Raw genomic sequence first — 43,125 nt, 5'->3', positions numbered from 1 at the left:
GTTGTTATGGCTTTAAAAATATGGCCCATTTATTCATCAGAATCAGATTGATTCATGATTAGACAAAAAAAGCATCACCTTTCGGCGATGCTTCAGAAACTTCATCAATACGATTTGACTAAGTTCCCAAAAAAAGCCAGCTTACGCCGACTTTTATTTCTATCATTTATAATGACTAGTCTTCTGATGAAGAACCGCCATTTTTCTTGATAATTTCTTCTTGAATACTCTTTGGAACGGCTTCGTAGTGATCAAATGTCATAGTAAATGTACCACGACCTTGTGAAGCAGAACGAAGAGTAGTTGCATATCCAAACATTTCTGAAAGTGGAACGAATGCATGAATTTCTTCTGAACCAGCAACAGCATCCATACCATCAACACGACCACGACGAGCGGTAACTTGGCCCATGATATCACCCATGTATTCTTCAGGAACACGGATTTCAACCTTCATGATTGGTTCAAGGATAACTGGAGCGGCCTTCTTAGCAGCTTCACGTAAGGCGATTGATGCAGCAACCTTAAATGCAGCTTCACTAGAATCGACTTCATGGTAACTACCATCGTATAACTTAGCTTTTAAGTCAACTAATGGATATCCGGCAAGAACACCGTTATTCAAAGCTTCCTTCAAACCTTGTTCAACTGATGGAATGTATTCACGAGGAACAACACCACCAACGATAGCATCTTCAAATTCGAATCCTTTACCTTCTTCGTTAGGTGTGAATTCAATCCAAACATCACCATATTGACCTTTACCACCAGACTGACGAACAAACTTACCTTGAGCTTGAACTGACTTAGTGAATGCTTCACGATATGAAACTTGAGGAGCACCAATAGTGGCTTCAACGTTAAATTCACGTTTCATACGGTCAACGATAATATCCAAATGTAACTCACCCATTCCGGCGATAATGGTTTCACCAGTTTCAGGGTTAGTTTCAGCATGGAATGATGGATCTTCTTCAGCAAGCTTTTGCAAAGCAACGTCCATCTTATCTTGGTCTGCCTTTGATTTTGGTTCAACGGCAACTTGGATAACTGGGTCAGGGAATTCCATTGATTCCAAGTGAAGGGCGTGGTCTGGATCAGTCAATGAATCACCAGTAGTGGTGTTCTTAAGACCGATAGCAGCAGCAATATCACCTGAGAATACTTCAGGAATTTCGTGACGTTGGTTCGAATGCATTTGAAGAAGACGACCAACACGTTCACGCTTGTCCTTAGTTGCGTTCAATACGTATGAACCTGATTCCAATGTTCCTTGGTAAACACGGATAAATGTCAAACGACCAACGAATGGATCAGTTGCAACCTTAAATGCAAGAGCAGCAAATGGCTTGTCATCACCAGCAACCAAGTCAACTTCTTCACCTGAGTCAGGGTCAGTTGCTTTGTATGGCTTAACGTCAAGTGGTGATGGTAAGTAATCAACAACGGCATCAAGCATCATTTGAACACCCTTGTTCTTGAAAGCTGAACCAGCAAGAACTGGGAATAATTCAAGTGATAAAGTACCTTTACGAATAGCAGCTTTAATTTCAGCTTCTGAAATTTCGTCACCATTAAGGTATTTTTCCATGATGTTATCATCGATGTCTGCAAGTTGTTCGATCATTGCAGTCCGACGCTTTTCGGCTTCTTCTTTGTATTCATCAGGAATATCAACAGTATCCCATTCTGAACCAAGTTCGTCTTCATCGTAGATATCGGCTTTCATTTCAACCAAGTCGATAACACCTTCGAAGTCATCTTCGGCACCGATTGGCATTTGAATAGCCAAAGCGTTTGCTTGAAGACGATCACGTAAAGATTGAACGGAGAAGTCGAAGTTTGCACCAAGCTTATCCATCTTGTTAGCAAAAACAATTCTTGGAACACTGTAGTCTGAAGCTTGACGCCAAACAGTTTCTGTTTGAGGTTCAACACCAGCTTGAGCATCAAGAACCGCTACGGCACCATCAAGCACCCGGAGTGAACGTTCAACTTCGATAGTGAAGTCCACGTGTCCTGGGGTATCAATAATGTTAATTCGGTGATCTTTCCAAGCAGCTGTAGTAGCAGCTGAAGTGATAGTAATACCACGTTCTTGTTCTTGATCCATCCAGTCCATTTGTGATGCACCATCATGAGTTTCACCAATTTTGTGAATCTTACCAGTATAGTACAAGATACGCTCGGTAGTTGTTGTCTTACCAGCATCGATATGGGCCATAATACCGATGTTACGAGTTTTTTCTAACGGAAATTCTCGTTTGTTAGCCATGATATAACTCCTTTAAATAAATTCATTCAATATTACAACAAAAACGGTCTTATCCGGACCGTAATGTTTACTGCGATTAATATAAAATTACCAACGGTAATGTGCAAAGGCACGGTTTGCTTCTGCCATCTTGTGAGTATCCTCACGCTTCTTAACAGCAGCACCAGTGTTGTTTGCAGCGTCCATAATTTCACGAGCTAGTCGTTCAGTCATAGTATGTTCACCACGAAGACGAGCGTAGCTTACGAGCCAACGAAGACCCAATGTAGTCCGACGATCTGGACGAACTTCGATTGGAACTTGGTAGTTAGAACCACCAACACGACGTGCCTTAACTTCAAGTACAGGCATGATGTTCTTCATTGCTTCTTCAAATACTTCAACTGGATCATTACCAGTTTCTTCCTTAACTACATCAAAAGCCCCATATAAAATTTGGGCTGCAGTTCCGCGCTTACCATCAAGCATCAAACGGTTGATCAAGCGAGTAACTAATTTAGAGTTGTACATTGGATCAGGTAGTACTTCTCTTTTTGTAACATTTCCTTTTCTAGGCATTCCGTTATCCTCCTCAAGAGATTTTCAATTTATTAGTGGTAATTAAATTAATCTTTAGGCTTCTTAGTACCGTACTTAGAACGTCCCTTACGACGGTCAGTAACACCGGCAGTATCAAGAGCACCACGAATAACGTGATAACGAACACCAGGTAAATCCTTAACACGACCACCACGAATCAAGACAACACTATGCTCTTGCAAGTTATGTCCGATACCTGGGATATAAGCGGTAACTTCGATCAAGTTTGACAAACGTACACGAGCGTACTTACGTAAAGCAGAGTTAGGCTTCTTTGGTGTCATAGTACCGACACGAGTAGCAACCCCACGTTTTTGAGGAGCAGGTACGTTAACTTGCTTCTTCTTGTAACTGTTGTAAGCATAATTTAAAGCTGGTGCATTTGATTTAGAACTTCTAGATTTACGTCCTTTACGAACCAATTGGTTAATTGTAGGCATCTAAAAAGTACTCCTTTCGTTTTTATCAATATATAAGTCCACACATCCAGGCGGTTCTTTTTTGGGTAAAAAAGAATGTGCACCGCCAACACTTTTTGTCAGAACAGTCAGCATGTCTGATTATTCAGAAACCTGTTACAAAAAGCACCTTGTCTAATTTATCATGCAACACGAAATGTGTCAATAATAACTCAAAGTTATCTTGAATTTTTTTCGGAGTTTATTTGTAAGGAGGAGTTCTATGATAATCATTTACGTTTTAATCGGAGCATCATTCGCTTCGTGGTACTGCTGCATCGCTACAAGAAAAGAACAGCCTAAGCAGACTTACTCATCTAGATCAAGGTGTGATAATTGTCACACCCTAATTCCTTGGTACGATCTCGTTCCAATAGTCAGCTTTTTTATTTTAAATGGTAAATGTCGGTTTTGTAAAGCAGTAATCGATTATCGCTTAGCATTCATTGAAATCGTGGGCGGAATGAATTTTGCTTTAATTTTATATAGCTACTCATACACCCCAACACTAATACTGATTTACTTGATATTATTTTGTCTCAGTATCTTTGACTACTTTTCACTAAGTGTGCCAAATTTGATTCTCTATTCCCTTTTTGCCCTATCTCTTTTCTTGTCACCCCTAAATGTCGCCTCTTTGCTGTTAGGAATAACAATTAGTGGCTTGTTGCTAGCATTGAACTTTAGGCAACGAATCATTGGTAACGCAGATATCATCCTGATTGTTAGTTACTTTAACTTATTCGGGATTACTGCTTGCCTCATTATCGTTTTTTGTTCCTGCATAGCAGCTTTATTGTGCATTTTGATCTTCAATTGGGATTCAAACAAAAAAATTCCGTTCATTCCCTTTTTAACTGCCGGCTATTTGATCTTTATCTTACTTAGTCCCCTCTTCAGACAATTTATCACAAACTAAAAACTCCCCGCCACCTAGCCAACGCTAGACGACGGGGAGCTTCTTAATTAGTTTTTTTAATTACTTGCTTTGTGAATCTTCAGCTTTCATCTTTTCTTCCAATTCACTGATTGAGTATACACCATCAGTTGATGAATCACCGGCTTCTTCAGGCTTGATTCCACGGTAATCTGGCATTCCAGTACCAGCTGGGATCAACTTACCAATGATAACATTTTCTTTAAGACCAACAAGTGGATCATTCTTACCACGAATTGCAGCATCAGTAAGAACCCGAGTTGTTTCTTGGAATGACGCAGCTGACAAGAAACTGTTAGTTTCAAGAGCAGCCTTAGTGATTCCAAGAAGAACTGGCCGACCAGTTGCGGGAACTGAGCCACCTACAACCGCATCCGCATTGCTTTCCTTAAAGTCGTTAATGTCAACCAAAGTACCAGGAAGAACATCAGTGTCACCAGGATCCATGATTCTAACTTTTCTAAGCATTTGACGAATCATGATTTCCACGTGCTTATCTGACACTTCCACACCTTGCATCCGGTAAACTTTTTGAACTTCATGAAGAAGATAGTTTTCAGTTGAAAGAACATCACGAACCTTCAACAATTCCTTAGGATCAACAGAACCTTCATTCAACGCTGCTCCACGGTGAACAAAATCACCTTCGGAAACTCTCATCCGCGCTGTGATTGGAACAGTATAGGTTCTAGTGTCGGCTTCACCCTTGATAGTAACTTCCTTAGTTCTCTCAGCAGGGTTTTCCTCAATAGATTCAACTGTACCAGTAACTTCAGTGATTTCTGCTTTACCTTTAGGATTACGAGCTTCAAAGATTTCTTGAACCCGGGGAAGTCCTTGGGTAATATCAGCGTTACCAGCAACACCACCGGTATGGAAGTTCCGCATGGTCAATTGAGTACCGGGTTCACCGATTGATTGAGCAGCAACAGTACCAACTGCTTCACCAACTTCAACCTCGTCACCAGTAGCCATGTTTCGACCATAACACTTCTCACAAACACCATGAACGGTGTTACAAGTGAATGCTGAACGAATAGTCACTTCTTCAATCCCAGCGTCAACGATTGCTTGGCCAGCAGCCTCATCAATCATATCGCCAGCATTAACAATAACATCATCAGTCTTAGGGTTCTTAACTGTCTTCATTGCGTAACGACCAACAATTCTATCGTAAAGTGGTTCGATCATTTCGTTACCTTCAGTAATTGCACTGATGGTAAGACCACGATCAGTACCACAGTCTTTCTCACGAACGATAACATCTTGAGCCACATCAACAAGACGACGAGTCAAGTAACCTGAGTTGGCAGTCTTCAAGGCGGTATCAGTCATACCTTTACGAGCACCATGGGTAGAAATGAACATTTCCAAAACAGAAAGTCCCTCACGGAAGTTTGAAGTAATAGGCAATTCCATGATTTCACCGTTAGGAGCGGCCATCAATCCACGCATTCCGGCAAGCTGGGTAAAGTTAGAAACATTACCACGGGCACCAGAATCACTCATCATAAAGATTGGGTTTTGAGGATCGAAAGTCTGCATCAAGCGATCTTGAATGTCGTCTTTAGCGTCGTTCCAGATACCGATTACTCGTTCATAACGTTCATGATCAGTGATCAATCCACGTCTAAACTGCTTAGTAACCATCCCAACCTTTTTATGAGCATCATCGATAATTTCTTGTTTGTCAGGAAGTTCAGTAACATCGGAAATACCAACGGTTAATCCTGACTTAGTTGAGTCATTGTAACCAAGATCCTTCATTCTATCCAATAGAAGTGAAGTTTCAGTTACTCGGTACTTCTTGTAAACTTCGGCAATGATATCACTTAAGAAGCCCTTCTTGAATGGGTTGATTGTTTCAACGTTCTTCAAGTGTTCTTCAATATCTTCACCTGCATCAAGGAAGTACTTGTCATCAACGTAACCATTTAGATTAGTTTCTGTAGGTTCGTTAATGTATGGGAAGTCTTCTGGCAAGATGTTATTGAAGAAAATCTTACCAACAGACGTAACCATGATCTTTTCACGTTGCTCATCAGTAAATGGCTTCTTTTCGTAGTAAGAAGTCTTAATACCAACTCTTGTATGCCAGTGAACTAATCCGTTTCTGTATGCCAAATCGGCTTCGTCAGGGGAATTAAAAATCATTCCTTCGCCGACTTTGCCAGATTCTTCCATCGTCAAATAATAGTTACCGATAACCATATCTTGTGATGGAGTAACAACTGGCTTTCCATCCTTAGGTGCAAGAATGTGACCAGCAGCTAACATTAGCAAACGTGATTCCGCTTGGGCTTCATCAGATAGCGGAACGTGGATGGCCATTTGGTCACCATCGAAATCGGCATTGTAAGCTTCACAAACCAATGGGTGAAGACGCATAGCCTTACCTGATACCAGCACAGGTTCGAATGCTTGAATTCCCAAACGGTGAAGTGTAGGGGCCCGGTTCAACAGAACTGGATGTTCCTTGATAACATCATCAAGAACACTGAACACATCATCATCTTGACGTTCAATCTTTCGCTTAGCATTTTTAATGTTAGAAGCTAATTTGCGACCAACAAGTTCCTTCATGATAAATGGCTTGAATAATTCCATTGCCATTGGCACAGGAAGACCCATTTGGTTCATCTTCAAGTTAGGACCAACATCGATAACTGAACGACCAGAGTAATCAACCCGCTTACCAAGTAAGTTTTGACGGAAACGTCCTTGCTTACCTTTAAGCATATGAGAAAGTGACTTCAATGGTCTGTTACCAGGACCTGCAACTGGACGGCCACGGCGACCATTATCAATCAAAGCATCAACGGCTTCTTGAAGCATCCGTTTTTCGTTTTGAACGATAATTCCTGGTGCATTAAGATCCAACAATCTCTTAAGACGGTTGTTACGGTTAATAACTCGACGATATAAATCGTTAAGGTCAGAGGTAGCGAAACGGCCACCTTCTAGTTGGACCATAGGACGAAGATCAGGTGGAATAACTGGAATTGTATCCATTACCATCCATGATAATTCGTTTCCTGAGTTAACGAATGCTTCCAAAATGTCCAAACGACGAACTGCACGAGTTCTCTTTTGACCAGTAGCATCCTTCAATTCTTCTTTAAGTTCGGTAACTTCCTTTTCAACGTCAACATCATTTAACAATGTCTTAATTGCTTCGGCACCGATTTGAGCTTCAAAACGAGGACCGTATTCTTGCTTCTTTTCACGGTATTCCCGTTCTGAAAGTAACTGCTTCTTTTCCATTGGGGTGTTACCAGAATCGGTAACAACGTATGAAGCGAAGTAGATAATTTCTTCAAGTGCCCGTGGGCTCATGTCCAACACGAGTCCCATCCGACTTGGGATACCCTTGAAGTACCAGATGTGAGTAACTGGAGCTGCTAATTCAATATGGCCCATTCGTTCACGACGAACCTTTGACTTAGTAACCTCAACACCACATCGATCACAAACGATTCCCTTATAACGGATTCGCTTGTATTTTCCACACGCACATTCCCAATCTTTGGTTGGACCAAAAATACGCTCATCGAAGAGACCATCTTTTTCTGGCTTTAAGGTACGGTAGTTGATAGTTTCTGGCTTTTTAACTTCACCATAAGACCAACTACGAATCTTGTCAGGAGATGCTAGTCCAATTTGCATACTTTCAAATTTATTGACATCGACCACTAGTTCAACCTCCTATTAATCCTTGTTGTTAGCTTGAGTTGACTCTTCTTGTTGTTCCTCTGGGGCACTTTCTGCCTTAGATTCTTGTTCTGCTTTTTGTTCAGCCATCTTGCTGATTGCATCAACGTTAACAACGTCATCGTCATCGTCAAGATCACGAAGTTCAATTTCTTTATGACTGTTATCGAGAACCTTCATATCGAGCCCTAAGGATTGTAATTCCTTAACAAGAACTCTGAATGATTCAGGAACACCTGGCTTAGGAATTGGTTCACCCTTAACGATTGCTTCGTAGGTCTTAACCCGACCAGTAACGTCATCCGACTTGTAAGTCAAAATTTCTTGCAATGTGTAAGCTGCACCATAAGCTTCAAGTGCCCAAACTTCCATTTCACCAAAACGCTGTCCACCAAATTGTGCTTTACCACCAAGTGGTTGTTGCGTAACAAGTGAGTATGGTCCAATTGAACGAGCATGGATCTTGTCATCAACCATGTGGGCAAGTTTCATGTAGTGCATAACCCCAACGGCGATTCTCTTATCAAATGGTTCACCAGTCCGACCATCATAAACGATAGTCTTACCATCTGCTGACATTCCAGCTTCCTTAACAGTGTCCCAGATATCCTTATCCCGAGCACCATCGAAAACTGGCGTAGCAATGTGAATTCCAAGTTTTCTAGCAGCCATTCCCAAATGAATTTCAAGAACTTGTCCGATATTCATACGAGATGGCACACCCATTGGGCTCAACATAATGTCGATTGGAGTTCCATCTGGCAAGTATGGCATATCTTCTTCAGGGATAACAACGGAAACAGTACCCTTGTTACCATGACGACCGGCCATCTTGTCACCAACTTGGAGCTTACGCTTTTGAGCGATGTAAACTCGAACCATCTTGTTTACACCTGGTGATAATTCATCACCGTTCTCACGAGTGAAGACCTTAACGTCTTGAACGATACCGCCACCACCATGAGGTACTCGAAGTGAAGTATCACGAACTTCACGTGACTTTTCACCAAAAATAGCGTGGAGTAAACGTTCCTCAGCTGATAATTCAGTAACTCCCTTAGGCGTAACCTTACCAACCAAGATATCACCATCATGAACTTCGGCACCAATTCTGATAGTACCCATTTCATCAAGGTTCTTAAGAGCATCTTCACCAACATTAGGAATTTCACGAGTCATTTCTTCAGGTCCAAGCTTGGTGTCCCGAGTTTCTGCTTCGTATTCTTCAATATGAATTGAAGTGTAGACATCGTCCTTAACAAGTCGTTCGTTAATGGCGATGGCATCTTCGAAGTTATAACCTTGCCAAGTCATGAAAGCAACGATTGGATTTTGACCAAGAGCTAACTCTCCGCCTTCCATTGATGGACCATCAGCTAAGATTTCGTCAGCATCAACATGATCCCCAACCTTTACGATTGGCCGTTGGTTATAGTTCTTACCACCGTTTGAACGGTGGAATTTCATCAAATGATAAGTGTCTTGAGTACCATCTTCGCGACGAACGTGGATTTCACGAGCATCAACGTATTCAACGGTACCATCGTACTTACAAATCAACGCAACACCAGAATCATGAGCAGCCTTATATTCGATACCAGTACCAATAAGTGGTGCATGTGGATCTACCAAAGGCACAGCTTGACGTTGCATGTTGGCACCCATGAGGGCACGGTTTGAATCATCGTTTTCCAAGAAAGGAATGCAGGCAGTGGCAACGGCAACTACTTGCTTAGGTGAAACGTCCATGTAATCAACGTTTTCGATTCCAGTTTCAATGTTATTTGACTTTGCACGAGCCATAACCACGTCATTTACGAATGAACCATCGTCATTCAATGGTGAGTTGGCCTGGGCAATAACGAAATTATCTTCTTCGTCAGCAGTCAAGTAATCAATTCGGTCAGTAACCTTATGAGTAGTCCAGTCAACACGACGGTATGGAGTTTCAATAAAACCATATCTGTTAACTCGAGCATAACTTGACAAACTGTTGATCAAACCAATGTTAGGACCTTCAGGAGTTTCAATAGGACACATCCGGCCATAGTGGGTATAGTGAACGTCACGAACTTCATATCCGGCACGATCACGAGTCAAACCACCAGGTCCAAGGGCTGAAAGACGACGTTTGTGGGTCAATTCGCCTAATGGGTTGGTTTGGTCCATGAATTGTGACAATTGTGATGAACCAAAGAATTCCTTGATTGATGCAACCACAGGTCTGATGTTGATCAATTGTTGTGGCGTAACAGTTGCACTGTCTTGAATCGACATTCGTTCACGAACAACTCTTTCCATCCGTGACAAACCAATTCTAAATTGGTTCTGCAACAATTCACCGACTGAACGAATTCTACGGTTACCCAAGTGATCGATATCATCAGTAGTCCCGATACCTTCACTTAAGTTAAAGAAGTAGTTCATAGAAGCGATGATGTCAGCTGGAGTAATGTGCTTGTAGTCCAAGCTGATATTGTCGTTACCAATAATTGGAACAACTCTTTCAGGATCGTTTTCTGATTGAACCTTGATAATTTGAACAGTCATAGGTTCAGTAACAACGGCTTCTTCTGAAGGGTTGAAGGTGTATGCCTTGAAGTCCTTGTTATCCAAGTATGGAGTAAGGTCCTTCATGACATCCTTTGTAATGGTAGTTCCCTTTTGAGCGATAACTTCACCGGTCTCAGGATCTGCCAATGTTTCAGCTAATGTAAGGCCTAGTAAACGGGTCTTCAAACTAAGCTTCTTGTTAGTCTTGTAACGACCAACTGGAGCCATGTCGTAACGCTTAGGATCAAAGAATCTTGCAGTAAGCAAACTTCTTGATGAGTCAGCGGTCTTAGGTTCACCTGGCCGCAAACGTTCGTAGATATCCTTCAATGCCTCCTCAACACGAGAGTCATCAGTATCCTTATGAACGTCTTTTTCTAAGGTAAGCTCAAGGCTGTCGTTGTCACCAAAAATGTCAGCAATTTCAGTGTCTGAGCCAAATCCAAGAGCTCTAACTAATTCGGTTAGCGGAATCTTTCTGGTTCTGTCGATTCGAACGTAGGCAATATTCTTTGCGTCTGTTTCAAATTCAAGCCATGCACCACGGTTAGGAATAATCGTAGTACCATAAGCAATTCTACCGTTCTTATCGGTATCTTCATGGTAGTAAACACCAGGGGAACGAACTAATTGAGAAACAATAACCCGTTCTGCCCCGTTAATAATGAAGGTACCTTGGTTAGTCATCAACGGAAAATCGCCAAAGAAAACGTCTTGCGTTTTGATTTCACCAGTTTCGTGGTTGGTTAACTTCAAAGTAATGTGAAGCGGAGCTGAGTAATTAGCCTCGTGCTCACGAGCCTCGTCAACTGTATACTTTGGTTCTAATAATTGATAATCAACAAATTCCAACGAAAGCTTTCCTTGGAAATCGTCGATTGGCATAATGCCGTCAAAAGTCTCACGCAAACCATCTTTCAAAAACCAGTTATATGAATCACTCTGGATTTCAATCAAGTTAGGTAAATCAAGCACTTCCTTGATACGTGCGTAACTTCGACGGGTACGGTGTTTTCCATATTTAACTAAATGTCCTGCCAAGTCTTTCACCTCTCACAAAAATTCCCAAACCGAAATGTTACAATTTGATTACAATTGCTAAAAATAGCAAATATTTCCGGATTTTGAGCAAAAAAAATCCAAAAGCAAGCCTATTTACTTGCTCTTGGTTTCTTTATGCAGGTCAACCCGGACAATAGATCGTATCGACCATTTCGATTCATTACAAATACAACAGTAAATATATCAGTTAATGACTTAAAAGTCAACTGACTTAGTTTAGTATCATAGAATCAATATTCTTTATTTTTTGTTTTTTACTAACGGTGTTTCATGGGGCTTTTTCACAGAAATCGTGATTTGGTCATTCCGACCACCAACAGTTACTGAATCTCCGGGTTCAATTTCCTTAGATAGCAACTTGGCACTAAGATTGTCTTCCAATTGAGTTTGAATTGACCTTCTAATTGGCCGAGCACCGTACTGCGGATCAAAGCCGTTCTTGGCAATAATGCCAATTGCAGTCTTTGTAACCTTTATATCAATTCCCTGTTCGTGAATTCTGTTGATGACTGGTTTGGCCATCAGCTTAACGATTTGGTTGAGTTCTGCCTTGGTCAATGAGTGGAAGACAACAGTTTCATCGATTCGGTTTAAGAACTCAGGTCTGAACCGTTGTTTCAACGCATCGTTAATAGTTGATTTCATAGCATCATAATCTTCACCAGATGCTTCGGCACCAAAACCAACTGTCTTCTTATCCCTAAGAGTGGTCGCTCCAAGGTTAGATGTCATGATGATAACAGTGTTTGAGAAGTCGATTCGACGACCCTTTGAATCGGTAAGGTAACCATCGTCGAGCACCTGTAATAACAGGTTAAAGACATCTGGGTGAGCCTTTTCAATTTCATCAAACAGAACCACTGAGTAAGGTTTTTGACGGACTTTTTCGGTAAGCTGACCACCTTCGTCGTAGCCAACATAACCTGGGGCAGAACCAATCAACCGACTAGTAGAGTACTTCTCCATGAATTCACTCATGTCGACCCGGATAATGTCATCTTCTGAGCCAAAGACAGCTGAAGCAACAGCCTTTGCTAGCTCGGTTTTACCAACCCCAGTTGGCCCCAAGAAGATAAACGAACCAATTGGTCGCTTAGGGTCTTTCAAACCGCTTCTAGCTCGTCTAATTGACCGTGAAACAGCTGAAATTGCCTCTTCTTGACCAATTACCCGTTTGTGGAGGACGGATTCCAAGTTAACCAATTTGTCCGCTTCTGACTTAGTCATTTGAGTAACCGGTACTCCAGTCCACTCAGAAACGATTTCCGCTACGTCAGCTGCAGTCTCTTTAACCTTGTAACTAACTTGCTCTGGCTCATCACTCTGCTTAGCCAAATCAGCTTGTAGCTTATTAACTTTGTTTCTAATTTTAGCGGCTTCTTCGTAGTTTTGATCAACCAAAGCCTCATTAAGTTGGCTGTACAACTCAGTAATTTGTTGATGCGTATCTACCGGTTTGCCAGTCTCTAACTTGTCGATTCTAACCTTAGCAGCAGCTTCATCCATCAAGTCGATTGCCTTATCAGGTAAGAAACGGTCAGAAATATATCTAGTTGATAATTCAACTGCGGCGTCAATCGCCTCGTCTGTAATTTCAATTTGGTGATGTTTCTCGTACTTAGGGCGAAGTCCCTTAAGAATTTCAGCCGTCTCTTCAGCAGTTGGTTCATCAACGGTAACTTTAGCAAACCGACGTTCCAATGCTGAATCTGATTCAATATACTTTTGATACTCGTCTAACGTAGTAGCCCCGATCATTTGGAGTTCACCACGTGCCAACGCTGGTTTCAAGATGTTAGAAGCGTCAATTGCTCCTTCAGCACCACCAGCACCAATTAAAGTGTGAAGTTCATCAATAAAGAGAATGATGTTACCATCCTCATAGATTTCTTCAATGACCTTTTTCAAACGGTCCTCGAACTCACCACGGTACTTTGTTCCCGCAACTAACGAGCCCATGTCAAGCATCATTAACCGCTTTTCAGTCATATCACTTGGAACATCGCCAGCAACAATCTTCTGGGCGAGCCCTTCAGCAATTGCCGTTTTACCAACTCCAGGTTCCCCAATTAAAACGGGGTTGTTCTTCGTCCGACGAGCAAGAATTTGGATAACTCGTTTAACTTCGGAGCTTCGTCCAATTGTGGGATCTAGGCCATCTTCGCGGGCAAGGGCAGTTAAATCCCGAGCAAGCGAATCAATAGTAGGAGTCTTTGAATCCGACTCTTGAGTTTGGCGTTGCCGGCCACGTTGCTTGTTAGCCATATTTTCAGCCATTGAGCGAGGGCCCATTGCGGAACCGCTAACGCCCATTTTTCTGAGGGTAACTTTTCTAATTTGCGCTAGATCAAGACCAAGGTTAACCAAAATGCGAGAGGACAAGGCCTCTTCGTCAGTTAACAAAGAAAGTAAGATGTGTTCAGTTCCAACCTTCGGAACACCGTTTTTCTTAGCAAAGTCCCCAGCTTGAGCAAGGACTTCCTTTGCCTTCGGAGAATAAGGAAGGTAATCATTATTGTCGACGTTCTTCAACGTTCCGTAACCAGCGAATCGTTCGACCTCTTCAGCAATATCCTCTGATGTAATTGAAAACTGAGATAACGCTTTAAAAGCAATCCCGTTAGTTTCAATCAGAAGACCTAGAAGTAGATGTTCTGTCCCAATTGCCTGGTGCTTAAACTTCTTAGCCTGTTGTTGCGCAACTGCTAAAACGTTCTTTGCGCTTGGAGTAAATAAATTATTCATATATACCCTCACTTTCTACCGATCGTATTTCAAACGATTTAGAATTGAAACCATGATATTCGCTCTAAGAATATCCGTCAACTCATTATCACTTAAATCTATCGCATTTTTATCAACAGCAGCAAGAATTATGCTTGCTTCACGGCGATCGATTAAGTCATTATTATATAACGTTGTGACGATTGTTTCACTATCTCTTTTGGTTAATCTGTTCCCAATTGCATCTATTAATGTATTCAAAATATCAATATCATCTAACAGGTGGACCTTCTCAATTCTAATGTAGCCTCCCCCACCACGTTTACTTTCAACTATATAGCCGTTCTGAATTGTAAAACGAGTGTTAATAACATAGTTGATTTGTGAAGGGACCACATCGAAAAGGCCTGCAATCTCTGAACGCCTAATCTTTACTGTTTCGTTGTTTTCAAGAATTTCCTTCAGATATTTCTCAATCAAATCTGAAATATTTTCATCAGCCATGTAATCACCCAATCTTTGACTAATTCTGACTATTATTATACGAGGACCTTCCTAAATTGCAATCAATGACGCTCAGACATAATTGAATGGACAAAAAAATCGGGAAAACAAGATTTGAACTTGCGACCCCTACGTCCCGAACGTAGTGCTCTACCAAGCTGAGCTACTTCCCGATAACCTTTATTTAACTAACACTTTCAATATAGCACAAGAGTTAATCGCTAAACAATAGTCCATGATATGGAAAATAAAAAAGCATGACCTAAGTCATACTTTCAATGATCGGGAAGACAGGATTCGAACCTGCGACCCCCTGGTCCCAAACCAGGTGCTCTACCAAGCTGAGCTACTTCCCGAAATGAGCAATAAAAAATGCACCCAGTAGGAGTCGAACCTACAACCTTCTGATTCGTAGTCAGACACTCTATCCAGTTGCGCTATGGGTGCATACAAACTATTTAATTATTCACAATGCTTCTGCCACCAACTAAAAGTGGTAACTGAAGCGGAAGACGGGATTCGAACCCGCGACCCCCACCATGGCAAGGTGATGTTCTACCACTGAACTACTTCCGCAAAAGTGCCGACTAGACGATTCGAACGCCCGACCTCTTCATTACTAGTGAAGCGCTCTAACCAACTGAGCTAAGTCGGCATATTAAGTTGAAAATTGCGGGCGAAGGGATTCGAACCCCCACGTCAATAGACACTAGAACCTAAATCTAGCGCGTCTGCCAGTTCCGCCACGCCCGCAGGTTATTAATAAAAACTGGCAATGAGCCGTGGCAGTCTCGAACTGCCGACCCTCTGATTAAAAGTCAGATGCTCTACCAACTGAGCTAACGGCTCATATGGAGGATACAGGGATCGAACCTGTGACCTCCTGCTTGTAAGGCAGATGCTCTCCCAGCTGAGCTAATCCTCCATGAAATGCAAATCCATAAATGGTATGAACATCATCAATGCAACTATTTGATTTTACCATTACCAGCTCATGTCCGTCAAGACACAATTTCAAGAACTTTTGATGGCCTTGGGAAACCTCAATATGTTGCGTTCTCTTTTAACGACAAGAAATATTATATCGTATCTCAGCCCCCGTGAAAAGCCCTTTTTTGCGAAAATCGCATATTTTTTTAATTCCGACTCGTTTTTAGGCTGTAAACGTAGCGGCCATCCCCGTTGTGACAGCTTTTTGTGCGACGTTAGGGTAATAAAAACAATCTAAGATTAGATCTAGATAGAGAGTGGGACACAACTAGGTAAACTGAAAAAAAGTAGCGATAAATTTCATTTTCTTGAAATTTATCGTTACTTTTTTGCTTTCATCCAAATTATTGCTACACGCAGTAACCATCAGGACTGAGGACCATTATTCATGGTTCTCAGTTACTGTTGGTTGTGCGGGGGTTGGACGACGAAAGCATCTTCGTATGCTTTCTGTCCCACTCCCATCTCTTGCATAAATCTACTTATTTTTGCTTTTCAATCTTAGTTTTACCGTGCATATATGGAACTAGCACATCTGGAACCGTAACAGTTCCATCTTCATTCTGGTAGTTTTCCAAAATAGCGGCCACAGTTCTCCCAACTGCCAAACCAGATCCATTCAACGTATGAATGTATTGAAGTTTGCCATTCTCATCCCGATACTGAATATGCGCTCTACGGGCCTGGAAATCAGTCGTATTTGAACAACTTGAAATTTCCCGATACTTATCCTGGCCTGGTAACCAAACCTCTAGATCGTGAGTCATGGCAGCAGTGAAACTCATATCACCAGTAGTCAACGTGATGACATGGTATGCAAGCCCTAATTTTTGAAGCAATGATTCAGCTTGATGAGTCAGTTCCTCAAGGGCATCCCATGATTGTTCTGGCTTAGTGAACTTAACCATTTCCACCTTATTAAATTGGTGAAGTCTAATCAAACCACGAGTATCCTTACCCGCACTACCTGCTTCTGATCTAAATGCAGGTGATAAGGCAGTTACTGAGATTGGTAATTGGTCCTCAGGCAATACTTCATCACGATAGTAGTTAACTAGGGGTACCTCTGCGGTTGGAATCAAGGTTAGTTCCTTATCGCCATCAAATGTTTCGTAACCGGCTTTAGTTTCCTTGAACTTAGGAAATTGACCAGTCCCGTACATTGAAGCCTCATTAACCATGTACGGAGTAATCATTTCCCGATAACCGGCTTCTGAATTCTGGTCGAGGTAGAAATTGTAAACAGCCCGCTCGAGCAATGCACCATCCCCAACGTAGTAAACAAACCGACTACCAGAAACCTTTGATGCCCGTTCAAAATCAAGAATTCCAAGGTCTTCGCCAATTTCAAAGTGTTGCTTTGGTTGAAAATCAAAGCTTGGAATGTCGCCAACCTTACGTAGTTCAACGGCCCCTTCTTCTGTCAAACCAACTGGAACATCATCAGCCGGAATGTTTGGCAAGTGGGCTGCCAGATTGTTTTGATCAACTTCAACTTGACGTAACTTTTCATCAAGTTCCTTGATCTTACCAGCTACTTCTTGCATCTTTTTGATAGCTGGGGTCGCATCTTCTTTGTTCCGCTTAAGGGTTCCGATTTGTTCAGATGCTTCGTTCTTCTCTGCTTTCAATGTTTCGGACTCAACAATCAAATCGCGACGCTTTTCATCAAACTGAAGCAATTCATCAATCGTTTCTGGTTTGACCCCTCTAGTTGCTAACTTATCCTTAATAAAATCTGGATTTTGTCTAATCTTCTTGATATCTAACATTTTGTAACCTCCTGAGTATATAAAAAGGACCCCTCGTCTATGGGACGAAGGATCCTTTTTTCGCGGTACCACCCAAATTCTTGCCGACTAAAACTAGTCAACAAGCACTTTAGTATGGTAACGGCATACAACCGTGCAGCATTACCTGCCCGTATTCATGTGCTGGAATTTTCGATAACAGCTCCCACCACCGCTGTCTCTCTGAAATCTACTTTGTAGGCACTAACGTTTTCTACTAAATCAGATTATAGCTAAAAACCAAGCTAACTGCAATTGGTTAAATAGCTAAATCAGAAATTTTTTGATCAATCATCGAAATAACCGTTTTCCGATCAGCTTCATTTTCAACGAAATCGTACTTATCACCATTTATTTGAATCTTTGGTGATTTGTCGTAATTTTGGTACCACTTCTCATAACGGTGATTCAAATCACGATAGTATTCATATAGGCTAGGATCCGCATCAATTTGTTCATACGGACGTCCCCGTTTCTTAATTCTTTCAAGCATCGTATCAAATGAAATATTGATATGAATAAGCAAATCAGGATTCTTGCTGTGCTCGTTTGATGGCATTTCCTGCATCATATTTTGCAACAATGAATCGTAAATTTGAACTTCCGTATCCGTTGATCGACCTAAATCAGCATTCAAATGAAAAAGCAGGGAGTCTTCAAAGATTGACCGATCCATCACGCTTTGGCCGTCTTTCCATGCTCGTTTAATATCATCCATTCTTCGATTCAAAAAATCAATTTGAAGTAGAAAAGCATACTTCTTCGGATTCTCATAGAAGAGTGGCAAAATTTTATTATTATCGACAGACTCGTAATATGCAGGTGTTTCTAGATGCTTTGAGAGCATCTGAGTAAGTGACGTTTTACCTGCACCAATGGTTCCAGCTAGTACTAGCATTAATATAGTTCCCCTTAATCGTTTATAAAATTAACACAACATATTGTACCGATTAAGCGAACAATTATCAACATATTGTGTGAATTAATTAAGGTTGTCAATATCGATGACTTGGATGTTATCCATACCACCGTAAGCTTCGAACCAAGGAGTAGCTGTCTGGTTCAAAATTTCGGTAAAGCCATTAACATTTCTGGTTCCCTTATGATTTAACCAATCAATAAGGGCATCCTTACCATCACGAATGTAGATATCAACACTTTCAAGCCAAGTTGCCCGACCACTAAGCACACCTGAGAACGGCACATGAGCGTCACCGGCTAACTTTAATTCTTTTTGGAACACATCAGTAGGAACCCCGGCACTTAAGAAGATAAATGGTCTGGTTGCAGCTGCACCTAGTTCAACCAAATACTTCTCTGCTTCAGCTTCAGTATAAACACCATCATCACGGTCTGGATTCCATTCCTTAATGTAACTAGGGTTAAATGGCACTTCCATTTTCAGAACATCAATGTGGTACTTATCTTGGGTGAATTCCTTCATTGACTCAAGCACCAATTGTGGCTTTTCCTTAGCAAACTCGGCTGAGTCACTCGCATACTTATCGTCATAAGTAACAATCTCAAAGAACGTTGGTACTTGGGCAGCCAACGCTTCAGTCCCAAACCGTTCCGCAAAAGCCTTCTTCTGATCGTTGATTTCGTCTTTATCATTTGGATTATAGTAAATCAAAACTTTAAGCGCATCCGCTCCATTTTCGACCATAATTTGAGCTGATTGTTCTGGGATCAATGATGGCAAACGTCCCTCTTCATTTGCATCATAACCGGTTTTTTCATATGACATAATTAGGCCAGTCTTTGGATCCTTAGCTTTGATCCCCTTGAAGCCCATTTCTTCATCAAGCAAAACTGCCGATGTGTGTGGACTTAATACACCAGTGACAGCTTCCTTAAAATCATAAACCATCTTCATCGAGAACAGTTTCCCATAATCTTCAGATGCCTTCTTCATTGCCTTAACAAGAGAACCACGTTGATCTAGCGCTAATGCATCAATGACCCCCTTGTCATTTGTAAGTTTCTCCATCCGGTCAAACTTTCCCTTTGATAAATATTTTGTCATTTTATATCCACCTCTAAGTTTAATATACCAATTGCAATCAATTGTAACCAATGAATATCAAAAATGCAAAGTGAAAGTCTTTTACATTAGCCTTGTGAAAGATTTTTTTCAAAAATAAAAAGGCCTAACATATTAGTTAGACCAATTTAGATTACTTATTTAATTTAGATAAATCCTGTTCCTCTTCAGAAGGACTTACGTCAACCTCGTCCAATGGAATCACCTTTGTGTGGTGCTTTAGTTTGTAAACTACATAGAGAATAACAACAAGTGGCACACTCATATAGGTAACTAAGATTTGCTTCCATTCGAAGTGAACAAACGAGCTTGGATCCTGACCGATGATAACAAGAATACAAAGAATCAAACAAAGAATTGGTCCGAATGGGAACCACTTTGCGTGATACTTGAGTTCCTTCAAATCATGTCCCTGCTTGATGAACGCCTTCCTAAATCGGTAATGAGAAATGGCGATTCCGAACCAAGCAATAAAGCCTGTAAGGCCAGATGCAGCGACTAGCCAAAGGTAGATTTGAGGGCCAGCAATACTTGAAATAAACGTCAATAAGGCAACAGCCGTGGTTACCAACAATGAGTTGTAAGGAATTCCGTTTGAGGCTGTCTTGCCAAGCACCTTTGGAGCGTAACCAGTATTAGCCAATGAGTAAAGCATTCTGGTTGATGCGTACATCCCTGAGTTCGCTGAGGAAATCACTGATGTTAAGATAACCGCATTCATAACACTAGCTGCAGCTGCTAAACCAGCTCGTTGAAATACCAACGTAAATGGACTGATTGCAATATCGCTAGCGTCTGAGCCAAGTAGTGAATGACTAGTATATGGCAAAATAGCAGCAATCACAGCAATAGCTAAGATATAGAATAGAATAATTCGCCAGAACACTTCATTGATAGCCTTTGGCACACTATGTGATGGATCTTGTGATTCACCGGCAGTAATTCCGACCAATTCGGTTCCTTGGAATGAAAATCCAGCAACAACGAACACTGAGATAATTGGCGGAATCCCACCAGCAAACGGCGCGTCCTTAATCGTAAAATTCTTAAGCCCGATGAAGTGACCACCCATAATTCCAAAAATCGTTAGAATCCCTACTGCTAAGAAGATGATGATCGTAACCACCTTGATCAATGACATCCAGAATTCCGTTTCACCAAACGTCCTAACTGACATTGCGTTGATCAAGAAAATCAGCAGTAACGCCGCTCCACTCCAAATCCATGACGGAACGTCTGGCAGCCAAAACTTCATAACGAGGGCAACGGTACTAACATCAACCGCAACGGTAATTGCCCAGTTGAACCAGTAATTCCATCCCATTGCGAAACCTAAGGCGGGGTCAACGTACTTTGCTGAGTAAGCAGCAAACGAACCTGAAATTGGCATATTAGTTGCCATTTCACCCAAACTTGTCATCAGAAAATATACCATGGTACCCATCAATGCATATGCAACCAACGCCCCGCCGGGACCCGCCGTGCTAACCGCAGACCCACTAGCAACAAACAATCCAGTTCCAATACATCCGCCAAGAGCGATCATTGATACATGCCGGGACTTTAGCCCCCGCTTAACCTGATCGTTATTTACATCTTCATCCATAAAAAATTCTCCTTACTTTTCAAAGCAAACTAGCTTTTCAAAGAAAAAACAAATCCCTCTCCAAAAATAGTAATTGAAGAGGGGGCATTGTTTTAATCTCTTAATAGCACTCCGTGGAATTCCACGACAGTCCTTAGCTTATTGAGCTAAGCCCCAACAGAACTCCCTAAAGGAGAGAGTCCCATTTCGGCGTCGACCCCTTTCAAATCTAATCACAGCTTCCTTCAAGCTCCTAGACTCTACTATTGGCAAACGCGCCTCTACTTCGAATATATTTAATTTTACTGATAGAGTGTACTCTATTCTGACTAATTTGACAAATCAAATCTCTTAAACCCGATTAAACCGCAATTTAAACTGGATTTCATTTTTCCCAGTAAATTGATTAAGATAATGACCATTTTTTTCAAATCCCAGGTCAGAAAGTAGACCAATTGAACGAAAATTATTTTCAAAAACACTGGAAATAACACTTTTGATTTTCGTTTTGTCTCGTAATATCAAAAAAACTTTTTTTAAAGCAACCTTAGCAAAGCCATTTTCCCACCATTTTGGGTCAATAAAGTAGCTGAGTTCGACTTCCTCATCATTTTCCTGCATATCAATTCCAATCGTTGGCGCCAAAATCACGCTACCAATCACTTCGCCTTGCATAACAACTGCAAATGCCATCGTTTCACTCAACTGATGGGCAAAGGAGGTTTCTGATATCGTAAAATTACTCATATTTGTATATCCCAACGGCTCGGCAACTCGTTTATCTTGAATAATTCGATTATAAGTTGCCAAATCATCGATAGTTAATCGGCGAATAGCAATATCCTCATTATTTTTGGGTTCCATCAAAGATTGTCCTTTCCACGATCGCTTTTATGGCCTTTATTTGAACAAAAAAAGCCGGTAATAACCGACTCCCACTTTTAAGCAATTGAATTTCTAACAAATCTAAACTGTTGTAACCACCGAGCAACCGTTGGGTATAACATCTCACTCAGTTGAAGCCAAGTATAGGAAATCAATCCGGCTCCAATCGTATCCGTTGGATAGTGAGCATTGAGATATACTCGTGACATCATTACCAGCGCTACCACGATAACAATCAGTACTCTGATTAAAATCCTGATACTTAGGTTTTGGACGATTGGTACCACAATGACCCAAACCATTGCGAGGACCAAGAAGATTCCCAAAACATGACCACTAGGAAAACTATACCCATCATCCGCTGCTAAATGAAGTGGTGGCCGATGACGTTTAATTATATTTTTAATAATAAACCCAACGATATCACCACCAAAAAGGGTGCAAATCGCGAACAACGCAGGAATCTTATACTTGAAACCCCAAAGGAAAAATGCCAACACTAATATCCAAAAAATATCCATCTTCGGACTAGCCAAAAACGAAATAATCGTGTAGAATCTTTCGCCCCCAGCTGAAAGTTTACCTTGAATCCCAGAAGTCACTAATGAATCTAAAAATTGCAAATACGCAAAATTAAATGACACAGACACTGTAACGAATGTCGCTAATATGAAGCTAACAATGAACTTAGCGAGACGGTTTTTATCAGGCTGTATCAGCGTAACGTCATTACTATACATTATTAAACAATCCTCTCTTACTGTCTGCCATCAAGTATAGCATAATTTTCAGCGGACTCTTGCCTACCAATTTTATTTTAAAACTTTTAAATATTTCTTAGTTAGAGTATACTCGCAAGGGTTTTATATATTTAATTCAGGAGTGAAGAAATTGATACATTTTGCATTCATTATGGTCTTAATCGGCTTATTTGCTGGAATCGCTGGTGCCATCCTTGGAATTGGTGGTGGAATGATTATCACCCCCATTTTGACCCTCGTAATGGGCGTGGACATCAAGTATGCGATTGGAGCCAGCATCATTGCCGTTATCGCGACCAGTTCAGGGTCAACGATTGCCTACTTGAAGGATCAAGTCCTTAATCTTCGGGTAGCAATGTTTCTAGAAATTGCCACCACTGTCGGAGCTCTGGCAGGAGCTTTATTAACTGGGATTCTTAACCCAAAGTTTCTATACTTTTTGTTTGGAGCTCTCCTATTATTCTCGGCATACAATTCAATCAGGAAACTTAGAAGTAAGCAAGAAGTCCTTCATAGAGCTGATCCTGACCGATTAGCTGAAAAGTTCAACCTGGATAGTTCGTACTACGACAAAGCAACTAAGCAAACTGTCGACTATCAAGTTGAAAACATCCCTGGCGGCCTCTCAGTTATGTTTGGAGCCGGAATCGCTAGTGGTTTGTTAGGAATTGGTTCTGGGGCATTCAAAGTGATCGCCATGGACACCGTCATGAAAATGCCCCTCAAGGCATCTACCTCGACTAGTAACTTAATGATGGGGGTTACCGCCGCTGCTTCCGCTACGGTTTACTACTTTAACGGTTCCATCAAACCCCACATTGCTGTTCCTTTGGCCCTTGGCATTCTTGTAGGTGCAACCATCGGTTCTCGAATCATGCAGCGAATGACTGCCAAAACAATTAGAATTATTTTTATCCCAATCCTTTTCTATATTGGAATCGAAATGTTTATGAAGGGGCTGAGATAATATGAACGATAAGCAAAAAAACGTATCTGAAGAAATGAACGACGTTGAGATGATTATCGGCAAGATTCTTAGAATTGGAGTTATCATTTCCGCTGTTGTTATGGGAATTGGGCTGATTTTGCTGTTTGTAACCCAAACAACTGGTTATCCAGCTAACACCTTTCCCGATACATTTAGAAGTATCTTTACAGGAACCATTGCCCTTAAGCCATACGCAATTATGATGTTTGGGGTGTTCCTGTTAATTCTTACCCCTATTTTACGAGTAGTCGTTTCGATCTACTCCTTCTGGGTTGAGGGTGACAAACTATATGTCATCATTACAACCATTGTTCTTGTGATCCTGGCAATCAGTTTTGTGTTTGGAATTGTGACAAGATAGTTTCCAACAGCTAAAAAGCCTCAATGCTAATTTCCATAGTGGAATTAGGATTGAGGCCTTTTTCTTATCAACCTTTCCTAAGTGGTTGGAACATAACTAATAACATCGAAAAATTCACTAATTATTGTTCTTGCTGGGGCACTAAGACGAAATCAAAGATTTCTGTAGTGCTCCCTATCTCACGGTAACGTCACCATCAGTTGTTCCAAATTTATAACTAATGTTTGCCTTACCATTTTTATAGGTACTTCTCGAACTACCAAAGATTGAGCTATCTCCATCGGTGACATCCGTACTGATTGATAAATTTTTCTTATCCTTAACCGTCACGTCAACATCACCATCTGATGTGTCGCCGGTTAGCGACTTCTTGATATCCAAATTATCAAAAGTGATATCGCCATCACTGGTCTCCGCACTTAGTTTAACAAATCTCGAATCACTTATATCAACGTCACCGTCTGATGTGGAAAGTGAACTAGCTGATTTATCAAACTTAGAATCTCGAATCTGCATATCCCCATCAGAGCTATCAACTGAGATGAATGGTGCTTCAACTCTTGAAAAATCAATATCTGAGTCGGAATCTACTTTCAATCCCCGTTGTAACTTAACGTTATCAAGAGTCAGCCCATCATTATGATCAACCGAAATCCGATTTAAGTTTAGGTTTTGGACCGTCAGTGTTTCACTTGTAGAACTATCAATCACTTTCAAGTCATTCTTCTTAGGAATATAAATCGTGATTGGTGTATCTTCATCATCATCGGACCACATAAACCCAAAGCTGTGAGCCCCCATCATCGTTGCATCAATGGCCAGCACTTTAGAAGTCTTATCATACTTTACCTTTGCGCTGTCCTGGTAATGAACCTTAACGTCGCTACCGTTATATTTTTTGACCGTAACATCCTCAGTGGTTGCCAACTTGAGTTGTTTAACCATCCCAAAATGTTTGTCAACAACTTTAGAATTATCAACTTCAAAGCCACCATTATGCCAACCAACATTCTTATTACCACCCTTTGCGTAGCCGATTCCAAACAAAAGGGTGCCCAAGAAAATCATTACGATTCCAGTTATAAACGTCTTTTTCATTTGTGATCAGCCCTCTTTTCTGCCTTGTTTTTAGTAACCGTTTTCGAATATACCCACTTAAAGAATACCGACATCCAGTGAAATATCAGTTCGATAAACCATTTTGCGACTGGAATGGCAATAACAAATATTCCCAGAATCAATAAGCCAAGGCCAAGGTAGTAAACACCAGTCCAAGTTGACGACGCAATCACCGCAACACCCGCAAACAACATCATAACTGCAGCGAACAAGAAACCAAAAATTACCCCAACAATTCCAACTACCATTGCTCCACTAACTGCCACGGCGACACCGCCAAAGGCAAATAATACAATTGCCATCGGGATCGTAATCGGAGTTGATAAAATCGCTAAAACAATCAACCAAATTGTTTTCACGTCATTCTTGGGCTTGTCTACCCGTGATCCCGTCGCAGTCTGAGCTTTCTGGTCCCCTTCCTTAATGGAATAATCTGCCAATATCTTTCGAGCAACTTGCTTTGGGGTTCCTAGCTCATCGACGGCCTGCTCATAAGTGGTAAAACCACCATCTTGCAAATACTCCGAATAAAAATCTAGTACTTCATCTAGTTCAGCTCCTGATAGTTGACTAAGATGGCCCTTTAACGTTTCTAAATACTCATTCACTTAAATCACTTCCTTCAATTAATTTATCGATCTGACTTTTAAATTCGGTCCACTCACTTCTGATTTCCTGTAGCTTATCTTTACCCTCATCAGTAATTTTGTAATACCTACGATTACGCCCTTGGTAGGGTTCATCATAAGTGGTCAAATAATTATTCTTCTTTAATCGTCGTAGAACTGGATACATTGTGGACTCTGATACTGGTACATACTCCTGAACTTTTTGCGTAAGCGCGTAGCCATAGTAATCTCCACCAGTCAGTATTCCCAAAACACTTCCGTCTAACAATTCCGACGTCATTTGAATCGCCATATTTTCACCTCCACAATATTATATGTTATATAATATCATTCAACAAACACATAATACATAGTTTTCAAATTCCCGTCAAGCAAAAAAACAAAAAAACTGCTCACCCGTCTTTTATGACAAGTAAGCAGTTATTAGAAATTAAATTATTGGTTTGGAACCCGTAATTTTCCGAACCCGTTTTTCAACCTTTAAACATAGTTCAGCAACGATAAAACCGAGTGCAATTGAACCAGCTATCCATATCACTTGAGCTAAAAAATCAAATGCAACGTTATAGTTGCCTAACGCAAAGTTTTTGATGGCGTTATAAGCTTGACCACCTGGCACTAATGGAACCAGTCCTGGTACGTCAAAGAGGATTGCTGGCATCTTTTTAAATCGTGCCACTACAATTGACACCAGACCAACGGATAACCCACCAAAGAAGTTAGCTGAAGCAAGGCCACCGAAGTTCTGCAGAATCGTAAAGTAGACTAGCCAACCGATAACTCCGTTGATTCCAGCCGCATTTAATGCTTTATGGGGAAGATTGATAATCAGGCCAAAACCCACAGCTGATAAATACACGCATATAATTTTGATAATAAATATCCACATATCGTTTCCTCACATGAAGTGCAAGACGATTGCAACGCCAAATCCAAGGGCCCCAGCACTGATCAAGGCTTCAATGCCTCGAGCTGGACCACTGATTAGGTTACCTGATAGGGCATCCCTAACCGAATTAGTTACCGGAATCCCAGGTACCAATGGCATCAACGATCCCACAATTACATCATCCACTTTTGTACCCAATCCAAATCGGACCACCAGTACAGCTAACACAGCAATGACAATTGCCGCCACAAATTCACTAAGAACCCGAACTCGGATGTATTTGCTGAGTAAATAATATACCAACCAGCCAAGCATCCCAACAATCCCCGTGATAATCACATCTTTTAGGTTGTTTCTGAAAACTAACACCAACGGGCCAGATATCATTGCCGCTCCAAGCATTTGGAGCCAAAGCGGAAATTTAGCAACTAAATCATCAATATGAACTAAATTATCGTGGAAATCCTCAATTGAAATACTCTTAGCCGCAAACTGCCGTGAAAGTTGATTAACCTTCGCAATCTTTTCCATATCAAACTCTCGTTTTTCAATCGGCGTCACCTGAGCACCAATATTTCGTGAACCTGACATTATTATTCCGGTAATTGTAATGTACGCCTTTGCGTCCTCCATACCTGCATTTTTGGCAATTCGCTTGATTGTATCATCAACTCTAGTCATTTCTGAGCCACTCTCAATCATAATCTTACCCGCAAGAACACACGTATCGATGACGCACTGCTCATACTCAATTGAAACGTTTTCCATAATTTACCTCAAACTAACCAATGTCTTCACCCTGGTCATAGATGATATCTTCATCCTTACCACGCTGAGCTTCAGCTTGGATGGTGGAATGACAAACGTGGTATTTCTTCTTCAAAATTCGATCAATTTCACTATAAATTGGTTCTGCTTCACTAATCTTCATATCATAAAGGTTTACATGGGCCGAGAAAACAATATTATTTTCATCAATTTGCCATGCATGCACATGATGGACGTTCAACACCCCATCGATTTGCATCAAATCACGCTTAATACCGCGGTAGTCAATTGCAGGAGCTCCTTCCATTAGGATTCCATTGGTCTGTCTAATAATTGGAAGTGACTCGTAAGCAATATATACCGCCACAAGAATTGTAACGATTGGGTCAACTAGCGTCCAATTGAAGAGTTCTATCAGCACTCCGCCGATTATAATCGCTACTGACGACAATGCATCACTCATTATATGAAGATACGTTGCCTTCATATTTAGATTGTTCTTAGATCCGCGGTTTAATAAATATGCTGAAACTCCGTTCGCTACCAGACCAATCACCGCAACTGCCAACATTAGTGGCCCGTTGATTGGCTCTGGGTGTGATAGTCGCTGCACCGCTTCGATCACCAAAAAAGCACAAATGATTACTAACGCAATCGAATTAAGAAAAGCCGTAATTATTTGAGCTCGTTTGTAACCGTACGTATTTCGTGCATCTTGCCGTTTAGTACTTAGAACGTTAGCTACGTAACTAAATACGATTGAAAGGCTATCCCCCAAGTTGTGAAACGCATCAGAAATAAGTGACAGACTTCCAGATAGAATTCCGCCAACAAATTCAGCAACCGTAATTGCAACGTTCAACACCGTCACCGCAAAAAACTTCTTCCCAGTCATTTGACCACTTTCGTGAGTATGTCCTTCTGCCAAAATTACACCCCCTTTGTCCCATTATTATCTCATTAGTCTGAACGAAATAAAAGGCCAGCTCAAACATTACGTTTAAGCTGGTCCTTGAGAAGAGAAGTTGCCGATAGGTTTTATCAAATTACACTTCGTTTATACTCGAAAACTGACCTAATTTTAAAATTAGGTACTCAAAGTGCTTTAATGCACGTTGAAACTCTTCAGTGTCATCTTACTTCTGCAATCTAACATTATACAAACGATAACTTACCTAATCTGACAATCAAAATGGCAACTTCTCAACCCAATTTTAGAATATCATTGACCTGTTGAATTAACAATAGATTTGCCTATTCAACCATACGCCAATTACCCTCATCAGCCTTAGAAATCTGATTTAGGAAATGCAAAATGCTCTTCGCTCTGGTCTCATTATGTTCATTCATCAAATTAATTCCATTACCGGTGATGATTGGTTGGCTAAGGCTGAAGTTACCATCGTTATTTTCGCCAGTTGCAAACGCGACAACCGTGTTGCCATCATCAATTTTAGTAATGATAAAAAACAAGCTGAAATCATCGCCATCTTTCATGTAAGCAGGCATTGCCCACACTCCATCAGCAATTTGAATTAACTCTTCATTTTCATAGCGGTAATCACGATGATTTTTGTCCGTAATTTCTTGATCAAGGACAAACATCATTTTGCCAAACTCAGGATCACCAATTTGAATATTATCTTCCATGAAATATCTCCGTTCTTTTTTACTTCATTTTAAATGAAACCACATTTAGGGGGAAGATATCAACCCCGACTCGGACTCCGCCATGTTCCTGAGCCTAATCCCATAATGGTCTTTACAGCTGGAATAAACGTGACGACTATCGTTAATGGATTTACGATCCAATAAAACATCATATAGAGAGGAGCAAAGAACCAATACTTCAGCTTTTCGCCTTTAAAGTCCATGATCAGAGCCGTTAATAATTGCAAACTACCAGCAATTATCTCTGAAGTAATCATTACGAACGAAAAACCAAGGTTACTGATAAATTGCTCATTCTGCCCGGTTGCTAGTAAGTATCCCATCATAGCCAGGTACAATACAGTGGAAATTACATAAAAGAATGACCAAATCACCGACAGAGTCGAATCCACAAACATCGTAACTTGGTAACGGTTTTTGATTGGATGGAGAATAAACGACAGCATGTTAGTCATCCAAACTTCCGTCCCACCTTTAGCCCATCGACTTCTTTGGCGAAAAAGTTCGCCAATCGTTTCTGGAACCACCATATGAAATTTAATATCCGGCGCAAATTTCGGTACCATCCCGTTGATTTGGTGATCCCAGGCAATGCTAATATCTTCGGTTGCCCGGTTTTGCCTAAATCCCCCAACGTTCAACAATGCACTCTTTCTATACATCGTATTCGCACCACTATATGCGTACATTGAATTATTGATGGCACTTTGGCTCCGTTTAATAATTCCCACAATACTTGAAAACTCAACTGTCTGTGACTTACCTAGCATCGTTGACCTATTAAAAACATCCATGTTAGCTGTCACCGCAGCTGTATTAATATCTTCGTCGTGAACAAAGTAATTCATATACTTCATCAACGCATGTGGTTCCGGTAGGGTATCTGCATCATTGCTAAGAATATATTCACCCTTGGCAAAAAACATCCCTATATTAAACGCATGAGCCTTCCCCTTATTGTCTTCAACCTTTATTGTCCGTAAGTTGGGGTAAATTCCCTGCAATTCACTGAGAATCTTTTCGGTATCATCCGTTGAACCATCATCCATAATAAGCAACTCGTAATTCTGATAATTAATTTCGGTTTCGAGGTACTCAATCGTCCGGCGAATCATTATCTCTTCATTATGGGCCGGAATCATTATGGTGATCATTGGTTGGTCTGCTTGAGCTAATTCAACAAAATCCAGTTCCTCTTTTTTACCAAAGAATTGATACATTAACGCGCCCCAAAACCAAAAAAGGGCACCAACAATTGGATATAGACTAAGAATTAGCAATAACCAACCTAATACTCCCATATTCAAATTCATTTTCTGCCCTCCAAACTAGCATCTTTAACAATCCTTTGAAGTTCATCATCTAAAATATTCTGACTAGGCCGAACTCGATAATGTTTAATATTTGTTCTAAATTCATCGTTCCCAAATTTTTGATCAGCAAATTGACTAAGCTTATTTTTTATTTCTTCTTGGTTCTGGGGGTCAAATGTCGGCCACACCTCCAAGATTCGCTTCTTCCGCCGTCTTTGAATCATCGCCATCGAAATTGAGAAAAAGCCGACCATAATAAAAATTGATACCAATAAAATAATTAGGGCTTCAAAAAACGTAATTAATTCATGAAAGGGAATTCGAAGGGTTCCAAAATCAAGCTCTCCCTGGTTGACAATCACAATAATAATGCCAACCGGAATCAAGACAGATAACCAGCCAACAATGGCAATAGCAGTTTCCTTCATTTTTACAACCAAATGACCCGGTTCAAAAAAGTCATCAGTAAAGTTATTATCAGTTAATTTATTTTTCTGAATATCCATTATCTCTCCAAACCAACCACATTCATTTTAGCTTTAAGGTTAAACTTTCGAACTCGAACTTTTCTATCCACAAAAACAGAGTCTCCAATTTCTGTCTGAGAAAGTAAAACACTAATTTGATTATCCAAAAAATATGACTGCCACTGAAGTGGAACCTCATCACTCGTAAACTCAGGCTTTTGAGCAGCAAATTTAATGTAATCAGTATAGGCAATCTTAGCTCCAATCGAACTAAGGCTATTGTCAGGAGCAGTGACTAAATTATTACTAATTAAAAAACCCAGTTTCTGCGCCTTGTTTGAATGCCTTCTTAGGAGCCACCACTTAGCGTTGATATTGCCACCACGAGTCAAGGGATCAAATTCAAGAATTACCTTTCTATTATTGGTAAACTTCGCCAACCCATTGATAAAAAATTCAAACTCTCGATCAGTTACCTGACGGACACTCATTTTTAGGACAACCGGACTCTTATCATTAACGTCTTGACTTAACTCCTGATTTACTAATCGATAATAATCACTTAATGACAAATTCTCGGTAAATTCCGTGCTGGTATTATCAACCCCACCAGGGGAGCTAATTATTCCAATCTTTCCAATCAATTCATCGGTTGGGGTATATTCAGGTTCAAGGCTCAACTTCCTCCGGCTTACATTGAAATTGCTAGTACTTTTGCCTAGTTTTGCCGTCCAACCATAATAGAAAATCATCGTAAAAACCGACAGTCCCGATACCCCTAAAGTCACTATCGTGAGGGTCTGAATGTAGTTATCAAACATTGTGCAATTAGCTCCGTTTCATAATATGATAGTTGTAAAAATTTTGACAGTTGTAAAACACATAAAGAAAATTATATCCTGTCCACCTACAAAGTCAATATCAGAATTATTACAGGATAGTTTCATTTATAAAGTCGATTTTTTGAAAGCGTACCCGATATTATTAAGTGGGCATTTCCTCAACATCTTGATAATGTCAGTGTTTGGAGGGGATAGTATCTTATAAGATTATTATCTTTTTCACAATCATCATCTAGTTTATCAACTCGACATTTGAATAACTATTTATTTATAATTAGCAAAAAGTGAAGCGTAAAAAGTTCGTGGCACAGAAAACAAAAAAGTAACGATAAATTTCAAGAAAATGAAATTTATCGCTACTTTTATTAGATTTACCTAGTTATGTCCCAACCACTTAGGCTTGTATTAAGCTTTCACATACTCACGAACTCTGGTTGAAGCCATTTTTTGCATGTGGTGATACATGTGATCACCAATCATCTGCAAACCAACAGGTTCAAACCCTTTTCGTTCATATAGTTTTTGTGCATTTGGATTTTCGAAATCGACGTTCAATCCAACCACACCCTTACCATCGTTCATTGCCAACTCACTCACGTGGTCTAGCAATTTCGAACCAACTCCGTGGCCCTGATAGTCAGGATGAACAGCAATAGAATCGAGATACCATTCATCAAAATTAGTTTCCGATTCTGCTTCAAATGGTTGTTTGAAATCAGCACTTTTCTTTGAAATATCATATAGAACTTTATTAATTGCATCCTCATTCTCACTCGGGTATCCAAACAGGACCCCGATAACTTGGCCATCGGCCTCGGCCACCACGGTAATTGCCTTACCACCCAAATACGCATCGGTTTGGTAAGCTCTCGTGATGACCTTGGCTAATCCAGGTTCTGAAACGTCATCCAATTCATTAAGTTCCATCTCATCAAAGATAATATCCATTAACGGCGCTATCTGACCAGCGTCATCCTGTTGTGCTTCTCTTACGGTTATCAAAAAAATCCTCCTAGTTGTACTTTCGTTTAGTTACAAACTAGAATACCGAAAAAAGGAATTTATGTCAAAACTGGTGACCATCGTTTCAGAAAATTGTTTTCCTATTGGTTCTTATCAACCTCATCCTCACTCTTCTGAACCCTTTGAATATCATCAAGTTCATTTCTGATTTGCCCCAAAATCTCGATTTCCAACTTTTGTATCTCTAAGGTATGGGGTAACTGATTCTGAGTCAGGTTATCAAGCTTTGAGTGCAAAATTCTCAATTCATGTTCTGACTTTAAATTTACGTGATAGTCATTCTCTGAATTCATTCGATCTCGGTCAGCAGCTCTGTTCTGACTCATCATAATGATTGGAGCTTGAATAGCAGCAATACAACTTAACGCTAAATTAAGCAAAATAAATGGAAATGGATCAAATTTCACTCCAAATAACTGCATCCCATTTATAACCATCCAAGCAACTAGCACAAACGTAAATATCCCAATAAATCCCCAGCTACCACCAAATCGGGCAACCGCGTCAGAAACCCGTTGGCCAACCGTTAAGCTCTTATTCAAAGTGTCATTAACATCAATAATGTCATAGTCATCCGACTGCATTGCCTTCGTTAGTCTCCGACTAATCTTCTTGGATTGTTTCATATCAGTGTTGATCAGTGAGTCCACCCTGAGCAATTGATACTTCAACAGGTGATGATCACAAATAAAATCAGTCACTTTTGCGGTAGGATAATCCGCCTTAATAAGATTTCTAGTTGCCGGTTCGAGTTCTCTCAACAGTCGCCCTTCATCTAGGGGGTGCTTTGCATTATCGACGATACAAATTTCATAGTTTTCTGTCTCTTGCATACTTTTGTCCTCCAAAATTAAAAAAGCCTCACTGACATTATATCAGTGAAGCTTTCGTTTGAATTATTAATTAACGTTAGGTGGTACGACTAAACACAGAGTTACTCTGTGAGGGAATCGATAAAGATTACCCTAGTCCCCAAATGATTATGCCTTAACTAAATCAGCCTTTGCTTCTGACAAGGCAGCTTTCAACGCCTGAACGTGTTTTTCTACTTCCTCGGTGTTTTCTGTATTCACCCATGCAAGTACAGATAAGTTAGCTTCGATCTCAGCAATAATTTTTTGAATCGTCTGTTCCGATTCCCCATTGGTAGACATATTTAGTCTCCTCCTCTAATTTGATACCGCTATCATACCCGATAAATCAAGAATTCTCAAGTCAAATGGCTTATTTTCATCAAATTGTAATTTATAAAAACAATAACTAACAAATTATAGTTGGCCCATAGGGTTACAACTTTTAAATATGAGCAAAACTCTAATCAATAATTGCTTTCATGTCCTCAGGAATTGGAGCTACAAACGACCGTTTTTCATTAGTAAACGGATCATCGAAAGCTAGCTCCTTGGCATGTAAAGCCTGCCGGTTGATTCCTAAATCAAGTGGGCCAGAGTACAACTCATCACCCAGAACAGGGTGACCAATAGCTGCAAAGTGAACCCGAATTTGATGAGTTCTGCCAGTATGAAGGATGACCCTAACAGTTGTCCACATATCTGTCTGCTCCTCGACCCAATACTCTGTATCCGCACTTTTACCGCCATCAGATATCATTTGTCCAAAGCCATCAGGATCTTTAGCAATTGGTTTATCAATATGGGCATGCTTATCTAGACCGTTGCCACTGACAATCGCAAAGTATTCCTTATGAATCAGTTTCTTATCACTAAGTTCATTTGCCAAACTATTTGCAAATCTGTGCTTCGCGACTAAAACTAGCCCACTAGTGAACCGGTCTAACCTAGTAATAATATGTGGAACCAAATTAACTTCACCGTTTCTCTGCCAATGTCCCTTAATTCGATTAACTAAGGTATCCTCACGATTGGCTGGACCGGGAACAACCGTCAACCCAGCGGGTTTATCAAATATTAACCAATTGCTATCCTCATACACAACCGAAATTGGCTGATCACTTACCGCCACGTTCGGATCTGATTGTTCATCGGGAAAACTAACGCCAACAACTGCCCCCTCGTTAAGTTTCGCCGCTGGATCAGCTTGGTTGCCATCCACAAAAATTCGATTACCAGCATCTTTGAGTCCACGGTACATTCGATGGCTAATACCGCGACTATTCAAAAACGCCTTCAAATTTTCTGGATCGTTTTCATTTCTAGTAAATTCAAATTGCATCTTATTCTCCTAGTTTCTTTTCAAACATAAGTAAGTCCGTAGCCCTTATCCCGTTTTCGTAAATTGGCAAGTCATACTTCAGAAAGAATCCCCGCTTTACGAAAACATCTTCAAACCCTCGGTTGTGATAGAACTCAATGTTTTGCAGGCTGGAATTATCCGTGCCAACAGTAATCGTTGAGTTTCCTCTCTCAAATGCCCATTTTTCCACAAGTCTAATAGCAGTAGTAGCGACTCCTTGGCCCTGATATCTGGGATCAACCGCTAGATTTTTAATTTCAATTTTATTGGTGCCTTCTTGAACGACTACAATTACCCCAACAATTTTATCATCTTTTCGAATTGAAAATAAGGTACCATCAGTTAGATAATCACTTACAACTTTTTTATCTGGATCCGCTAGCAGCAAATAACTCATTAGTAATTCAGTTGCCTGTTTTTCAACGTGAATAGTAATCATAAAAACAACACCAAAAATAAATTTAGATTGTGAACAACCAATTTGAATATGGTCAAACTATGTGTCCGTAAACGGATATCCTTGTGAATAAAAATTCACATTAAAAAAACCGTGAATGCTTTATCTTGACAGTGTATCCCACTTGGATAAAATAAGTAGTACATGATGATTGTGAATCATCAAACTATATTTTAGAGGAGATAACACCATGAAAATTGCCGTAATCGGATGTACCCACGCAGGAACGTTTGCCATTAAAACTATCTTAGCAGAACACCCAGACGCTGAGGTAACAGTCTATGAAAAGAATGATAATATTTCATTTCTTTCTTGTGGAATCGCCCTTTATCTCGGGGGAGAGGTAAAGGATCCTCAAGGCCTATTTTACTCCAGTCCAGAGGAGCTAAAGCAACTCGGCGCTACCGTTAAAATGCAACATTCAGTTGAAAACGTTGATAACACCAACAAGAAGATCACCGTTAAAAATCTTGCGGACGGAACCGAATTCGAAGATTCTTATGACAAGCTGATTGCTACTTCAGGTTCGTGGCCAGTTATCCCTCCAATTAAAGGGGTAGACAACCCTAACGTTTATCTTTGCAAGAACTACAATCACGCGCAAGCTCTATTTAGCAAGGCTGCTGGTGCAAAACGAATTATCGTTATCGGTGCCGGTTATATCGGCGCTGAATTGGCTGAAGCCTACAGCAAGACCGATTATGAAGTCACTTTGATTGATGGCGCTGATCGCATCATGAGTAAATATTTCGACAAAGAGTTTACTGATGTCATTGAAGAAGATTTCCAAAAGAATGGAGTTACTCTTGGGCTTGGTGAAACAGTTCAAGAAATTTCAGGAACTGACACAACAACCGTAACCACTAACAAAAATAGTTACGAAGCTGATTTAGTTATCCTATGTGTTGGTTTCAGACCTAACACCGACTTATTTAAGGGCAAACTAGATATGGAAAAGAATGGTGCTTTAATCACCAACGATTATATGCAAACTTCTGATCCAGATATCTTCGGAGCTGGTGACAGTGTTGCCGTTCACTACAACCCAACTCATAGCTTGGCTTATATTCCATTGGCAACCAACGCCGTTCGTCAAGGAATCCTGGTTGGGAAGAATATTGAAAAACCAACCGTTAAGTACATGGGAACCCAATCATCATCTGGTTTGATGCTTTACGACCGAACAGCAGTTGCGACAGGGTTGACTCTCGAAGCGGCTAAAGCTCAAGGAATCAACGCCGATCAAGTTATCGTTCACGATAATTACCGACCAGAGTTCATGCCTTCAACTGAGCCAGTTATTATGTCACTAGTGTTTGATAAAGATAGTCGAAAGATTCTGGGTGGCGCTTTAATGAGTATGTATGATGTTTCTCAGTCAGCAAACACCCTATCTGTATGTATTCAAAATGAGAACACTATCGATGATTTAGCAATGGTTGATATGCTATTCCAACCACAGTTTGACCGACCATTTAATTATCTCAACATCTTAGCTCAAGCTGCTCAGGAAAAGGCTTCAAAGTAGTTTGTGATTATTTTCGTAAAAATATTTTGTGATTACTTGCGTAACACGATATAATAAAAGTGCATCGTGATGAGATCTTTTTCAACCACATGAAAAATCTTTGAGATGCATCCCCATCAATCTCATGGTTGGTGGGTTTTTTGATAAGAATAATTAACGGGGGAATAAAGATGGCAGACAACTTTATTATTACAACAACAGAAAAGATTCCTGGACAGGAATACGAAATCATCGGTGAAGTTTTCGGTTTAACTACTCAATCAAAAAACTTAGTCCGAAACATTGGGGCCGGATTAAAAAATATTGTCGGTGGTGAAATCAAAGATTACACCGATATGCTGGATAACGCTCGAAACGAAGCAGTTGATCGCCTGAAGGCCAACGCCAAGGAAATGGGTGGCGATGCCGTGGTAATGATGCGATTTGATTCGGGATCGATTGGAACTGATATGCAATCAGTTGCGGCGTATGGTACGGCGGTGAAGTTTAAGTAAGAGTGAGTGAGCCACAGCGGTACTTTTCGAGCATTAAATTTAAAAGGATTAGCGAGCAAACATCGTGCGCGGTAATCCTTTTTATTTAAGCAAGGAAAGTGCTGTGGTGAACTGTCCTAGATAGTGAGTGAACCACAGCGGTACTTTTCGAGCATTAAATTTAAAAGGATTAGCGAGCAAACGCAGTGCGCGGTAATTCTTTTGATTTAAGCGAGGAAAGTGCTGTGGTGAGCTGTCCTAGTGAGCGACTTCCCACTAGAATCCTCAAGCACCAAATTAAGAAATGTCAGCGAGCAAACGTAGTGCGATGCAAAACTCAATCACTACGATCAATATTCACAAAAAAGTCATTTGGACGGGGTCCAAATGACTTTTTTTATATCTTATCAAGCGCCTGCTTTAAGTCCGCAATCAAATCATCTGCATTCTCAATTCCAACCGATACTCGAATCAAGTCTGGGGTCACCCCCGCAGCCTCAAGTTCTTCATCGTTCAGTTGGGCATGAGTCGTCGACGCTGGGTGAATAATCAATGACTTGGCATCCGCCACGTTTGCTAATAATGAAAACAGATTTAAATTCTCAATTAGTTTCTTACCCGCTTCTTCGCCACCGGTTAGCCCCAAAGTGAAGATTGAGCCAACTCCCTTTGGAAAGTACTTTTCGGCTAGTTTATGGTACTTACTACTCTTCAAACCAGGGTAGTTGATCCAAGCAACCTTAGGATGGTTATCTAAGAATTCAACAATCTTCTTGGTATTTTCAACATGGCGTTCAACCCTTAACGATAAGGATTCGAGTCCTTGTAATAATAAGAATGAGTTGAACGGACTGATCGTAGCACCCAAGTCTCGTAATGATTCAGCTCTTACCTTAGTGGTAAACGCTGCCTCTCCAAGATCTCCAAAAACTAACCCATTATATTGAGCGTTAGGCTCAGTAAATCCTGGGTAACGACCACTTGCCTGCCAGTCAAAATCCCCCTTCTCAACGATAACGCCACCCATCGTAGTTCCGTGGCCACCGATAAACTTCGTGGCTGAGTGAACGACGACATCTGCACCATGGTCAAGTGGCTTCACCAAGTAAGGTGTTCCGAACGTGTTATCAACAATCAAAATCAACCCGTGGCGATGAGCTACATCAGCAATTACCTCAAAGTCCACCAAATTAATTCCAGGATTACCAATGCTTTCAACGTAAAGTGCCTTCGTCTTATCGTTGATTTCTTTTTCAAAGTTCTCAGGTTCATCTGGATCAACGAAATGAGTCTTAATTCCCAGTCTTGGTAATGTTACGTTGAACAGGTCGAAGGTTCCCCCATACAAAGTACTTGCAGAAACGATTTCGTCACCCTTACCAGCAACGTTTAGGATTGCAGAAACGATTGCAGCTGAACCAGTAGCAAGGGTTACCCCTGCAGTTCCGTTTTCCAGCGCTGCCACTCGTTTATCAACAACATCAGTAGTTGGGTTAGTTAATCGAGTGTAAATGTTACCTGGATCAGTTAGGGCAAATCTTCCAGCCGCTTGTTCTGGACTATCAAATACATATGAGGTGGTCTGATAGATTGGAACTGCTCTGGCTCCAGTTTCGTCAACGGTTTGGCCTGCGTGGACCTGAAGGGTTTCAAACTGATAATTTTCTTCTGTCATCTGTAATTACCTCTTTCGTGTTTTTTATTAAATTTATCCAATTGTTATAAAGTTGTAGGCTAGTTGTTCGCCATGAATAGTCGATTTGTTCTTCGTCATTTCCGACAAAGTAGTTTTCCGGTTTGTTGATTTTGATTCCTTTATTTAAGTCCCGGTGGTACTCAAGTAAAAGTGTTTCTGCTGTGTACTCAGGATGCCCAGTAAAGAACGTTTCTTGACTATCGTCATCTCGAAGAATAATTGGGCCAGTCTGTTCAGAGCTCGCCACAACCTTGACCCCTTCAATTGGGCTGCTACAGACTGCGGCGGTATTTCTTGACTGAGGCATTTTAAAGTTACCGCCAAGACCGTTAAGAAGTGGTGAGGTAACATCGACTTTATCCGGACCATAAATTCCAAACAGTTTGTTTGGCAGCTGTCGTTTTTCAACCCCAAATTCTAAGAATAATTCTGCTTGAGCTGCCCAACATTCATACAATCTTTCGGTAACATGAGTTTCTGCCCAATCAAAGATTTGCTTTAACTCCTGAATATAGTCAACTCGGCTAAATGCTAAGGTTTCGACTGGTGCTCCAGTAGTAATCATCCCATCAAAGTGCTCGTTACAGACATCATCTAGGCAACAATAACATCGTTCAATATCTTCCTTTGACACCGTCTTGAAGTGATGAGTTCTTGGGTACAAAAAAGTAAGTTCAACATCCCTATCCATAAAATCAAAAGTTGATAAAAATTGGCGTTCAGTCGTCCGTTTTGTCGGCATTAGATTCAACACCAATATTGATAATGGATCCTTTAAATTGTTGTTCTGCCACTTACCATCTGCTGCTAACAATCCGTTCTTTGCGTTTGCTGTCATATTAATCAACTCCTATTTTTATAAAATAAAAAAGCTTCCGCCACATAGCCATTTCTGACTAAGGGACGAAAGCTTCGTGATGCCACCCTGATTTGTTGTCACTTCGCAGCAACAACCTCGACAAGCTCTCTGTTGGGAAAACTCCGCAATGTATCGGTTGCCACCGGTTTGACTAGCCTTACGACCGCCAAACTGACTCAGAGCTCATCTTCACATCTCCTCGAGTTGCCCCTCTCACCACTTCAAGGCTCTCTGTCTTACTCATTTCGATGTTACTCTTCTCATCTACGTCTAATTAATTTTTAAGTTAAATCCAATTATACGAATAGCTACGCGAAAGTCAATAGCATTTTCAAAAAATAATTTTATGAAAATTTCCCTTCTCAGCGTTATCATTTAGAGACTAAGACTTTTCAGGAGGAGTCAGCATGGATGAAATTCTTATTGGCCTTTTCGCGTTTTTAGGCGGAGCGGCTCGCTTAGGCCTTGATAATTTAATTCCCAATTCATCGTTCCCATTTGCTACAATCACCATCAATGTAATTGGTTGTTTTATTCTTGCACTTATCAACTCTTCGCTAGCAGTATCTCAGCGATTTCCTGCCCAACTCACCCTCGCCCTTGGGACCGGGATGATTGGTGCTTTCACCACGTTTTCATCATTTTCAGTTGAAATTATAAAGTTAGTTTCTAACCACCAAATTTTTACTGCCATTATTTACTTAGTTAGTAGCTTGGCCGTTGGATTGCTGTTTGCATTATTAGGTTCAAAACTTGGTAACAAAATTACCCTCACCAGAAAGCGAGGGCAATAAAATGAACTATTTATTGGCTGGTTTAGGGGCCGCAGTTGGTGCTATTGCCCGCTATGACATAACCAAATTAATCAACCAGCACAAGATGACCGGTTTTCCAATTGCCACGCTGGTAATCAACATCATTGGGGCATTCTTTCTTGGCCTCTTTACCAATTTGCTAACGGGAAGTCCAAATTGGAGCGTCTTTTTAGGCGTCGGGATTTGCGGTGGCTTTACCACGTTTTCTACCATGATCAATGAATGTCTCGGCCTACTAAAAGAGCAAAAAATTCGGATGGTTAGCTGGTACCTAATCCTGACGATTGGTTTAGGAGTTGGCGCGGCTACTCTGGGTTTTCTGCTTTAACATGAACCTTAGTATCGATGTACCATCGCAACCATATTCCAGCGTACGAATTGATAAGCTCTAAGTATTCGTCTCCCAAAATTTCGCCATTGAAGCACATAAATTCATAAGGGACTTTCCCCCTCGGTAATCACAAAATCAGTCTCTTCAAACCCGTTCTTTAGGTAAAACTGCTTTCTTTTAAGACGCTGCTCATAATTGGGGGCGTCTTTTTTGACCTCTTCTAGCATCAAACCAATTCGATTGGTGGAGTATCGTTGCTTGATCGCCGTCAGTGTTTGGCTACCATATCCTCGTGACTGCTGATTTTCGTCGATTGCCAGGAAGAAAACGTAAGTAATGTCGTTCTTTGTTACGCAGTATGTTAAACCAATCCAAATATCATCGTCATAAACTCCAAGAAACTCAGCCTGGTCTTGCTTACTTCGCAACAATAAAAACCACATTGGAATTCGCTCTTCCTTTGGGAACGCCGTTAGATACAGCTGCTTAGTTGCAGAAAAATCAGCCGAATGACGGTCAATCGGTTTTAAATTTACGGTCATAAGGTCCTCCTAGTCATTTTAAATAATCATCTCATGAACGACGCCCTAAGTCACTTTTTCAGTTCAAACTGCATAACAACGGGATTGTGATCTGAGTGGGCAAACTTAAGATTTTTCACCCTAATTGAATCAGCCCTTACGTTATCCGAAATCATAAAACCGTCAGCGAACGAAACATAGGTTTTCCCCTGCTTGTATGGAATATTATTGTTTCTAACTGATGGGATGCCTGCAGCTTTCAAACCCTTGGTAACCAGATGAAAGTGATTAGGAATCTGCTGAATTGGGAATGGATGCGTCCAACTCAACCGTTTGCTAGTAGTGTGAAAAAGCTTAGGACTATCCTGGAGCATATCATGGTTATAATCACCACCAACCATTACGTAATTACCCTTATCATATTCACTCGTCATTTGATTAAACAGCTTATTCAATTGGGCCTTTTGTACTGCTCGGTTCTTGGTAAACGCTGACAAATGAACGTTGATTACAGCCAACTGCTTACCGTTATTAACCGGAATATGCGTAACTGAAATTGCTCGATCCAAATCAAAAAACTTACTGAAATTAGTATCAATTGGTAGTTTGTACCGAGTGCTGTCGTTAATTTTGGTTTTAGCTATTGTGACGATTCCGGACTTAGCTTTACCAATTGGGTGCGTTATTGGATAAAACAGGTAGGCCGAATCGTAATTCTGGGCAAACACACTCGAATACGTTGGCAAATGAGTTTGTAACCACTTAACCTCATTAACGTGATGCGACCGATCGCCATCCGTATCAACTTCCTGAAACAGAGCAATATCAGGATTTTCACTTTTAACTGCATCAACAAAGCCATTTATATCGTCCTTAACCGTTTGCTTGCTGAACGCCCGCGAATAATAGCCACCGTCCATAAAAAACGTGTAGTTGTGAGGATAGGCACCGTAACCAACGTTAAATGTCATTGCCTTATACTTTGTTCCTGGTTTTAAAACTCGGTCCGTCTCATTCTTAGGACTAAGTTGAATATTATCTGGTAGTCGGTGATAGCTAAGGTAAACGTACCCAACATATCCAGCTACAATCATCAGAAATACTACCAACAACCACAGTATCCACTTGGCCAATCGCTTCATGTTCCGCCCCTCTTTCATAATTCAATGATATCAAAAAGAGGCCGGGACATAAGTCCCGCCAATAAATAAACTGGATCATATTTTTCATGACTTTTTGAAAAATATGATCCAGTTTTTCTTTTATCAGTAAAAAATAAGAAAAATTAGCCATCATCAAGGCC

40 protein-coding genes, 8 tRNA genes and 1 riboswitch are annotated in these 43,125 nt (G+C 40.7%); of the genes, 7 read left to right on the top strand and 41 right to left on the bottom strand.

Annotated elements, in window-relative coordinates; all coding sequences use genetic code 11:
* Positions 1-175: 175 nt before the first annotated feature.
* The 3 genes from fusA to rpsL form a co-directional block, all read right to left on the bottom strand.
* The gene (gene fusA / locus QOW94_RS07780) at positions 176-2,275 is read right to left on the bottom strand and encodes an elongation factor G (protein ID WP_283679796.1); all 2,100 of its coding nucleotides are present in this window, start codon (positions 2,273-2,275) and stop codon (positions 176-178) included.
* An 87-nt stretch (positions 2,276-2,362) separates the two neighbouring features.
* The gene (gene rpsG / locus QOW94_RS07775) at positions 2,363-2,833 is read right to left on the bottom strand and encodes a 30S ribosomal protein S7 (protein WP_283679795.1); all 471 of its coding nucleotides are present in this window, start codon (positions 2,831-2,833) and stop codon (positions 2,363-2,365) included.
* Positions 2,834-2,880: 47 nt separating this feature from the next.
* The gene (rpsL, locus tag QOW94_RS07770; RefSeq protein ID WP_283679793.1) at positions 2,881-3,294 is read right to left on the bottom strand and encodes a 30S ribosomal protein S12; all 414 of its coding nucleotides are present in this window, start codon (positions 3,292-3,294) and stop codon (positions 2,881-2,883) included.
* Between the two features lie 241 nt (positions 3,295-3,535).
* Here rpsL and QOW94_RS11105 point away from each other — a divergent pair, with 241 nt between their 5' ends.
* Positions 3,536-4,231, top strand: coding sequence for a prepilin peptidase (locus QOW94_RS11105; protein WP_502867258.1), 696 nt, complete (start codon positions 3,536-3,538; stop codon positions 4,229-4,231).
* A gap of 60 nt (positions 4,232-4,291) precedes the next feature.
* Here QOW94_RS11105 and rpoC read toward each other — a convergent pair whose 3' ends face one another.
* The 18 genes from rpoC to QOW94_RS07680 all read right to left on the bottom strand — a co-directional run bounded on the left by rpoC (position 4,292) and on the right by QOW94_RS07680 (position 22,837).
* Positions 4,292-7,942 (bottom strand): DNA-directed RNA polymerase subunit beta', encoded by a 3,651-nt coding sequence (rpoC, locus tag QOW94_RS07765; RefSeq protein WP_283679792.1) that lies wholly within the window; start codon positions 7,940-7,942, stop codon positions 4,292-4,294.
* Between the two features lie 15 nt (positions 7,943-7,957).
* Positions 7,958-11,563, bottom strand: coding sequence for a DNA-directed RNA polymerase subunit beta (gene rpoB / locus QOW94_RS07760; RefSeq protein WP_283679791.1), 3,606 nt, complete (start codon positions 11,561-11,563; stop codon positions 7,958-7,960).
* 252 nt (positions 11,564-11,815) lie between these two features.
* On the bottom strand, positions 11,816-14,320 hold the full coding sequence (locus QOW94_RS07755) for an ATP-dependent Clp protease ATP-binding subunit (protein ID WP_283679789.1): 2,505 nt from the start codon (positions 14,318-14,320) through the stop codon (positions 11,816-11,818).
* A 15-nt stretch (positions 14,321-14,335) separates the two neighbouring features.
* On the bottom strand, positions 14,336-14,803 hold the full coding sequence (locus tag QOW94_RS07750; protein WP_283679788.1) for a CtsR family transcriptional regulator: 468 nt from the start codon (positions 14,801-14,803) through the stop codon (positions 14,336-14,338).
* A gap of 99 nt (positions 14,804-14,902) precedes the next feature.
* A tRNA-Pro gene (locus QOW94_RS07745) sits at positions 14,903-14,976 on the bottom strand.
* A gap of 109 nt (positions 14,977-15,085) precedes the next feature.
* Positions 15,086-15,159 (bottom strand) — tRNA-Pro (locus tag QOW94_RS07740).
* Between the two features lie 17 nt (positions 15,160-15,176).
* A tRNA-Arg gene (locus QOW94_RS07735) sits at positions 15,177-15,250 on the bottom strand.
* A gap of 57 nt (positions 15,251-15,307) precedes the next feature.
* A tRNA-Gly gene (locus tag QOW94_RS07730) sits at positions 15,308-15,379 on the bottom strand.
* A 5-nt stretch (positions 15,380-15,384) separates the two neighbouring features.
* Positions 15,385-15,458, bottom strand: a tRNA-Thr gene (locus tag QOW94_RS07725).
* A 16-nt stretch (positions 15,459-15,474) separates the two neighbouring features.
* Positions 15,475-15,556, bottom strand: a tRNA-Leu gene (locus QOW94_RS07720).
* Between the two features lie 23 nt (positions 15,557-15,579).
* A tRNA-Lys gene (locus QOW94_RS07715) sits at positions 15,580-15,652 on the bottom strand.
* 3 nt (positions 15,653-15,655) lie between these two features.
* Positions 15,656-15,728: transfer RNA gene (locus QOW94_RS07710), tRNA-Val, on the bottom strand.
* A 547-nt stretch (positions 15,729-16,275) separates the two neighbouring features.
* Complete coding sequence (gene serS / locus QOW94_RS07705) at positions 16,276-17,565, bottom strand: serine--tRNA ligase (RefSeq protein WP_283679787.1); 1,290 nt, start codon at positions 17,563-17,565, stop codon at positions 16,276-16,278.
* A 277-nt stretch (positions 17,566-17,842) separates the two neighbouring features.
* A complete protein-coding gene (locus QOW94_RS07700) occupies positions 17,843-18,481 on the bottom strand; it encodes a deoxynucleoside kinase (protein WP_283679786.1) in 639 nt (212 codons plus the stop codon).
* An 84-nt stretch (positions 18,482-18,565) separates the two neighbouring features.
* The gene (locus QOW94_RS07695; RefSeq protein ID WP_283679785.1) at positions 18,566-19,609 is read right to left on the bottom strand and encodes a tagatose 1,6-diphosphate aldolase; all 1,044 of its coding nucleotides are present in this window, start codon (positions 19,607-19,609) and stop codon (positions 18,566-18,568) included.
* 151 nt (positions 19,610-19,760) lie between these two features.
* A complete protein-coding gene (locus tag QOW94_RS07690; RefSeq protein ID WP_283679783.1) occupies positions 19,761-21,233 on the bottom strand; it encodes an amino acid permease in 1,473 nt (490 codons plus the stop codon).
* A gap of 96 nt (positions 21,234-21,329) precedes the next feature.
* Positions 21,330-21,504: riboswitch (Lysine riboswitch) on the bottom strand.
* Between the two features lie 59 nt (positions 21,505-21,563).
* Positions 21,564-22,076 carry a GNAT family N-acetyltransferase gene (locus QOW94_RS07685; RefSeq protein ID WP_283679782.1) on the bottom strand — a complete coding sequence of 171 codons (513 nt, stop codon included), beginning with the start codon at positions 22,074-22,076 and terminating at the stop codon, positions 21,564-21,566.
* A 77-nt stretch (positions 22,077-22,153) separates the two neighbouring features.
* A complete protein-coding gene (locus QOW94_RS07680) occupies positions 22,154-22,837 on the bottom strand; it encodes a phosphatase PAP2 family protein (protein ID WP_283679780.1) in 684 nt (227 codons plus the stop codon).
* 172 nt (positions 22,838-23,009) lie between these two features.
* Between QOW94_RS07680 and QOW94_RS07675 the strand changes: the two genes are divergently transcribed.
* Together QOW94_RS07675 and QOW94_RS07670 are read left to right on the top strand one after the other, a co-directional pair.
* Complete coding sequence (locus QOW94_RS07675) at positions 23,010-23,825, top strand: sulfite exporter TauE/SafE family protein (protein ID WP_502867259.1); 816 nt, start codon at positions 23,010-23,012, stop codon at positions 23,823-23,825.
* Between the two features lies 1 nt (position 23,826).
* Positions 23,827-24,207: a DUF1634 domain-containing protein gene (locus tag QOW94_RS07670; protein WP_283679778.1), complete on the top strand. Its 381-nt coding sequence runs from the start codon at positions 23,827-23,829 to the stop codon at positions 24,205-24,207.
* Positions 24,208-24,381: 174 nt separating this feature from the next.
* Here QOW94_RS07670 and QOW94_RS07665 read toward each other — a convergent pair whose 3' ends face one another.
* The 15 genes from QOW94_RS07665 to QOW94_RS07595 all read right to left on the bottom strand — a co-directional run bounded on the left by QOW94_RS07665 (position 24,382) and on the right by QOW94_RS07595 (position 35,581).
* On the bottom strand, positions 24,382-25,305 hold the full coding sequence (locus QOW94_RS07665; protein WP_283679777.1) for a DUF4097 family beta strand repeat-containing protein: 924 nt from the start codon (positions 25,303-25,305) through the stop codon (positions 24,382-24,384).
* Entirely contained in the window at positions 25,302-25,934 is a 633-nt protein-coding gene (locus QOW94_RS07660) for a DUF1700 domain-containing protein (RefSeq protein ID WP_283679775.1), read from the bottom strand. Before QOW94_RS07660 ends, QOW94_RS07665 begins: the two co-directional genes overlap by 4 nt.
* A complete protein-coding gene (locus QOW94_RS07655; RefSeq protein WP_283679774.1) occupies positions 25,927-26,247 on the bottom strand; it encodes a PadR family transcriptional regulator in 321 nt (106 codons plus the stop codon). The genes QOW94_RS07660 and QOW94_RS07655 overlap by 8 nt, the downstream gene beginning before the upstream one ends.
* A 138-nt stretch (positions 26,248-26,385) precedes the next feature.
* Complete coding sequence (locus QOW94_RS07650; RefSeq protein WP_283679773.1) at positions 26,386-26,844, bottom strand: threonine/serine exporter family protein; 459 nt, start codon at positions 26,842-26,844, stop codon at positions 26,386-26,388.
* 9 nt (positions 26,845-26,853) lie between these two features.
* Positions 26,854-27,612 carry a threonine/serine exporter family protein gene (locus QOW94_RS07645; RefSeq protein ID WP_283679772.1) on the bottom strand — a complete coding sequence of 253 codons (759 nt, stop codon included), beginning with the start codon at positions 27,610-27,612 and terminating at the stop codon, positions 26,854-26,856.
* A gap of 13 nt (positions 27,613-27,625) precedes the next feature.
* Positions 27,626-28,507, bottom strand: coding sequence for a cation diffusion facilitator family transporter (locus tag QOW94_RS07640; RefSeq protein WP_283679797.1), 882 nt, complete (start codon positions 28,505-28,507; stop codon positions 27,626-27,628).
* A gap of 359 nt (positions 28,508-28,866) precedes the next feature.
* Positions 28,867-29,262 (bottom strand): hypothetical protein, encoded by a 396-nt coding sequence (locus QOW94_RS07635; protein WP_283679771.1) that lies wholly within the window; start codon positions 29,260-29,262, stop codon positions 28,867-28,869.
* 59 nt (positions 29,263-29,321) lie between these two features.
* Positions 29,322-30,596 (bottom strand): glycosyltransferase family 2 protein, encoded by a 1,275-nt coding sequence (locus QOW94_RS07630; protein ID WP_283679770.1) that lies wholly within the window; start codon positions 30,594-30,596, stop codon positions 29,322-29,324.
* Positions 30,593-31,102, bottom strand: a complete 510-nt coding sequence (locus QOW94_RS07625; RefSeq protein ID WP_283679769.1) for a hypothetical protein — start codon at positions 31,100-31,102, stop codon at positions 30,593-30,595. Before QOW94_RS07625 ends, QOW94_RS07630 begins: the two co-directional genes overlap by 4 nt.
* Positions 31,102-31,884 (bottom strand): hypothetical protein, encoded by a 783-nt coding sequence (locus QOW94_RS07620; protein WP_283679768.1) that lies wholly within the window; start codon positions 31,882-31,884, stop codon positions 31,102-31,104. Before QOW94_RS07620 ends, QOW94_RS07625 begins: the two co-directional genes overlap by 1 nt.
* Positions 31,885-32,310: 426 nt before the next feature.
* Complete coding sequence (locus tag QOW94_RS07615) at positions 32,311-32,907, bottom strand: GNAT family N-acetyltransferase (protein WP_283679766.1); 597 nt, start codon at positions 32,905-32,907, stop codon at positions 32,311-32,313.
* 101 nt (positions 32,908-33,008) lie between these two features.
* Positions 33,009-33,761, bottom strand: a complete 753-nt coding sequence (locus QOW94_RS07610; protein ID WP_283679765.1) for a DUF1003 domain-containing protein — start codon at positions 33,759-33,761, stop codon at positions 33,009-33,011.
* Between the two features lie 147 nt (positions 33,762-33,908).
* Positions 33,909-34,082 carry a hypothetical protein gene (locus tag QOW94_RS07605; RefSeq protein WP_283679764.1) on the bottom strand — a complete coding sequence of 58 codons (174 nt, stop codon included), beginning with the start codon at positions 34,080-34,082 and terminating at the stop codon, positions 33,909-33,911.
* Positions 34,083-34,242: 160 nt separating this feature from the next.
* A complete protein-coding gene (locus QOW94_RS07600; RefSeq protein ID WP_283679763.1) occupies positions 34,243-35,121 on the bottom strand; it encodes an RluA family pseudouridine synthase in 879 nt (292 codons plus the stop codon).
* A gap of 1 nt (position 35,122) precedes the next feature.
* Complete coding sequence (locus QOW94_RS07595) at positions 35,123-35,581, bottom strand: GNAT family N-acetyltransferase (protein ID WP_283679762.1); 459 nt, start codon at positions 35,579-35,581, stop codon at positions 35,123-35,125.
* A 208-nt stretch (positions 35,582-35,789) separates the two neighbouring features.
* Here QOW94_RS07595 and QOW94_RS07590 point away from each other — a divergent pair, with 208 nt between their 5' ends.
* On the top strand, positions 35,790-37,127 hold the full coding sequence (locus QOW94_RS07590; protein ID WP_283679760.1) for an FAD-dependent oxidoreductase: 1,338 nt from the start codon (positions 35,790-35,792) through the stop codon (positions 37,125-37,127).
* Between the two features lie 170 nt (positions 37,128-37,297).
* Positions 37,298-37,621 (top strand): heavy metal-binding domain-containing protein, encoded by a 324-nt coding sequence (locus QOW94_RS07585; protein WP_283679759.1) that lies wholly within the window; start codon positions 37,298-37,300, stop codon positions 37,619-37,621.
* A 376-nt stretch (positions 37,622-37,997) separates the two neighbouring features.
* Here the strand turns inward: QOW94_RS07585 and QOW94_RS07580 are convergent, their stop codons facing one another.
* On the bottom strand, positions 37,998-39,275 hold the full coding sequence (locus QOW94_RS07580) for an O-acetylhomoserine aminocarboxypropyltransferase/cysteine synthase family protein (protein ID WP_283679757.1): 1,278 nt from the start codon (positions 39,273-39,275) through the stop codon (positions 37,998-38,000).
* Positions 39,250-40,134, bottom strand: a complete 885-nt coding sequence (locus tag QOW94_RS07575) for a homoserine O-acetyltransferase/O-succinyltransferase family protein (RefSeq protein WP_283679756.1) — start codon at positions 40,132-40,134, stop codon at positions 39,250-39,252. Before QOW94_RS07575 ends, QOW94_RS07580 begins: the two co-directional genes overlap by 26 nt.
* 428 nt (positions 40,135-40,562) lie before the next feature.
* On the opposite strand from QOW94_RS07575, the gene QOW94_RS07570 reads away from it, so the two are divergent.
* Positions 40,563-40,949, top strand: coding sequence for a fluoride efflux transporter FluC (locus tag QOW94_RS07570; RefSeq protein ID WP_283679755.1), 387 nt, complete (start codon positions 40,563-40,565; stop codon positions 40,947-40,949).
* Position 40,950: 1 nt separating this feature from the next.
* Complete coding sequence (gene crcB / locus QOW94_RS07565) at positions 40,951-41,298, top strand: fluoride efflux transporter CrcB (protein ID WP_283679754.1); 348 nt, start codon at positions 40,951-40,953, stop codon at positions 41,296-41,298.
* 104 nt (positions 41,299-41,402) lie between these two features.
* Here crcB and QOW94_RS07560 read toward each other — a convergent pair whose 3' ends face one another.
* The 3 genes from QOW94_RS07560 to QOW94_RS07550 all read right to left on the bottom strand — a co-directional run.
* The gene (locus QOW94_RS07560) at positions 41,403-41,843 is read right to left on the bottom strand and encodes a GNAT family N-acetyltransferase (RefSeq protein ID WP_283679753.1); all 441 of its coding nucleotides are present in this window, start codon (positions 41,841-41,843) and stop codon (positions 41,403-41,405) included.
* Between the two features lie 50 nt (positions 41,844-41,893).
* Positions 41,894-42,964 carry an endonuclease/exonuclease/phosphatase family protein gene (locus QOW94_RS07555; protein ID WP_283679752.1) on the bottom strand — a complete coding sequence of 357 codons (1,071 nt, stop codon included), beginning with the start codon at positions 42,962-42,964 and terminating at the stop codon, positions 41,894-41,896.
* Positions 42,879-43,125, bottom strand: a 247-nt coding sequence (locus QOW94_RS07550; RefSeq protein WP_283679751.1) for a hypothetical protein, incomplete at its 5' end; no start/stop codon positions are given. The genes QOW94_RS07555 and QOW94_RS07550, both read right to left, overlap by 86 nt.

It is taken from the genome of Lentilactobacillus sp. Marseille-Q4993 (assembly GCF_951230165.1).
Classification (GTDB): Bacteria; Bacillota; Bacilli; order Lactobacillales; family Lactobacillaceae; genus Lentilactobacillus.
The sequence above is the reverse complement of the archived record's forward strand: the minus strand, read 5'-3'. Positions and strand labels throughout refer to the sequence as shown.

Excerpts from the sequence above, each read along its gene's own strand:
- QOW94_RS07575 (WP_283679756.1), bottom strand. The coding sequence starts at position 40,134 with ATGACAGCAAACGCAAAGAACGGATTGTTAGCAGCAGATGGTAAGTGG.
- QOW94_RS07610 (WP_283679765.1), bottom strand. The coding sequence starts at position 33,761 with ATGCAAGAGACAGAAAACTATGAAATTTGTATCGTCGATAATGCAAAG.
- QOW94_RS07645 (WP_283679772.1), bottom strand. The coding sequence starts at position 27,612 with ATGGAAAACGTTTCAATTGAGTATGAGCAGTGCGTCATCGATACGTGT.
- rpsG (WP_283679795.1), bottom strand. The coding sequence starts at position 2,833 with ATGCCTAGAAAAGGAAATGTTACAAAAAGAGAAGTACTACCTGATCCA.
- QOW94_RS07685 (WP_283679782.1), bottom strand. The coding sequence starts at position 22,076 with ATGGAACCCAAAAATAATGAGGATATTGCTATTCGCCGATTAACTATC.
- QOW94_RS07665 (WP_283679777.1), bottom strand. The coding sequence starts at position 25,305 with ATGAAAAAGACGTTTATAACTGGAATCGTAATGATTTTCTTGGGCACC.
- QOW94_RS07650 (WP_283679773.1), bottom strand. The coding sequence starts at position 26,844 with ATGTGGATATTTATTATCAAAATTATATGCGTGTATTTATCAGCTGTG.
- QOW94_RS11105 (WP_502867258.1), top strand. The coding sequence starts at position 3,536 with ATGATAATCATTTACGTTTTAATCGGAGCATCATTCGCTTCGTGGTAC.
- QOW94_RS07750 (WP_283679788.1), bottom strand. The coding sequence starts at position 14,803 with ATGGCTGATGAAAATATTTCAGATTTGATTGAGAAATATCTGAAGGAA.
- QOW94_RS07630 (WP_283679770.1), bottom strand. The coding sequence starts at position 30,596 with ATGAATTTGAATATGGGAGTATTAGGTTGGTTATTGCTAATTCTTAGT.
- QOW94_RS07585 (WP_283679759.1), top strand. The coding sequence starts at position 37,298 with ATGGCAGACAACTTTATTATTACAACAACAGAAAAGATTCCTGGACAG.
- QOW94_RS07620 (WP_283679768.1), bottom strand. The coding sequence starts at position 31,884 with ATGTTTGATAACTACATTCAGACCCTCACGATAGTGACTTTAGGGGTA.
- QOW94_RS07670 (WP_283679778.1), top strand. The coding sequence starts at position 23,827 with ATGAACGATAAGCAAAAAAACGTATCTGAAGAAATGAACGACGTTGAG.
- QOW94_RS07755 (WP_283679789.1), bottom strand. The coding sequence starts at position 14,320 with ATGAATAATTTATTTACTCCAAGCGCAAAGAACGTTTTAGCAGTTGCG.
- serS (WP_283679787.1), bottom strand. The coding sequence starts at position 17,565 with ATGTTAGATATCAAGAAGATTAGACAAAATCCAGATTTTATTAAGGAT.
- QOW94_RS07655 (WP_283679774.1), bottom strand. The coding sequence starts at position 26,247 with ATGGCGATTCAAATGACGTCGGAATTGTTAGACGGAAGTGTTTTGGGA.
- QOW94_RS07625 (WP_283679769.1), bottom strand. The coding sequence starts at position 31,102 with ATGGATATTCAGAAAAATAAATTAACTGATAATAACTTTACTGATGAC.
- QOW94_RS07680 (WP_283679780.1), bottom strand. The coding sequence starts at position 22,837 with ATGTATAGTAATGACGTTACGCTGATACAGCCTGATAAAAACCGTCTC.
- QOW94_RS07695 (WP_283679785.1), bottom strand. The coding sequence starts at position 19,609 with ATGACAAAATATTTATCAAAGGGAAAGTTTGACCGGATGGAGAAACTT.
- QOW94_RS07555 (WP_283679752.1), bottom strand. The coding sequence starts at position 42,964 with ATGAAGCGATTGGCCAAGTGGATACTGTGGTTGTTGGTAGTATTTCTG.
- QOW94_RS07635 (WP_283679771.1), bottom strand. The coding sequence starts at position 29,262 with ATGGAAGATAATATTCAAATTGGTGATCCTGAGTTTGGCAAAATGATG.
- QOW94_RS07560 (WP_283679753.1), bottom strand. The coding sequence starts at position 41,843 with ATGACCGTAAATTTAAAACCGATTGACCGTCATTCGGCTGATTTTTCT.
- QOW94_RS07605 (WP_283679764.1), bottom strand. The coding sequence starts at position 34,082 with ATGTCTACCAATGGGGAATCGGAACAGACGATTCAAAAAATTATTGCT.
- QOW94_RS07640 (WP_283679797.1), bottom strand. The coding sequence starts at position 28,507 with ATGACTGGGAAGAAGTTTTTTGCGGTGACGGTGTTGAACGTTGCAATT.
- QOW94_RS07690 (WP_283679783.1), bottom strand. The coding sequence starts at position 21,233 with ATGGATGAAGATGTAAATAACGATCAGGTTAAGCGGGGGCTAAAGTCC.
- rpsL (WP_283679793.1), bottom strand. The coding sequence starts at position 3,294 with ATGCCTACAATTAACCAATTGGTTCGTAAAGGACGTAAATCTAGAAGT.
- QOW94_RS07580 (WP_283679757.1), bottom strand. The coding sequence starts at position 39,275 with ATGACAGAAGAAAATTATCAGTTTGAAACCCTTCAGGTCCACGCAGGC.
- QOW94_RS07600 (WP_283679763.1), bottom strand. The coding sequence starts at position 35,121 with ATGCAATTTGAATTTACTAGAAATGAAAACGATCCAGAAAATTTGAAG.
- QOW94_RS07570 (WP_283679755.1), top strand. The coding sequence starts at position 40,563 with ATGGATGAAATTCTTATTGGCCTTTTCGCGTTTTTAGGCGGAGCGGCT.
- QOW94_RS07590 (WP_283679760.1), top strand. The coding sequence starts at position 35,790 with ATGAAAATTGCCGTAATCGGATGTACCCACGCAGGAACGTTTGCCATT.
- QOW94_RS07700 (WP_283679786.1), bottom strand. The coding sequence starts at position 18,481 with ATGCTAGTACTAGCTGGAACCATTGGTGCAGGTAAAACGTCACTTACT.
- fusA (WP_283679796.1), bottom strand. The coding sequence starts at position 2,275 with ATGGCTAACAAACGAGAATTTCCGTTAGAAAAAACTCGTAACATCGGT.
- QOW94_RS07675 (WP_502867259.1), top strand. The coding sequence starts at position 23,010 with ATGGTCTTAATCGGCTTATTTGCTGGAATCGCTGGTGCCATCCTTGGA.
- QOW94_RS07595 (WP_283679762.1), bottom strand. The coding sequence starts at position 35,581 with ATGATTACTATTCACGTTGAAAAACAGGCAACTGAATTACTAATGAGT.
- crcB (WP_283679754.1), top strand. The coding sequence starts at position 40,951 with ATGAACTATTTATTGGCTGGTTTAGGGGCCGCAGTTGGTGCTATTGCC.